We start from the raw sequence: 57671 nt of genomic DNA, 5'->3' as shown, positions 1-57671 counted from the left end.
TCGCCAGTATAGAAGTTACCCGTGAAATCAACATAACCTGTTTTATGCTGCCAATCATCGTAACGGTCAAATGGTTTAATGGTATAGCCATCTGTCATTGCTGTTTCTGAGTATTGCGGCGATGAGTCTAAACGCTGGCGATTAAACTGCTGATCGTTATAGCCCGCTTTAACCTGCCATGAATCAGAGATATGGTAGGTTAAATCAGCACCCATGTTAGTGATGGTATTGTCAGTAAATGCCCAAGGTTGGTCCCAAATGATGTCACTTCCACCAATCAAGTCGCCACTGCTATCTAACCAGCCACCAGTATCAATACCAGTCTTGTCTTGGGTATGGTCATACTTCACCGATAGTAATAGGTCATCGGTAATATCAAATTCTAGGTTTAAGTAACCTAACCAACGGTCACGCTCTTGGTTTGAGCCATCTTGGTACTCACGCCAGTATTGAGTGTCTTGCTTAACAAGCACGGTACGGTAACGGATGGTTTCAGACTCGTTTAAGCTGCCACCAGCATCAAGTTGAAAACGGGTAGAGCCGTGTTCATCGGTATCAAAACCAAAGTCAAACATGGTTTCAGATGTTGGTTTTTTACTTACCATGTTAATCAAACCACCTGGGCCTGATTGACCATATAACATGCTTGAAGGACCTTTTAGGACTTCAACTTGCTGTAGTGTTTCGATTGGCTGTACATAATGAGACCATTGCTGTTGTCCGTTTATCAAGAAGCCCGAACCAGAAGAAAGCTCAAAGCCACGAATATTGAAAACTTGACGGTTCCATTTTTCACTACCGCCAGTCACACTTGAGTCGTTTACTAAAACTTCACCAAGATTAGTCGCCAATTGCTCATCAGTAATAAAGTCTGGAATAACCGCTACTGATTGAGGAGTATCAAGAATATCGATGTCACCTCGCATTGCGCCTGAAGATGAACCAACGTTATAGTCGTTAAAGCTACGTCCAGTAACGGTAATACGTTCGATGTTACTATCGACAACAGCGTTAGAATCGGCTGTGACTTCTTCAGCAAAAGAGGTTGTTGATGCTAAAGCAGCAACAACAGCAAGACCTATACGAGAAAATTTAAAAGACGCCTGAAAAGACATAACCAACCCCAAAAATGAAACCAAGATGTAATATTTGGGTGCAATATAAATGAGAATTGTTTTTATTCATACCTCTTTACGTGTATTTACATTGTCAATGTGAACTAGCGCACAACACTAACAACCCCGCAACCATCAAAAACAAAAAGATCACAAATAAATCAAGCCGTATCACTCATTTAAAGTTTGATAGAAACTCCTCTTTCATTGTTTATCTCAGCAAAGTTAAAGCTTTTTATTGCACGTAATAAACCAAAAAAGCGACCTTAACTGGTCGCTTTTCAATCTAATCTAGTAATTATTTGGCTTTTTTAACCGGCCTTGCCCAGCCAGAGATGTGCCGCTGCTTAACCCGTGTGATAACTAATTCATCAGCAGCAACATCTTTAGTAATAGTAGAGCCAGCACCTAAGGTAGCCCCTTTTCCTATGGTAATTGGGGCTACAAGCTGGGTATCACTACCTACAAAGACATTGTCTTCAATAATGGTCTGGAATTTATTAGCACCATCGTAGTTGCAAGTAATGGTACCAGCACCAATGTTAACGCCGCTACCGATAGTTGCGTCACCAATATAGGCTAAATGGCCTGCTTTAGAACCTTTACCTAGCACCGCTTTTTTCATCTCTACAAAGTTGCCTATATGCGCATCTTCTTTAAGTTCTGCACCAGGACGCAGTCGAGCAAATGGGCCCGCACTTGCCTTAACACCAACTTTGGCGTTTTCAACAATCGAGTAAGGTTTGATTTCAGCGTTGTCGGCAATGTCACAATTAATAAGAATGGCGCCAGCACCAATGGTCACGTTATTACCAATATTGACCGTACCTTCAATCACCACATTGACATCAATCATCACATCCATACCAACACTAACATCGCCGCGGATATCGATACGAGCAGGATCACGCAGGTTTGCACCTTCGAGCATCAGTTTTTCTGCTGCACGAGCTTGGTAAGCACGCTCAAGTTGAGCGAGCTGTACTCGGTTATTAGCACCTTCAACTTCAACGGCTGATTCAGGCTGTGCAGTGGTAATTACAACACCATCTTTATGAGCCATAGCCACGATATCAGTTAGATAATACTCTCCCTGAGCATTATCTGATGAAAGCTGACCCAACCAAGCTTTAAGTTGTTTACCAGGTGCAGCCATAATCCCAGTGTTGATTTCGCTAATAGCTAACTGTTCAGCATTTGCATCTTTTTGCTCTACGATGCCAACCACCTTGTTATCTTCACGTACGATACGTCCATAACCCATAGGGTTAGGCAGGTTAACCGTTAAGATAGCCAATCCATTATCTTCACGAGCTGCAAGCAAAGACTCTAATGTGGAAGCCTGAATAAGTGGCACATCACCATAAAGAATTAACACTGTATCATCGTCACTAATATTGTCGTTAGCTTGTGCCACCGCGTGTCCGGTACCTAGCTGCTCGGCTTGAAGCACCCAGTTAAGAGCCTGTAGACCTAATTTGGCTTGCAACTTGTCTGCACCGTAACCATACACCAGTTGAATGGCGTCACTGCCAACTTGGTGGGCGGTATCAATAACATGCTGAACCATGCTCTTATGAGCGATAGGATGAAGAACCTTGGGAAGATCTGAGCGCATGCGGGTTCCCTTGCCTGCTGCTAAAATCACGACATTCAGTGCCATTTATTAATCCTTGAGCTGATGCTTGCTTATAAAGTTTTTGAGCGCTGATTTTAAGCTAAATCAACCATAAAAGCGACTCTAGCTAGATTGAGTCATGATTAAAAATTAACAGTTTTATCAGCGGTAATGAGCCACTGGGCAAGATCATCCATAGTCGCCACTTCACAACCTTCAATGAGCTCTAGCTGTGCTAAACCGCGAGCATGCATACATGACCCACAAAACTTAACTTGGCTACCTTGAGCGATAATAATCTCCAACATCTGTTGGATGTTGTAACTTTCAGCAGGGTTTTGTTTTGGTATTACAGCGGTAATCGCATCGGACAGTAAAAACAAACTGACCTTGGCTGGTGGACTATCTTGCTCGTTAAGCTCAATAGCTAAGCACAGAGCATTAAAAAGCCTTTCTGAACCATATGGGGCATCATTAACAATAAGAAGGATATGTTGCATAGAAAGGTGCTCTAGCAATAAGTTAATCGCTAGAGGGTAGCACTCAAGTTGGACAGAGGACTTTACTTAGAGCGCGTTCTAATATTATCAAATATGAGACGGCATAAATGCCGACCTACAACGAATATTCTAGGCTTGGGAATTAGTGACTCTAGGACTTGCTTCTAACCTTCTTTTAAGCACAAATACCAAAACTATCCATCCATGGGGTTATGGCATAAATATATGGAACATTTACGACCAGATCCCCCCCCACTCCTTTGGCTATCCATGCAACTCCCTTTTAAAAGCATGGGGATAATAATTCTGACCTCCAAGGGATGAAGGAAATGCCAATAAATATATGGAACATTTACGGCCAGATACAAATCCCACTCCTTTGGCTATCCATGCCAAACGGGGATAAGTACATTCCATATACAAAAAAGGCGCTTACCTTTCGGTGAGCGCCTTTTTTCATCAACAATAACCTATCTGGTAATGTTCTTTTTGATGGTCTCGACAACGCGAAGCTGAGCAACTGCTTGAGCTAGCTCAATCGCTGCTGCTGCATAATTGAAGTCTGCGCCAGCATCCGCCATAGCGGTTTCTGCACGACGCTTAGCTTCTGCAGCGGCTTGCTCGTCAATATCATCGGCACGCATAACGACGTCAGCCAATACTGAAACTGAAGAAGGTTGTACTTCCAGGATTCCACCCGAAAGGTAAAACACTTCCTCTTTTCCATCTTGCTTGACGATGCGCGCCATGCCAGGCTTGATATGTGTAAGCAGAGGCGCGTGACCAGGCATAACACCTAGATCACCTTCTGAACCAGTTACTTGTAGGTGTGCTACAAGACCAGAAAAGATGCTACTTTCTGCACTTACAATATCAAGCTGTACTGTCATGGCTGCCATCCGTTCTCCTTAAACTAGTCTCTGTATTACTACAGAGTACTCAGTTATTTTTTGTTAGCTTTCTCAACGGCTTCGTCGATTGAACCAACCATGTAGAACGCTTGCTCTGGAAGGTGATCGAACTCACCGTCTAGAATACCCTTAAAGCCACGAATTGTGTCTTTAAGAGAAACGTACTTACCTGGAGAACCGGTGAATACTTCTGCAACGAAGAAAGGCTGAGAAAGATATTTTTCAATCTTACGAGCACGGAATACAGTTGTCTTATCTTCATCAGATAATTCATCCATACCTAGGATCGCAATAATATCTTTCAGCTCCTTGTAGCGCTGAAGTACGGTTTGAACACCGTTAGCAACATCGTAATGCTCTTGGCCAACAACCTGTGGATCAAGCTGACGTGAAGTCGAATCCAATGGGTCAACCGCTGGGTAAATACCCAGAGAAGCAATGTTACGTGACAATACAACAGTCGCATCTAAGTGAGCGAAGGTTGTTGCTGGTGATGGATCCGTTAAGTCATCCGCAGGTACGTATACGGCTTGAACAGAGGTAATAGACCCTGTCTTAGTCGATGTAATACGCTCCTGAAGTACACCCATCTCTTCAGCCAATGTTGGCTGGTAACCTACTGCTGATGGCATACGGCCTAGCAGTGCAGATACTTCAGTACCTGCCAAGGTGTAACGATAGATGTTATCAACGAAGAAAAGTACATCTTTACCTTCGTCACGGAACTTCTCGGCCATAGTTAGACCAGTTAGTGCCACACGTAGACGGTTTCCTGGAGGCTCGTTCATCTGACCATATACCATGGCCACTTTATCGAGAACACCTGAATCTTCCATCTCGTAGTAGAAGTCGTTACCCTCACGAGTACGCTCACCTACACCAGCGAAAACTGATAAACCAGAGTGTGCTTTAGCGATGTTGTTAATAAGTTCCATCATGTTGACGGTCTTACCAACACCAGCACCACCAAACAAACCAACTTTACCACCCTTAGCGAATGGACATACAAGGTCGATAACCTTGATACCAGTCTCTAAAAGTTCAGTGGTGTTTGACTGATCTTCGTATGAAGGAGCTTCACGGTGGATCACATAGCGATCTTCTTCACCGATAGGGCCAGCTTCATCTACTGGTTGACCCAATACGTTCATAATACGGCCAAGGGTTTTTTCCCCAACCGGAACAGTAATTGGTGAACCAGAGTTTACAACCTCAAGGCCACGACGCAGACCATCTGAAGAACCCATAGCGATGGTACGAACTACACCACCACCTAGTTGCTGCTGAACTTCCAGCACCAAGCCTTCACTTTTGATCTCTAGAGCGTCATATACCTGAGGTACGGCATCATGTGGAAACTCAACGTCCACAACCGCGCCAATTACTTGGACAACAGTACCTGTGCTCATGATTAATCCTCTAAAACTTGTATTCGTTACCTAGCCTAAACGGCGGCGGCACCTGAAACAATTTCCGAAAGTTCCTGCGTAATCGCAGCCTGACGGGCCTTGTTATAGACCAACTCCAAGTCACTGATAAGTTCACCAGCGTTGTCTGTCGCAGCTTTCATAGCAACCATACGGGCTGCTTGCTCAGATGCGATGTTTTCAACAACACCTTGGTAAACTTGAGACTCCACATAACGAACCAACAATGTATCCAAAAGTTCTTTTGGATCTGGCTCGTATAAGTAGTCCCAGTGATGAGAAATCTCATCTTCTTCTGACTTAGGCAAAGGTAGCAGCTGCTCGATCACTGGGGTTTGAGTCATAGTATTAACGAACTTGTTAAATACTACGTACAAACGATCCAGCTTGCCTTCGTTGTATGCTTCTAGCATGACACGTACTGTTCCGATCAAGTCAGCTAACGACGGAGCGTCACCTAAACCTGAAGCGTGAGCAGATACCTGTCCACCAAAGCTATTGAAGAATTGTACGCTGCGTGCGCCAATTGGGCAGAATTCAACTTCTGCACCGGCTTCACGCTGCTTCTTCACGTCTGCGACAACCTTTTTGAAAAGGTTGACGTTCAGACCACCACAAAGACCACGGTCGGTTGACACAACAATGTAACCAACACGCTTGGCTTCTCGCACTTCCAAATAAGGATGCTTATATTCGAGAGAACCTTGCGCCACGTGACCGATCACCTTACGCATATTTTCTGCATATGGACGACTTGATGCCATGCGATCTTGTGCTTTACGCATTTTACTCGCGGCAACCATCTCCATTGCAGACGTGATCTTCTGAGTGTTTTGAACACTCGCGATCTTGGTTTTAATCTCTTTAGCGTTGGCCATCTTTACTCTCCAATTCTGGACCTGAGGTGCCTAAGGCACCTCTAATTTTTACCAGGTTTGGGTTTCTACGAACTTGTCCAAGCTAGCCTTCAACTCACCTTCGATGTCGGCATTATAGTTGCCAGTCTCGTTGATGGTCTTCATTAGGTCAGCATGTTCACTGTTCATGAAAGAGAGCAGAGACGCTTCGAAATCACCGATCTTGTTCAGCTCAACACTCTTCAAGTAACCTTTCTCAGCTGCGAAAATAGACACAGACTGATCAGCGATACTCATTGGAGCATATTGCTTTTGCTTCATAAGTTCGGTAACACGCTCACCATGCTCAAGTTGAGCACGAGTTGCATCATCTAAGTCAGATGCAAACTGTGAGAACGCTGCAAGCTCTCGATACTGTGCAAGAGCGGTACGAATACCACCAGACAGTTTCTTGATGATCTTAGTCTGAGCCGCACCACCAACACGAGAAACCGAAATACCTGGGTTAACAGCAGGACGTAGTCCAGAGTTAAATAGGTCAGTTTCAAGGAAGATCTGACCATCAGTAATCGAAATTACGTTAGTCGGTACGAATGCAGATACGTCACCAGCTTGAGTTTCAATAATTGGTAGAGCAGTCAAAGAACCAGTTTGGCCTTTAACTTCACCTTTAGTGAACTTCTCAACATACTCAGCGTTAACACGTGAAGAACGTTCTAACAGACGAGAGTGAAGATAGAATACATCACCTGGGTATGCTTCACGTCCTGGTGGACGTTTTAGCAATAATGAAATCTGACGGTAAGCAACTGCTTGCTTAGACAGATCATCATATACGATCAGTGAGTCTTCACCGCGGTCGCGGAAATATTCACCCATTGTACAACCAGAGTATGGAGCCAAGTATTGTAGTGCAGCAGCTTCAGAAGCTGTAGCAACAACAACAATGGTGTTCGCCAAAGCGCCGTGCTCTTCAAGCTTGCGTACTACGTTAGCAATTGTAGAAGCCTTTTGGCCTACAGCTACGTATACACATTTAATGCCTGAATCTTTTTGGTTGATAATTGCATCGATCGCAAGAGCGGTTTTACCGATCTGACGGTCACCAATGATCAATTCACGCTGGCCACGACCGATTGGGATCATGGAGTCAACAGCTTTATAACCAGTTTGTACTGGTTGGTCTACTGACTTACGCTCAATTACACCTGGTGCAATTACTTCAACAGGAGAGAAACCATCGCTATCGATAGGTCCTTTACCGTCAATTGGTTCACCTAGAGTGTTGACTACACGGCCTAAAAGACCACGGCCAACAGGTACTTCCAAAATACGGCCTGTTGTTTTAACTTTGTCGCCTTCAGCCAAAGTGGCATAAGGGCCCATTACTACGGCACCGACAGAATCGCGTTCTAAGTTCAACGCGATTGCAAAACGGTTACCAGGCAGCTCGATCATTTCACCTTGCATCACGTCGGCTAGGCCGTGGATGCGGATGATGCCGTCACTTACTGCAACGATAGTACCTTCGTTGCGAGCTTCACTAACGACTTCGAACTGCTCGATCCGCTGTTTAATCAGATCGCTGATTTCAGTGGAATTCAGTTGCATGCTCAAACTCCCAATTACGACTGCAGCGTATCAGACAGACGCGAAATTTTTCCGCGAACCGAGCCATCTATGACTAGGTCTCCTGCCGTGATAATTACACCAGCAATAAGGCTGGCATCTATGCTGCAATTCAGCTTAACTTTGCGTGCTAGACGTTTCTCTAAAGAAGCGCTCATTTCCTGTTGTTGCTCAGAGGTAAGCTCTGTAGCTGAAACGACAAACGCTTCAACTTCTTTCGCATACTCATGTTTCATCTCTACAAAGAGTTGAGCAACAGCGGGTAGCACTACTAAACGACCGTTTTCAGCCATTACCTTTAACAGGTTTTGAACTTGCTCGTTGACCTGCTCACCACAAACTCCAATAAAGAGTTCAGCAAGCTGGTTACTGGCTAAAGAGCCAGACAGTAGTGGCTGCATAGTTTCGTTTTCACTAACTAGTGCGGCAAAGTTAAGCATTTCTGCCCAACTATCTACTGCTTTTTGTTCAAGAGCAAAATCAAAAGCTGCCTTTGCGTAAGGACGAGCGATGGTGGTTATTTCAGCCATAACTCAAACTCCTTATTTAAAGTTCAGCAACAAGTTTCTCAACTATGTCACTTTGGGCGGCTTCATCAATCGAACGTTCAAGAATTTTTTCTGCGCCAGCGATAGCTAGTGCAGCAACTTGCTTACGCAAGTCTTCTTTTACGCGATTACGTTCAGCTTCAATTTCTGCTTGACCTTGAGCGATAATTTTAGCGCGCTCAGTGTCAGCTTCGGCTTTAGCTTCATCAACGATTTGAGCTTTGCGTTTGTTCGCAGACTCAATAATTTCGTTAGCAGTCGCTTTTGCATCTTTTAGTTGGTCAGTGGCTTTCGCCTGTGCCAACTCAAGGTCTTTCACGGCACGGTCAGCATCGGCTAGACCGTCGGCAATCCTTTTTTGGCGTTCTTCGATGGCATTCATCAAAGGGGGCCAAACAAACTTCATGCAAAACCACACGAAGAGAATAAAGGCAACCGTCTGACCGAGTAGGGTAGCGTTGATATTCACAACAGCCTCCTATTAAGTTTAAAGACAGAAGCGTTTATTAAAGCATTGCACCAAGAGGGTTAGTAAATAGCATGAATAATGCAATACCAACACCGATCATAGTTACGGCGTCCAAAAGACCCGCTACGATGAACATTTTAACTTGTAGCATAGGAGCCATTTCTGGTTGACGCGCAGCGCCTTCCAAGAACTTGCCACCTAGTAGGCCGAAACCGATAGCAGTACCTAACGCACCCATACCAATCAACAGAGCAACAGCAATAGCTGTCATGCCTAATACAGTTTCCATCTCTATCTCCAATATTCTAAATCTTTGTTATTAATGATTTAGTTTAAAAATTTCTACAGCAGTCCTTAATGATCTTCATGCGCCATGCTTAAGTAAACAATGGTCAACATCATGAAGATAAACGCCTGCAAAGTGATAACCAAAATATGGAAAATTAACCAACCTAGTTGTAATGTTACACCTAGAGTAGATAACGCCCAGTTAGCACCGTACATCAACGCAATAAGGATGAAAATCAACTCACCCGCATACAAGTTACCAAACAAACGCAGTGCCAATGAGATTGGCTTAGCGATTAAAGTAACCGTTTCTAGCAGGAAGTTGACGGGTATCATTGCCCAATGGTTAAAAGGCTGCATGGTCAGTTCTTTAACAAAACCTGAAACGCCTTTGACTTTAATGCTGTAATAAATAATCAGCAAGAACACACCAATAGCCATACTAAAGGTAATGTTTAAGTCTGTCGTTGGTACAACTTTCATGTAAGGGATACCAGCAGCAGCTGCCAGTTCAGGGATCCAGTCAACTGGAACCATATCCATGAAGTTCATCATGAATACCCAAACAAAAATCGTTAATGCCAACGGAGCAATAACAGGATTGCGGCCATGGAAGGTCTCCTTAACGCTATTGTCAACGAACTCAACTATCATCTCGACAAAACACTGAAGTTTGCCGGGAACACCGGTAGTTGCTTTCTTGCCAACGCTATGGAATAGCCACAAGAACAAAACACCAAGCCCAACCGAAAAGAACAACGAATCAATGTGCCATGTCCAGAAGCCTTCGCCAACACTTAGGTTGGTAAGGTGGTGCTGGATATAGCCCTGCGGTGTTAACGCTTCACCAGTTGCAGCCATGATTCATCCCACTTAACTTTGCTTGAAATATAAAGGAGCTGTCCAATGCACTACTAACGTTAAGGTGTAACAAACAAAAAGAGGCATAAAGCCGACTTCAATATTGATAAACACTAACGAAAACATTGCTATGGTTAACAGCATCTTTACCGCTTCCCCCCAGTAAAAAGTCTTAACAACTTTAGCTGCGGAGCTTGCTCCCGTATGGGAAAAAGCGAGGGTTGCGAATACAAAATTAGGGAGTACAGCAATAGCGCCACCTGCTAAAGCAGATAGTCCATACTGAGCTCCCCACAGAGCGAAAAAGAAAACTGAAACACTCCCAGCCAGCGCCGCCTGTATCAAAACCAATTTATAGGCTGACCATCGGCCACGTCGTGCTAAAACCTTGCTCAATTTATCTTCTCCGCATTATCACTTCCTGTTTCGATGACCGGACTACATATATCCGTATAAACCCGAGGTACAAAAAGCTTGCGAAAGTATACCGTTTCAGGGTTTCAAAGCAAGTTTAACAGCTAGAAAAAGGAGACTTTTAGCGTGATCTACGCCAAAAGTCTAAAAGTGTAAGATTAACAGATGTCACAAAGTTACATAATATAGTGTTAACTTTGTTTTTTTTAGCGGATTTTGCTGATAATACCCTCTAATTCAGCCAAATTTTGATAGTTAATTACCATTTTCCCCTTACCTTTCTTATTGTGGGTAAGAGAAACTTTAGCACCTAGCCTTTCAATTAATTGACTCTCAAGACGGACTACATCGTGATCTTTAGCTGGTTTTTCGACGATTTCAGTTTGGTTTAAGGTTTTATTAACTAAGCGTTCAGTTTCACGAACTGTTAATTCTTTTGAAACCACTAATCTGGCCAAATTTGTCTGCTCATCGCCCTCAATTGCGAGCAAAGCGCGACCATGTCCCATGTCAATATCGCCATATTCCAACATGCGTTTTACTGGTTCATTAAGTCCATTTAAACGCAGCAGATTGGATACAGTTGCACGAGATTTACCTACCGCATCAGCAATCTGTTGATGAGTCAGCTCAAACTCTTCAATCAAACGATTCAAGGCAATCGCTTCTTCCATTGCATTGAGGTCTTCACGTTGAATATTCTCAATCAACGCAATAGCCACAGCGGCTTCGTCAGGAACTTGTTTTACAATACATGGGATCTTGGTAAGCCCAGCTAATTGAGATGCTCTCCAGCGACGCTCACCCGCTATAATTTCATAACCTTCAGCAGAAACCTTACGTACAACAATTGGCTGAATCACCCCTTGTGCTCGAATAGACTCTGCGAGCTCTTCAAGCGCTTCGGTAGACATATCCTTTCGTGGCTGATACTTACCCGGCTGCAATCTGTCTATATCTAATGTGATCAGATCATCATTTTTTATATCTTGCTCACCTTCAGTGGTCTTAGGCTCTAATCTTTTACTGGCTGCATGGCTAGTACTCAAAAGTGCGTCAAGCCCTTTACCTAAGCCTCTTTTCTTCAACGTCATCTCTATTCCTTAGTCTTGCTCAGCCAGATCTAATTGCTCTGCACGGCGGATAATTTCCCCGGCCAATGCGAGGTAGGCTTTTGCTCCCGCGCTCGATTTGTCGTAATACATCGCTGGCGCTCCAAAACTTGGCGCTTCAGCAAGTCGAACATTCCTTGGGATCACAGTACGGTAAACTTTCTCACCAAAATGTTGCTTCAATTGATCAGACACATCATTAGATAAACGATTACGCGGATCGTACATTGTACGTAAGATCCCTTCGATATGCAGACCCGGATTAACCATAGAGCCTAATTTGCTGATGGTATCCATCAATGCCGTTAAACCTTCTAAGGCATAATATTCACACTGCATCGGCACTAATACTGAATCCGCTGCAGACATGGCATTAACGGTCAACATATTGAGTGATGGTGGGCAATCAATAAAGATGAAATCATAATCATCTTTAATAGGTGCGAGTGCATTACGCAGACGGATCTCTCTGGCGAAAAACTCCATCAACTTAATTTCAGCTGCTGTAACATCGCCGTTACCCGCAATAAGATCGTATTTTCCGTTTGTATCTCGGCAAACAACTTCTTCGAAAGACTTCTCTTCAACCAGCAGTTCATAGGCGGTATTTTCGACTTCATATTTGTCGATACCACTGCCCATAGTCGCATTACCTTGTGGATCGAGATCGATCAACAGCACTCGACGTTTGGTTGCTGCTAATGAAGCTGCAAGATTTACACAAGTCGTTGTTTTTCCGACGCCACCTTTTTGGTTGGCTACGGCAATTACTTTACCCACAATATCACCCTGTAAGTCACTTTTATTATGTTCCGGCCCTCTCTCATTGGCGGTGCTAAAAATGAGGGGGAAATTAGCGCATATACTGTTACCAAATTGCTTGAAGCGCTGAAAGAATGCAACTGTTCAGTACGCTTTATCTGCATTGCGCCAAGTTTTATGGCGCTAATAAACAACTTAATTCAATGCAGCAAGCAGGTATATGACCGGATTGGCCATACACATTTTAATTAATCTTGTTTCACCACACGCAATAAATGGCGTTGCTCATCTAGCTTTGGAACCACAAGCTCTATGGTGTCAGTCACAACAAAACCTTCAGGCATGTTTGCCATCTCATCATCGCTCAACTGGCCTTTTAAGGCATAAAAACAGCCATCAGCCTTTGGCAAATGGTGACACCATTGCAGCATATCTTGAATAGAGGCAAACGCTCGACTCAATACACCATCGAATAACTCTTCAGGTTGATAAGCTTCAACGCGGCTTTCAATCGATGAAATGTTGTTGATCCCAAGTTCAAATTGAACCTGTTTTTGAAAACGGATCCTTTTGCCCAAGCTATCAAGTAGCACAAACTCTTTGTCTGGGTTTAAGATCGCTAATGGGATCCCAGGTAAACCTGGACCGGTACCAACATCAATAAAACGTGAGCCTTTAAGATGTGGCGATACCACTAAGCTGTCCATGATGTGGCGTATTAGCATCTGCTCAGGATCACGCACAGAAGTCAGGTTAAATGCCTTATTCCACTTATTTAGCATGCCAACAAAGTCAACAAGTTGCTTTTTTTGCTGCTCGCTAGCATCTAGGCCAACTTCAGCCATATATTCATTTAACTGGGCAAATAACACTAGTCGTGTCCTCGAAACAAAGTAAATCAAATAATCTTAAGTATTATGAAGCGCCGAAAAGATGAAAGGAAGCCTCAAAGCTTCCCTTTATCGTGCATAACAGCGTTATATTGCGTTATTTAGGCGCTTTTTCTCAATAAACCGCGTTTTTTCAAATGAACCAGCAAAATAGAGATTGCCGCAGGTGTCATACCTGAGATACGGGAAGCTTGGCCAACCGTTTCAGGCTTGTGCTCATTCATCTTCGCTATCACTTCATTCGACAGTCCTGGAACCTCTTGATAATCAAGATCCAAAGGTAAACCAGTTGTCTCATGACGAATCGCTTTATCGATCTCATCTTGTTGACGTTGGATATAACCAGAATATTTCACCTGGATCTGCACTTGCTCGGCAGCACGTTGATCCTCAATACCTGGGCCAAAACCATCAATAGACATCAATGTTGGGTAATCCATTTCTGGACGACGCAGAAGATCCTCAAAAGTTGCTTCACGTGCAATCGGTGTCTTCAAATGTGGGTTTAACACATCAACAAGCGGTGATTTAGGGTGGATCCACTGACTGCGTAAACGCTGCAATTCAGTTTCGATCGACTCCATTTTATCGCTAAACTTAGCCCAACGTTCATCGTCAACTAAGCCTAGCTCGCGACCTTTTTCAGTAAGACGTAGATCAGCATTATCTTCACGAAGCAGTAAGCGGTATTCAGCACGACTGGTGAACATTCGGTACGGTTCTTTAGTCCCTAAGGTCGACAAATCATCAACTAAAACACCAAGGTAAGCTTGATCACGGCGTGGGCACCAAGTCTCTTTTCCTTGCACTTGCAATGACGCGTTCATGCCCGCTAACAAGCCTTGAGCACCAGCTTCTTCATAGCCCGTAGTGCCATTGATCTGTCCAGCAAAGAACAAACCATTGATGGTTTTGGTTTCGAGAGAGTTTTTCAGATCGCGTGGATCAAAATAATCATACTCAATCGCGTAACCCGGACGCATTATCTCAGCATTTTCCATGCCTTTGATCGAACGAACTAAATTCAATTGCACATCGAAAGGCAAACTGGTTGAAATACCATTTGGATAGATCTCTGTAGTATTTAAGCCTTCTGGCTCAATAAAGATCTGATGCGAATCCTTGTCTGCAAAACGGTTAATCTTATCTTCGATAGAAGGGCAGTAGCGTGGGCCAATGCCTTCGATTACACCAGAGTACATCGGGCTACGATCGAGTCCTGCACGAATAATATCGTGAGTACGTTCGTTGGTATGGGTGATATGACACGAAACCTGATCAGGATGTTGGCTAACATCGCCAATAAACGACATAACGGGAAGGGGATCGTCACCTTTTTGCTCTGTCATTTTAGAAAAATCAATGGTATTGGCATCAATGCGAGGTGGTGTACCGGTTTTTAGTCGACCAACACGGATCGGTAATTCTCGTAAACGATGGGCGAGGGCAATAGCTGGCGGATCACCTGCTCTACCGCCGCTGTAATTTTCTAAGCCAATATGGATCTTGCCGCTTAAGAATGTACCAGTAGTTAGCACAACTGCAGGAGCTTCGAACGCTAGACCCATTTGAGTCACTACGCCAACTACCGTTTCGTTTTCAACAACAAGATCGTCTACCGCTTGCTGAAAAATACGTAAGTTCGGTTGGTGCTGTAAAATCTCTTGGATCTTGTGTCGGTACAGTGCTCTATCTGCTTGAGCACGAGTAGCACGAACCGCAGGGCCTTTGCTTGAATTCAATGTTCTAAACTGAATGCCTGCGTAGTCGGTGGCAATTGCCATTGCTCCGCCTAAGGCGTCAATTTCTTTAACCAGGTGTCCTTTGCCTATGCCGCCGATAGCTGGATTACAGGACATCTGTCCTAAAGTATCTATGTTATGGGTTAGCAAAAGTGTTTTGGAGCCCATTCTGGCAGAAGCTAACGCCGCTTCTGTTCCAGCATGACCACCACCAACAACGATTACATCAAACCGTTCATGAAAATGCATTCGACAGCCTTCGATTGGTAAAAGGATAAAAAACCTGTTTCTGAGCCGGTTATTTTAGCATTTGCTTTGCCGAAGGTGAACGATCTATTTTGCCTGTTTTGATCAAACCGATCTGCTTAATAGATCTTAAGATCTTTAAATAGATCTCTTATTATGTTTACTATTAGGATCGCCTTTTTCGGTGGATAACCGTATTTCCTTATTAAAATCAAGAGCTAATGCGTGATCAAACCTGTGTTCTGATCGCGATCTAACTGGCGTAAGCTTGGGGATAGATCGCCTAGTTATCCACAAGGTGGATCATTGAGCAGATCGGGTGTGAATTAATACAGGGTTTGATCAGATCAAAATAATAGCTTATCCACATATTTGTTCTTTTAAACTCTAATATGTGGATAAGTTAGATCTAAACTGTGAGTGTTTCGAAAGTTAATAGATAAAAGCGATCAATAAAAGGATCTTAAAGTTGATCTTGCCAGCTGCTTAACCAAGCTAGAGCTGGTTCCTCTGGAATTGGATCGTATTGCACATCGATCTGGATCTTATCCACAAAAACTTGTGCACCGCATAAGGTCAGTGCGTCCACCAGTTTTTCTGGCCCCTGACAAAAAGTGTCGTAGCTGGAGTCACCAATTGCGCACAATGTAAATTTGGTTGCTGCCAGATCGGGATTTTTAGCTAAGATCTCGTCCAAAAAAGGCACGATATTGTCAGGAAGATCACCAGCACCATGAGTAGAAGACGCGATCAACCACAGCGAATTGGGGTCAAGATCATCAAGATTTGGAGCCAAATGTATACGAGTTTCATGGCCTAGATCGAGCAATTGGTCTGATAATTCATCGGCCACGTACTCAGCACTGCCCAACGTTGTGCCCACTAAAAGTTCTATTTTTGCCATGTTACTTCCTAAATTAAGCTGACTTTAACAACATTTATGCAGTGCATAATAGGTGAAAAGTGGTCTTCAAGCTAAGTGATATTAACCATTTAATGTGTAAATTTGAGCTGGATTACAACTATTGTCTGGTCAAGGTATCTGGGTTTCAGTTATCGATCTTCAACTCAATGACAGCTTGCGTTCTAGTTCATTACTGATAGCTTATGGTGTCATAACAAAAATATAACAATTGAAGGCTTTATAGTTAAGTCTATCAATAATAAAGAGTATTAATATGACGTTAGCTTCTGTAACAGGTCAGTTTGCCGACATGGCTTGGGGACCACACATGCTGGTGCTACTGGTCGGTGGTGGTCTTTTCTTTCTTATCTATTCACGTTTTGTCCCCTTCAGATATATAGGGCATGCCATTGCTATTTTGCGTGGAAAGCACCCCGATAAAGGTGCTCAGGGGCAAATTAGCCATGCTGGTGCGCTCTCTAGTGCTATGGCTGGAACGGTCGGAATGGGCAATATTGGTAGTGTGGCTGTAGCAATTATGGTCGGTGGTCCAGGAGCTATTTTTTGGATGTGGATCAGTGCGATAGTCGGGATGGCAACTAAGTTTTTCACCTGCACCTTAGCCATTATGTACCGTGGTAAAGATGAAAATGGTCAACTGCAAGGTGGACCCATGTACATCATTACCGAGGGATTAGGCCCTAAGTGGCGCTTTCTTGCGGTGTTCTTTTGTCTGGTGGGGTTAGTGGGTAACTTCCCACTATTTAATACTAATCAATTAGTACAGATCTTAAGAGAATGGCTAGTGATCAAACCCGGCTTTTATAGTGCAGATCAAAATACATTTTGGCTCGATTTTAGTATGGGGATCGTCGTTATGCTGCTGGTAGGCAGCGTGATTTTAGGCGGAATAAAGCGTATAGCCAGTGTTGCGCAAAGTGTGGTGCCAACAATGATCTTTATTTATATGGGCTGCGCGCTATACGTGATTGGTAGTCATATTAGTGAGATCCCAGGGTATTTCAGCTTGATTGTTACTGAAGCTTTCTCGCTTGATTCTGTCGGCGGGGGGATCTTAGGTACCATGTTAATCGGTATTCGCCGTGCTGCATTTTCTAATGAAGCGGGGATCGGAACTGAGGTGATGGCACACGGCAGTGCTAAAACCAATGAGCCAGTAAAAGAGGGGCTGGTTGCCATGTTAGGCCCTGCAATTGACACCTTGTTAGTTTGTACTGCAACCGCAATGATTATTTTAATTTCAGGAGTGTGGCAAGGCAGTGAAGCTGCAGGAGTTAATTTGTCGGCACAAGCTTTTGAGTTAACCATGCCTGGCGTGGGTCCATATCTACTTATCTTGTGTGTTTTCTTCTTTAGTATTAGCACTATATTCACTCAAGCATTTTATGGCGGTCAGTGTTTTAGTTTTCTATTTGGCACCAAAAGGCTACGTAAATATCAGTATGTATACCTGCTGACTATACTCTTTGCTGCTACGGCTACTTTAGATGAGATCATTAACCTTATCGACGGAGCATACGCATTAATGGCGATCCCGACCATGATATCTGCCTTGTTATTGGCGCCAAAAGTTAAGGCGGCAGCCGATGACTATTTTGACCGATTAAAGCAAAAGCAGCATACGGATATGACAGTGCTTGGGAATATATCTGAAAAAGAAGGCGGTTAACTCGCTTGTCGTTTTAAGCAAAAAGGTTCTGCCATAAGCAGAGCCTTTTAGTCGTTAATTTGTAGTTCTTAAATGAGTGACTGACTTCGTTATCTGTCGGTAAACTATGCTACTGCTTGTACTTGCGAGGCCAATAACCAGATGGCCAAAGCAATAAATATCAGGCCCATAAACTTGTTTTGGTAGGTACGGAATTTTTCATTCTTAAGCAGTGGTTTACCTAAGCTACCAACCAAAGCGACTAATAACAGGTTAAAGCTCAAACCCATCACATTAAGCAGCAAGCCAAGTGCTAACATCTGCTCGCCCGAACTTGCAGTTAATTGAGTCGATACGAACTGCGGTAAAAACAGTACAAAAAAGATCAGTGCCTTAGGGTTGAGTAAATTACTCATTACCGCGCGGCGATATAGCTGTTTTGCGAGATTATTTTGCTGTTCTATTTCCGGTGCGTCGGCGGCAGAGCTGCGCATGCAGTCCCAACCCATCTTAAGTAGGTACGCGCCGCCTAAAATTCGCAATAACTCTAATGCCAATGGATTCATCGCCACTAAAGCGGATACGCCCATAGCTGCAAGTACCGTTAAAATGAGCCCTGAAGTGGCATTGCCAAAGCTGGCATAAACTCCCACTTTTTTGCCGTAACTCAAGCTAGAACTGGCAATAAGTAGCATGTCAGGCCCTGGGATTAGCAGTAGGGCAACCACAGTCGTTAGGTATAAAGGAAGTAAAGCCAGATCGATCATCAGTAATGCACTATATAAAAGGAAAGAAGTAAACAAGGCGCGGATTCTACAGTTATCCAACATGAATGAAAGTCATGTTGCGTTTAAATGAGAGGTTAAGTTGGCAGGGTTTGTTTACGGCGCTGACTTTAGCTGTTGAAGACAATAGCGCTACGTTTCTAATCAGCTTTGAAATTATGTTCAGCCTAGGTCATATTGGTATTGGCTTATTAATAAAAGTGGCATTGCTGTTATGCAGATAAAAAACAAACAAGCACTGATAGAGTTAATTGTATGACCAGTCCTTACTCTGCCAAAGAGTGGTTGCAACTTAACCTACAGCAGCAAGGCTTACTTCAACCAGTTCGAGCAGTGGCTAATGCCATTTCGCAGTTGAGCTATGTACAAATTGACTCAATAAATGTGGTTGAGCGATCCCACCACCACGTGCTTTTTAACCGCTTAGCTGAATATCAGCCGTCACAGCTTGATCAGTCTATGGCTAACAAAGAGATCTTTGAGTATTGGTCTCATGCCGCCGCTTATTTACCGATCCAAGACTATCGTTTTAGCTTGTTTAATAAAGCCCGCATTAAACAGGGCGGTAAACATTGGTTTGAACCTGAACATAAAATTATCCGCGAAGTAAAAGCTAGAATCGCTGCTGAAGGTCCACTAAAAGCCAGTGATTTTAGTCATGATACTAAGGCTCATAAAAGTGGGTGGTGGGATTGGAAACCGGCTAAACGTGCACTGGAGCAGCTATTTATGCAAGGTGAACTAATGGTGCTGCAGCGGGAAAAGTTTCAAAAAGTATACGACTTAACCGAGCAGGTTTTACCAGCTCACATTAATAGCCAAGCGCCAACCGAGAGTGAGTTTGCACGTTATCTTATTAAGCGCTATATCCAAGCACATGGCTTTGGCAGTCAGCAACAGATACTTTATCTGCGTAAAAATATTAAGCCAGTGTTAGTCAAAACGCTTAATGAGATGTGCCTTGCCGGTGAATTAGCGCAATTTACCCAAGCGCAAGTACGCTACTTTTATCAACCGGGTCAGCAGTTGCTTAGTGTCATCCCAAAACGAGTTTGGTTACTTAACCCTTTTGATAACCTCGTGATCCAAAGACAGCGATTAAAGCAGCTTTTTGGCTTTGATTACCAAATAGAAGTCTATGTTCCTGCAGCTAAACGCCAACACGGTTATTACTCATTACCTATTTTGTGGGCTGACAAATTTGTTGGCCGAGTCGATGTTAAAGCTGAACGTAAAAGCGGAGTCTTATTGCTGCAAAACTTAGTGATAGAAGAGGGGGCTTTTACTCAAAATTGCAGTTCGGAGTTTGACGAGTTCATTTATCAATTGAAGTTAGCTGTGAATCAATATTCCGCTTTCAATGGCTGCCAAACATGGCAGCTGATTAAGTCAAACCATCGCGCGGTAGAGACTGAGTTATCGCTTTAAGCCAATGGCTTCGTTTAAAGCAGGGCGATCTGTATTGAGTTTCCATCATTGTTTTACTGTTTATTTTAGGCCTATCTGTTACTAGCAGCATTTACTTGGGGCTTTGTTGTCCTCTTTTGCTACTCTATGAGGCAATATTACCTTTTAGCTTGAATGCAATATGAAATTAGATGAGATAATTACCACTCTGAGTGGTGGCGACTTAACAGAACTCCCCATTGGTGCTCTACAGGCGGCTAGGCTGCAGTGGACTGAGCTACTGCCGGTTATCGATCAATTGATGCAACGATTTATTGTTGAAGAGACATTGTCTGATACCGAGTCCAACCTGCTATTTTTCGGTATCTGCCTTATTATCGATCGTAAGCAGTACAGCAGTTTTGATAGTTTGATTAATCTCACCAATAAAGATGACTGTAATAGTGCGTTAGAGGTGCTACTTGGTGATTTTATCGCTTCAGATCTTTCTACCGCCTACTATATTTTGGCGCAAGGACAACCTGAAAAGCTGTGCTTTTTAGTTACCTCTGACCAAGCAGGCGAGATCGTTAAAATGGCAGCCCTAAGTGCGCTTTTTACTCAACTGCATACAGGCCAAATTGATAGAGAAACACTTAACCAAAGTGTGCCGAGCTTTATTGATAGTCTACTCAAAAATAATCATTCAATTGCGCTTTTTGAATTGATTAATCTGTTAATTTCTAATGATTTTAATCAATATCATAACCAGTTTGTTGGTTATGTAGAGAGCAAACAAATTGATGAAGGCCCAGCAGAGAATCAATGCATCATTGATTGGGATAATCAGTCTATCGGTTATTCAGAATGGGAAAGTGGCTTAATAAGTGGTGATTATGATGTTATTGACTCACTAAGTCAGTGGGCTGGATTCAACTCAGAATCTGATATGAATGATGAGGAGCTCATGGCAGTTTTCGATGACTTGATGAGCTCGCCAAGAGAATTTGACGATAGCTACTTTGAAAGCCTCGATGCTAAGCAGCCTTTTATCGCCGATATTCAAGCAGGTCGCAATGATCCTTGCCCCTGCGGCAGCGGCAAAAAATACAAGAAGTGTTGCTTGAATTAATTTTTAAATACTTCCTGTCTGTGATGTATTAAAAACTCTTCTTTTGGAGCGAACTTTGTAGGTAAGGTTATAGCCTTACCTTCAAACTCTTCGAAACATAATGTTGTAAATGGTTGGTTTTTATTTAAAAGTTCGCTCGATAAAATAACTTCTAAGTGAGAATTCAGAGTTATAAGCCCTTGATCGAAAGCCTTATCATGAATACTGGATAAACATAGTCCGTTGCAAGGGTTTAATCTTTCGCTAGGTTTTTTACTCCAAGGAATTATATGACTCGCTACCAGTAGTTTGGAGTTATCAAGTCCTGTTATGCAGCACTTTCCATTATATGAACTAAGTATTATTTTTCTAAATTGATCTTGGCCTATACGGGATTTTATTTGTGCTGTTCGCTCCAGCCCAATATAGCTACTCTCATCGATGACTTCATTTTCGTTGTTATTAACGAGGTTTAAGTACGCTTCAGAGCTTTTTATGTAAAAAAGCTCCCAATTTTCCGACATTTCTAGCCACATCTCTCTATCAGCTTTTGAAGCTCCCTTTAAGCCACTTCTTCCAGACTCAGTAATTATAGGATCACAGCTGGCAATGTTAGCCATTTTCATAGATAGAGAAGATGGGGTTCGATGTAATTGTTCCGCTATTCTAGCTATTTCTGGATTGCGGTGGCTAATTTTCCCAAACGGTGTTTGGTTATATAAATAGAAAGCAATCAATAAATCATCACGATTCCATTTTCGACGTTCAGTCATCTATATGCCTAAGTAGTTATTATTCTTTGAACTTATAATATTTACTCGTTTGTATACAAGCTATATATAGTCACGTTAGTAAAGCAGTTTTTCTCTTTATAACGAACCCTGCAGATTAGTTTTGCTAGCCTTAGCTAAGCTACCTTGCTCTACTTGTTGTGAATCATAAGCTATTACCACTTTGGAGATGATATCTAAACTGGTAAGTTAAAATGTTATGCTCCTATAGCTGCCATTTACTCATTAAGCTGAGATTATGTCTTCGTATACAACATCTAAAGTGGCCGACAAGCTAACACTCCCCATAGACGCCCTTTATCAAGAGTTTAAATCTTCTATTAAAGACAATCACTTAGTGGTTGAGTCTGATACAGGCTCGGGCAAATCGACTCGTTTACCTCTGTGGTGTACTGAAGCTGATGAGCAAGGGAATAAGAAGAGGGTGTTGGTGGTTGAGCCACGGCGAGTTGCGTGTTTGGCACTGGCTTCTTTTGTGGGCGAATCTGCTAAGCAAGATACTGACTATAATCATTTAAATGTTGGCCATGCTATTCGCTTTGATTCTAATGTTGATGAAAACACTGATATTGCCTTTGTAACCCCAGGTATTGGGCTGCGTTGGCTTTCGATGTCGCAAGACGGGCAAGATGAAAAGGCGGGTTTGTTTTGATACGGTGATTATCGATGAGTTCAAGAACGTCACTGGGATATTGGCCTGATTCTATCGCTAAGAGCGCAAAGGGGTTACTCGCTGAAGAATAGCGATTTCGCGTGGAATAGCCTGATAATGTTTGGGGGGGCAATACAACTAGCAGAATATTCAGCTAGTGTTAGTAGCCCCACATCTAGGTAAGCATAAAATAGTAGATAATGGAGAGTTAATAATGAAATTAGATGAAATAATTAACACTTTGAGCCACAGTGATCCCACCGAGCTGCCAGTTGACGCTTTGTTCGCGGCGAGGGAGCGGTGGGCAGAGTTTTTGCCGGTGATTGAAGGCTTAATACAGCGCTTTATTGCTACTGAAGATTTGAGTGAAGCTGAAGAAAATGTAGTCTTTTTCGGTGTTAATCTCATTGCAGATCGTAAGCAGCATAGTTGTTTTGATATGTTAGTTCATCTTACTGACAGACAGGATGTGGGGTTTCCGTTAGATGAGCTCCTGGGGGATTATATTTCATGGGGCTTACCCACTGCTTACTATATTTTAGCGCAAGGAAGGCATGAGCAACTGTGCTATTTAATTAACTCGGAACACGCAGGGGAGATTATTAAAATGTCTGTAATGTCGACTTTATTTAGTCAGCTTTATACCGAGCAGATTGATAGAGACACATTGGACACGCATATTCAGACGTTTATTAATAGTTTGGTTGCTAACGAGCAATTTATGGCACTGACTGCTTTAGCTAATCAGTTAATTAGTTTCCAGTTTAATCATTATCATCAACAGTTTATAGAACTAGTGAATAGTAAGGTTATTGATGAGGGGCCTATCGAAAATAAGTGTATTATCGACTGGGACAATGGCTGTATCGGCGACTCTGAGTGGGATTGCGGTTTAGTTAGTGATAGCTATGACGCTATTGAAAGGTTAGGTGAGTGGGCAGGGGGGGACGGTGAAGATGAGTTAAGTGATGAAGAGCTTATGGAGATTTTCGGTGATCTAAACAATCCCCTCAATGGGCTTGATAGTATGGGGAGTGACTTCTTTGTAAAAAATTACTCTTTCTCGTTACCGTATATTGCAGAGACTAAGGTTGGCCGCAACGAACCATGCCCATGTGGTAGTGGTAAAAAGTATAAAAAGTGCTGCATGAATTAGCCTTAAAAATGACAGCTAAGACTCTATATTTTGAACTGCTTTATTGTCTAAGTAATACCGGTTGCATTTAATATCTGACCAGTTCAGAGCCTGTCAGGCTTTTCACTTCAAGGCGCATTTCTGCGTTAATGCGCTTAAAGTTGAACGGGTATATAGCCTCTAAATCGAGCAGTTTCAAGTATAAGGGTATTAAGTTGTGGCTAAAATATTGGTCATGGCTTTCATTTTAACGAATCTTTATTCTTTTTCTTAATGCTGCTGTAAATGTCTTCCATAGCGCCAACAAACGAGCTTGAGCGAGGCCAAAACTGAGGGTGATCTCCCTGTTTTTTGATTAACGCCGCCTGTATTTCGCTGGGCTCTGGTGTTAACGAGGGTAGGTCCCATTCTGTCATGCTCCAATATCTGTTTGAGCGATTCTGTTGTGTCGCGACGCTCTCGCGATTACCGTTGTTTATCTTAAAGGCATGGTATTTATGTGGTTGTTGCTCTACTTCGATCTGCTCTGGTGCGCTAATGTGATCTGAAAAAACTTGGCCGAGTTCGGTTTTTTTTAGTGCACTATGAAGTTGTGTGGCCGCAAGCCCTCGAAATTGAAATAGTAACATAGGGTTACTGTCGAGTGATGCCGCGATTCGATAGTAAACACCTGCAATGTGTTTACACGGGTTGGCATCATCAGGGCAGTCGCAACTGGCTTTTATGTCTGTATATGTTTTTGGTAAAAAGTGCGTCGTTTCAAATGCATCTTCTATATTGGTTGGCATCTCATTAAGCATGAGTTTAGCAAGCCATCCAGGGTTGCTGCACAGGTTGGTAATGATATGCTGCCATTGGGTTGCCGCTATCAGGCCAAAGGTGAGCGATACTTTATATCTTGGTTCTTTAGTAACGCCGAAATAAGGGTTGATATTGCCACGTATGGTGGCGGTTACCTTATTGGCGACAATATCAAATTTTAGCACTCTATTGTCTGTACGATAAGCACGACCACGCTGCAGGCGAGCGGGGTCAATAAAACCTTCTAATGAGTCTATAAAAGCGCTGCCCCACCAAGTTTTTTGTGTGTTCATGTGTTATCCCTGCTGACTGAGTTGAATTAGGTTAATGAAAGAGTTGGAATCGAGCGTTGATAGCCATGACTCATCACTACCTACAATAGAATCGGCCACCTGTTGTTTGTCTTCTAACATTTTATCTATTTTTTCTTCAATGGTGCCGAGAGTAATAAATTTATGTGCAAATACGGTCTTTTTCTGGCCTATACGGTAAGCTCGGTCGGTTGCTTGATTTTCAACAGCAGGGTTCCACCAGCGGTCAAAGTGAATTACATGGTTGGCTTTGGTTAGGGTGATACCGACCCCACCCGCTTTGAGAGACAGAATAAAAATACTTGGAGGATTTTGCTCACTTTGGAACTCTTCTATCATCTGTTCGCGTTTTTTACGCGAGGTTCCGCCATGCAAGTAATAAGTTTGTATGCCGAGTTGGTTTTTTAGTAGCGTCTCAAGTTTGCTACACACCTCAGTAAACTGGCTAAAAATAAGAATACTTTCGTTATTCTGTATAGCTTCTTTAGCTGTTTCGACTAAGCGTTGCAGCTTGATTGAACGTTCGATGCTAAATTCACTGCCGTCTTGCAGTACTTGAGCTGGGTGATTACAGCACTGTTTTAGGCGCAGTAGTGCCGACAGCATAATGACTTTTTGTTGTGACGGATCATCATCAGATTGTTCCATTTGTGTGGTTATTTCATCGACAATGGATTGATAGATACTGGCTTGCTCTATATTGAGCTCGCAAAAGACTTTTTGCTCTATCTTTTCCGGCAGATCATTAATAATATTTTTATCTGTTTTTAAGCGGCGTAATATAAATGGCTCTACGATTTTTTTTAAGATATTACTCTGAGTGAGGTTTCTATCTCGTTGTACTGGCAGCTCGAAGTTTTTACGAAACCCTGCCTGAGTGCCGAGTAGTCCAGGGTTCAAAAAGTTAAAGATTGACCACAGATCCATTAACCTGTTTTCGATTGGGGTGCCGGTTAATGCAATGCGGGAGTCGGCCTGCAAGCTATAGAGAACCTTGGTCTGACTGGAGCTGGGGTTTTTAATATTTTGCGCTTCATCAATGATTAGGCGTGACCAGTGAATATTTTTAAAGAGGGCTTTGTCTTTGCGAACAAGCCCGTAAGAGGTGATCACTAAGTCATGCTGGCTGACTAGTTGGCTAATGTCTTTTTGTTGGCGTTTACTGCCGTGGTGGATCACGGCGTTAATACTGGGGGCGAAGCGGGATATCTCTTTTAGCCAGTTACCAACCACAGACGTTGGCGCGATAAGCAGTGCGGCTTTATCTCTGGGTTTTGCCAGCATGAGTGCAATTATTTGCATGGTTTTACCTAAGCCCATGTCATCAGCTAAGCAAGGATTCATTCCTAGACTTTCTAGGTACGCAAGCCAAGATGCACCCCTATTTTGATAGGGTCTGAGCGTGGCCTGTAGTTGCTCTGGTTGCGCGATTAAACTGAATTCATCTTTATTATTTAAGCCGTTTAACATTGCACGGGTAGTGTCATCGAGTTCGACATGATACAAGGTTTCGTCTGCTGCCAGTGTCAGTAGATCTTGAACGCTACCGCTGGTCATATCCATATCTTGCTTTGAAGTTTCGATCAGCTTTTGCATTTTTTGCATTTCAGCTTTGTCTATTTCAATCCAAGCGCCTCTGAAATAGACTAAGTCTGATTTACTGTCTAGCAGTTGTTGCCATTGGGCTGCGCTGAGTTGGTGCTCACCCATAGCATATTGATAGTCGAATTGAATGAGGTGACTTGTGGTCATATAGCTGGTTGGAGACTCGCTTTGGCTTGAAGTGCTTTTGTGGGCTCTTAATTTCACCTTAGCTTTTAGGCGGCCACTTGCTGTCCACCAAGCTGGAACTATGATGCGATAGCCACAAGCTTGGAGCGTCCAGGCATCTTCTTTCAAAAACTGAAAGGCTTGCTCGTGGCTGATTTTTAACCTGCAGAGCTGCATTTTATGCTCAAATACTTGTTCTAATAACGGGTAAATTCGGCTTGCATAACCGAGTTGCAGCAGTAAAACTCTATCAATTGAAGTGCCCAGCATTTCAGTGAATAAATTGCTTTTGGCCGATTTTTCTTGCCAGTACTGGGCAAGGTTAATCATAAATGATGGGTCTGTTTTCGCCTGTAATAACAACTCTAATTCCCAGTTATCTTCGTGCTGGCCACTGGCTTCGTGTAGTTTAAAGCAGAGTTGAAATTCGGCACCAAATTGATCGTACTGCAAGTTGTTGTGCCACAGTTTCCAGTCTTTATATGTTTGCTCATCAATGGGGTTATTTTGCTGAGTGAGTAGCGATTCAATAAAGGTGTGTTCAACTGACTTTAATTGCTTTTTAGGTAGCTTAGTTGCGTCTATTAAACTGTTGAGCATGACATCTGAAAAGTGCTCGAGGGCAGACTGCGCATCAAAGTGACTAAAGTCTCCCAAACAGGCTGAAAGCGGCATTTTATCAGCAATCATAGTTAAACGTTTGCCATACTCGGCAGAAAGTAGAAGCCACTTTGGGTAGTAGCGGCGACTATCTGGTGTAACAAGCGCAGGAATATATTGGTCTTGGTTAATAATATGGCTGAGTTCATAGGCCATTTTAATCCAAAACTTAGTGTCATCAGCTAGGAGAGTTTCTTCGTCTAAATGGTAGCTTTGAAAATTTAGCTGTTTTAAAAAACTAATGGGGTTTTCGATTAACACTGCATCGAGCGTAAAGGGTTGGTAGTTCACCCCTAGGTTATCTTCAATATTGTTCAGATTGGCGATGAGTGGCGAAGTGGTTGGTTCTCCGCCTGCGTTACAGGGTAAGGTAACCTCAATGCTTTCAAAGCAAGGATCCATCTTTAGTTGGCTGTGAACAAAGTTTATAAATTGGCTAGAACTTGGCTGGTAAGGGTAAAGCTCAGAGTATGGCTGTTTATTTTGATGCTCTAGCCATAAATAAAGCTGACCAGTGTTATCAAAACCAGAGAGAGTCGGCAGCCAAAAAACATGGATCAATTGCATAGTGAGGATCGTGATAAAGTAAAAGCATAATTTTGCGGTTTGGAAACACAAATTTCAAATTGTTTTAATTTTTATTAGCTATTCGCACTTTTTACTACAGTGTGACAAACATGATAAGCCTATATTATGCCCGCGAACAAAATATCTACGCCTATAGAACTCAGTAAGCTTCCTATCGACGCCCTTTACCAAGAGTTTAAATCTTCTATTAAAGACAATCACTTAGTGGTTGAGTCTGATACAGGCTCGGGCAAGTCGACTCGTTTACCTCTGTGGTGTACTGAAGCTGATGAGCAAGGGAATAAGAAGAGGGTGTTGGTGGTTGAGCCACGGCGAGTGGCGTGTTTGGCGCTGGCAGCTTTTGTGGGCGAGTCAGCTAAGCAAGATACTGATTATAATCATTTAAATGTTAGTCATGCTATTCGCTTTGATTCTACTGTTGATGAAAATACTGATATTGCCTTTGTAACCCCTGGTATTGCGCTGCGTTGGCTTTCGATGGCGCAAGATGGACAAGATGAAAGGGCGGGCTTAGGGTGTTTTGATACGGTGATTATTGATGAGTTTCATGAGCGTCGTTGGGATACCGATCTGCTATTAGCGCTACTTAAACAGCGTGCTCAACATCGTTTGATTTTGACATCGGCAACCATTGACGGTGCAAGACTTAATGACTATTTATCTGATTCTATTGGAGTTAATTCAAAGCGGTTGTTGGCAAAAGGTAATATGTTTCACGTGGAACTAACGTACCAGTCAAGCGATAGTCAGCAGTTAGCGGATATCAGCGGTATCGAGCAAAAAGTAAAAGCGGCCGTTGGCTCGTTACTCAGTCAAACAGCTGGTGATATTTTAGTGTTTCTTCCGGGGAAGCGTGAAATTCTGCAGTGTTTACAGGCTTGTCAGTCGTTATCTTCTTTATCTAACGAAAACAGGGCTGACATTGATCTAGTGGCATTGCATGGCGGCATTTCGGCGACAGAACAACAAGCATTACTGGCAAGCTCCAACAAGCAGCGAGTTATTTTTGCTACCAATATTGCGGAAACCTCGTTAACGATCCCAGGCGTTACGGCGGTGATTGATTCTGGGCTTGAGCGCCGTACTCACCAGCGTAATGGTCGTACTGTGTTGTCGCTGGCACGAATATCAAGGGCCAGCAGCGAGCAACGCAAAGGCCGTGCGGGTCGTACGCAAGTGGGTTTATGTGTGCGCTTGTGGGGCGAACATGCACCTATGGAGGCGATGACTCCGCCAGAACTGCAGCGTGAAGAACTGGTGGAGCCTATGCTGGCAGCAGCTTGCAGCGGTGTAAAGCTAGCTGATTTAGTCTTTGTTGATGCTATCGGCATTAAGCCGCTGGCTATTGCCCATGAGCGTTTGTTAGCTATGGGAGCGATTGATGAGCAAGGGAATGTCACAACTCATGGTAGAAAGCTGTTTCCATTACCGATAGATACTCAGTTTGCCCATTTGATTAGTGCGATGCCCGATATTGAGTGTACAGAGTTAATGGTCGATTTGGCGGCTGCTATTAGTGTGCCGCAGCGTTTATACCAGCAACCTAGTGCAGAATATGACATTAAGTCACTACATGATTGGGAACCACTGGGCTGCGATGCTTTTACATTGGTAAAGTTGCTGCGTGAACCAGCGGTCGATTTTATTGATATTGAACAGCATGCGGTAAAAGAGGCGCGCCGCTTAGCCAACCAGATACGGCAAGGATTGGGGCTAGAGAGTATAAATAAAGCGACGGCGTTGGATAGTCAATCTCATGCATTAAGAAACCGCTGGTTACTGGCGGTGGTAAAAGCACTACCAGAACTTGCTTTTATTCGACGTGTTAAGCGAGTACAGGCACTAGGCAACGGTTTTAGTGAAGTACAGATTGGCCGAGATAGCCGTTTTAGCCCTGAGCTTAAAGACTTTTCTGGTAAGGATGCAGCTGTTGCTGCAGTGGTATTTGACCAACATTCATTGGCTGGCAAGGGTGTTAAGCAGACATTAAACCTAGCTTCGGTAATGGCGCCCATTTCAGCACAACTGCTTTACCAAGCAGGTTTAGGTGAAGATAGACTGGCTGAAAACAAAGAGCAGGCGGCGACCCATAAAGTACTGATAGAGCGAGTCTATGCCGGCAGAGTGATAGATTCGCGGTTTGAGTGTGCTTCCGGCGAGCAGGCGATAGATGCTATTAGTCGCAGTATTATCCAAGGTCGAGAGTTTGCAGGTGTTGCTAAGCGTCTAACTGCAGATATTGCAGCTTGGAATATCTGGTTTGCGCTGGGTAAAACCGCTGAGTTCGCCAGTGAAATTAACCAGCTTTTGGTACTTGAATCGTATCTTAAACAAAGGCTCATTCAGCTTGGAGTAGAGAGCTTTGAGGATTTAGCTTTAGTTGAAGCAGAAGATCTTCTGTTTGAAGGTATTCCTGATTGGCAACGAGAAGAGTTTGATGGTCTTTATCCGGCTCAATTAGTGTTACCAGAACTTAAACTCGCTGTGAGTTATGAACCTAAACGAAAGTTGGTGCTACTCGACTACTTAAACGGTAGCCGTAAACAAGGTCCTAAACGTTGGGAGTTGCCTCGTTGGCTAGGTTGGAAGATCCAATATCGCAAAGCTAGTCGTGTGGTTGATGTTAAATAGGCTGTCGGTATTTATTTGCGATCTTGATAAAAAGATCGATAGCACTAAATGCTGACTTTAACCACAGGTAATCCACTTTTACACAGGTTTAATTTTTAACTGATTTTTTTCTGAGTATAACTTATCGGGAAAGATCCATTTTTTAGTCATTTATTTTGGATCTTGATCTAAGTTGAAAATTATATATTCAATATAAAACAATGGTTTACTTTGATTTTGCTTTGTTGTTTTAGATCTATCCACAGATCGTGTTTGCTTGTTGATATCTCTGTTGATACTTGTGATTAACGATCTTGCTTTAATGCGAGATATGCTGAGGTTTACAGTTGACGATCTATTTGCGATCGCACTGTAAATTTGGGCTTACAGAGTGGAGTAAAGATGAAACTAGATCTTAATCTATGATCTAGTTTCAGCCAACTAAAAGCAGTTATTACTGCTTTTAGTTGGTGACTAAGATGGATTGCTTACTTACCGATACAGAAAGAGCTGAAGATTTTTCCAAGTAGGTCATCTGAGGTAAATTTACCTGTGATTTCCGATAAAGCCAGTTGTGCCATTCTTAACTCTTCCGCGAGTAATTCACCAGCTTGATAAACTTCTAGCTGCTCTCTGCCTAAATCTAAATGGCTACTTGCAAGGTCAAGTGCTTCTAAGTGGCGACGACGAGCGATAAAGCCACCTTCTAGATTACTTTGATAACCCATCAATGATTTTAAATGCTGTTGTAACGTAGCGACACCCAAACCCGTTTTGGCTGAGATCCGGTGCACTTGATGACCAACCTCTTCAGTGATCTCCAATGTTTCACCGGTAAGATCAGCTTTGTTACGCACCACGGTAACCCCTAAGTTTTTAGGTAGTCGATCGATAAAGTCTGGCCAAATTTCGTGTGGATCAACGGCATTAGTGGTGGTGCCATCAACCATAAATAGCACTTGATCAGCTGTTTTAATTTCGTCCCACGCACGCTCAATACCAATTTTCTCTACGGTATCGGCGGTATCACGTAAACCTGCGGTATCGATAATATGCAGCGGCATACCGTCGAGATGAATATGTTCGCGCAGTACATCACGAGTGGTACCGGCAATTTCGGTGACAATGGCCGATTCTTTACCTGCTAAAGCGTTTAGTAGGCTTGATTTACCGGCATTTGGACGGCCTGCAATTACAACCTTCATACCTTCGCGAATGATAGCGCCCTGTTTAGCACTTGCTTGAACGGTATCTAGCTTGGTGATGATACGGTTGAGTGAACCAGATATTTTACCGTCAGAAAGGAAGTCTACCTCTTCGTCGGGGAAATCAATGGCTGCCTCGACGTATAGACGCAAGTTAGTGACCTGTTCGACTAGTTCATGTACTTGGGTCGAGAATTCGCCTTGTAGTGAGTTTAACGCGCTTTTAGCTGCTTGCTCACTGGTAGCATCAATAAGGTCGGCAATCGCTTCTGCTTGCGTTAGGTCGAGCTTGTCGTTCATAAAGGCTTGTTCGCTGAACTCGCCGGGTTTGGCGATGCGCAGACCTTCGGTTTCCATCACGCGCTTAATTAACATATCAAGTACGATTTGACCGCCATGACCCTGTAGTTCAAGAACGTCCTCACCTGTAAATGAATTAGGGCCTTTAAAGTACAGTGCGATACCTTGGTCGATAACGCCGCCTTGTTGGTCTTTAAAGTCACAGTAGTCGGCATAACGGGTTTTAGGGATGTGGCCTAGTACCGCCATAGCTACATTGCTCGCTAAGTCGCCAGATACGCGAATAATACCTACACCGCCACGCCCTGGAGCGGTCGCTTGTGCCACGATAGTATCTGTAGTCATTACTGTGTTTCCTAATCTGTTTTCAGAGTGAAGTGAAAAATGTTGTCTCTACATAGATAGCAAAAAAGCGGTCAATACTGAGTATTAGACCGCTTTTTGTTAGTCGGAGCTAAGGGGTTATTTTAACCCTTTTTTCTCCAGTCCAGCATAGATAATCTTCTGCTGAGTAATCGCGACTAAGTTACCTACCAACCAGTATAGAACCAGACCAGCTGGGAACCATAGGAAGAATACGGTAAAGATAACTGGCATCCACTGCATCATCTTAACTTGCATTGGGTCCATAGTCGGTGCCATTGGCTGCATCTTCTGCATAATAAACATCGATACACCCATTAAGATTGGCATCACATAGTATGGATCTTGTACCGATAAATCGGTGATCCATAACATGAATGGCGCGTGACGTAGCTCGTAGCTTTCAAGCAACACCCAGTATAGTGCGATGAAGATTGGCATCTGTAGCAAGATTGGAAGACAGCCACCCATAGGGTTAACTTTCTCTTTCTTGTACAGCTCCATCATAGCTTGCCCCATCTTCTGGCGGTCATCACCAAAACGCTCTTTCATATCAGCGAGTTTTGGTTGCAAGTTACGCATCTTAGCCATTGAAGTGTATTGCGCTTTAGTTAGTGGGTATAACATGCCACGAACGGTAAGCGTAATAAGGATAATAGCCACACCCCAGTTACCCACAAATGATTGATAGAACATCAATAACCAGTGAATAGGGATGGCTAACCACCATAGGAAGCCGTAATCAACTACTAGGTTTAATGACTCAGAAAGTGCTGATAGCGCTTCTTGGTCTTTAGGACCTACGTAGAACTGAGCTTTAATCGATTGTTCAGTACCTGGTGCAATATCATAAAGTGCGCCGCGGAAACCAATATTAGCTAAACCACCAGCACTCAAGCTAGAAAAGATAACGTTCTTATCATTTGCTGGCGGTACCCAAGCTGATACAAAGTAGTGCTGTAGCATTGCTACCCAACCACCAAGTGTCGACTTGTTTAGATTTTTGTCAGCGATGTCATCGAAGCTATATTTCTCGTAGCGAGTATCAGCTGTAGAGAAAGCAGCACCACGATAAGTAGGCATCATCATGCTACTTTCGCTTTTCTTAATGCTGTGCTTGATTTGGCCATACATTTGAACTTGTAGCTGCGCATCAGAGGTGTTGTTGATTTGGTAATCAACATCTACATTGTGCTTGCCGCGGTAGAAGGTAAATAGCTTGGTGTAAGTCACACCATTAGCTGCCAAATAAGTTAATGGTACTTCTAACTTATCTTGACCTGCTAGGTCATACTCGCGAGAAGCGCTATCGAAATGTGCGCGACCAGTAGTACTACTATCAATACCATCACGACCGATTAGACCACTTTGAGCGATATAATAAATATCGTTTGTTTGCTCAAGTAGTACAAATGGGTCGTCACCATCTTGCTCAAGTTTATGAGAAAGCAATGCTGAATGAACGATGTCACCGCCTACAGGATCAATTTTAAGAATAAATTGGTCTGTAGTGACAGTGATTAATTCTTTAGATGCTGTAACAGTTTCAGGTAATGCAGAATCTGCATCAGGTACATCTAAACTGTGAGCATCAGCAACAGTAGACGGTGCTACTGAAGATTGCGTTTGAGCAACCGGTTGAGGAGCTTTATCTGCTTGCCATTGTTGCCATAGTAAAAAGCTGACAAAAAGCAGACCGATAAGCAATATATTGCGTTGAGATTCCATAGCCTATTTATCGCACCTATGTTTTTTGTGAGGGACGGGATCTTCTCCGCCCGGATGTAAAGGGTGACATTTTAATATGCGTTTCGCTGCAAACCAACACCCTTTCACAACTCCATGCAAACGAATTGCTTCTATTGCGTAATGTGAACACGTCGGATTGAACCTACAACGAGGTCCCAGCATGGGACTTATTAGTACTTGGTAGCCACGAATAATCGCAGTTGCTAGCCATTGTAACGGCGAGAGAGTTTTCGCCATAGCTTTTCTACCAATTTTTTGAGTTCTGCGTTTTCCATATCAAGCACGCCATTTCTGACAAGCACAACGATATCTACAGCGGGTAGTTCATGCTGATGCAAACGAAAATTATCTCTAATGATACGTTTGATTTTATTTCGTTGATGAGCTTTTTTTACGTAACGCTTAGCAACAGTTAATCCTAAACGAGGATGTTGCTCAGAATTAGGAATTGCGAGTAGAGTTATTTCAGCGGAAGACGCTTTGATAGGTTTGGTAAAAACAGATTTAAATTGCGCGGGAGTTAACAGACGTAACTCCCGCGTAAAGGTATAGCTAGTCACTTGCATCTCTACTATTAAGCAGAAAGACGAGCGCGACCTTTAGCACGGCGACGTGCGATGACCTTACGGCCACCTACAGTAGCCATACGAGCGCGGAAGCCGTGAGAACGCTTGCGCTTCAGGTTGCTAGGTTGAAAAGTACGTTTACTCATTATGGCAATCCGTCTTTGTTAGGTTAATAAACCTTATTCTCTACAAAATAGAGGTAAGGGCAAAAAAGAGGCCGAATTGTAATCACTTTAACTATGTACGTCAATAAGGAATCGACTCAAGTGATTAAATAATGCCTTCTTGGTTATTTCTTCGAAAGGATAAAGCTACTAGAGTTTGTGGATAACTCTGTGAGTTACCACTATATCTTGTGGTTCAGTAGATCAAAAAACAGATCGAAGTGCGTCTATTATAGATCGATCTGGATCGCTTTATAAAGCTGGATTTGAGGGTTTCTGCTATTTTTTTGATCGTCAGCGATCGCTTAAGATCGTGATCTTATCGTTTCATTGATCTATCTGGGGATAAATATGCGTAAAGGATAGCGATCAGCGTGATCTCACTATAGAATACACCTCTTTTGTATGATCTTTTGGGGATAAGTACGTGGCGGTTTCACTTTGGCAACAATGTATCGCAAGGCTGCAAGATGAGCTTTCTGCTCAGCAATTCAGTATGTGGATAAGACCGTTACAGGCAGAAATGGAAGGCGATACGCTTGTCATTTATGCACCTAACCGTTTCGTTTTAGATTGGGTTAGAGATAAATACCTTAATATCATCAACCAGTTTTTTACTGAGCAGATGGGAGCTGATGCGCCTAATTTGCGTTTTGACATCGGTAGTCGTCCGTCTGCTAAACCTGTGGTTCAGGCTACTGCAGCGGTTAGACCTAAACCTGCTGCCAGCAAAGCGGTAGAAAGACCTACCTTTAATGCCCCGCAAGCTGAGCCTGCTATTACAGCCAACCATCGTAGCAATATTAACCCTACCTATCAGTTCGATAACTTCGTAGAGGGTAAATCGAATCAGTTGGGTAAAGCGGCAGCGCTGCAAGTATCTGAAAACCCCGGCGGTGCTTATAACCCATTGTTCCTATATGGCGGTACTGGTTTGGGTAAAACCCATCTATTGCATGCTGTAGGTAATGGCATTATTAAAAATAAGCCAGATGCAAAAGTGGTTTATATGCATTCAGAGCGTTTTGTACAGGATATGGTTAAAGCCCTGCAAAACAACGCGATTGAAGAGTTTAAGCGTTACTACCGCAGCGTAGACGCACTGTTTATTGATGACATTCAATTCTTTGCAAACAAAGACCGATCGCAAGAAGAGTTTTTCCATACCTTTAATGCATTATTAGAGGGTAACCACCAGATCATTTTGACCTCTGACAAATACCCGAAAGAGATCGACGGTGTTGAAGATCGTCTTAAATCTCGATTTGGTTGGGGTCTAACGGTTGCGATTGAGCCACCAGAGCTAGAAACCCGAGTGGCGATCTTGATGCGTAAAGCACAAGAGAGTGGCATTAACCTACCCGATGAAGTGGCATTCTTTATTGCCAAGCGTTTACGTTCGAATGTCCGTGAGCTTGAAGGCGCGTTAAACCGTGTTATTGCCAATGCCAACTTTACTGGTCGTCCGATTACTATCGATTTTGTGCGTGAAGCACTGCGTGACTTACTGGCGTTGCAAGAGAAGTTGGTGACTATCGATAATATTCAAAAGACAGTTGCTGAATACTACAAGATTAAGATGGCCGATATGTTGTCTAAGCGTCGTTCACGCAGCGTGGCTCGCCCAAGACAGATGGCTATGGCATTATCAAAAGAGCTTACTAACCAAAGCTTGCCAGAAATTGGCGATGCATTTGGTGGTCGTGACCATACAACTGTTTTACATGCATGTCGTAAAATTGCCCAGTTGCGTGAAGAAAGTCATGACATTAAAGAAGATTATGCTAACTTGATAAGAACCTTATCTTCTTAATATCAGGGATTTGAAACCAATGAAATTTTCTATTGATAGGGATGCCCTATTAAAGCCACTACAGTTAGTCAGTGGCGCGGTGGAAAGACGACACAACTTGCCTATTCTGGCAAACCTCTTGGTAGAAGTAAGTGCTCACTCACTAAAGTTGACTGGTACCGATTTAGAAGTTGAATTGGTCGGTGAGGTGCAACTAGAAGGTGAAGTTCTTGAAGGCCGTACAACCGTACCCGCTAAGAAATTCCTAGATATTGTTAAGTCTTTACCTGATCAGGTTGAGCTTAAAATTGAGCAACAAGAAAATCGTCTATTGTTACGTTCTGGTCGTAGCCGCTTTACCTTGGCAACTTTGCCAGCGGAAGAGTACCCGAATGTAGAAGCATTTGAAGCTGAAATTGAGTTTACCCTCAAGCAAGGCACTATGAAGTCCTTGATTGATGCGACTCAATTCTCAATGGCTAACCAAGATGTGCGTTATTACCTTAACGGTTTGCTATTAGAGACCGAAGGCAATGTTTTACGTGCTATTGCGACTGACGGTCACCGTTTGGCGTTGAGCCATCGAATGATTGAAGCTTCTTTACCTGAAAAGCAGGTGATTGTGCCGCGTAAAGGCGTACTTGAACTTATGCGCTCATTTGAAGGTGATGACCTAGATGTCACCATTGCGATTGGTGAGAATGCAATTAGAGCCACCACTGCCACTGCTGTATTTACCAGTAAGCTAGTTGATGGTCGTTTCCCAGATTATCGCCGCGTGTTGCCAAAAGGCGGCGATAAGATTGTTATCGCGAGTCGTCAGCAACTTAAACAGGCTTTGCTACGTGCTTCTATTCTGTCGAATGAGAAGTTCCGTGGTGTGCGTGTACAGCTAGAGAATAACCTCATTAAGATCACCGCGAATAACCCTGAACAGGAAGAAGCGGAAGAGATCTTAGATGTCGAATACGAAAACACACCGTTAGAGATTGGTTTTAACGTCAGCTACCTGCTTGATGTGCTAAACAACCTACCGTCTGATGATGTGCGTATCACCTTAATTGATGGCAACTCTAGTGCGCTTATCGACAATCACATAGAGCAAGACTCAATGTATGTCGTCATGCCTATGCGTTTGTAGCAGGCTGTATTACTCTGCTTTAGATACCAGATAAAGTTTCTAAGACACTCTGTCGGCTTTATCTGGTATAAATACCACTTCTTAAATTTTTGTCCCCGCAGCGTTAAAAGGTATCAATGAGTCTTAACCGTCTTCATATTGAAGCATTCCGTAATATTAGCTCGGCGCAGTTGCAGCCAGGTGAAGGGCTAAATGTTATTTATGGCCAGAACGGTAGTGGCAAGACTAGTATTTTAGAAGCTATTTACTTTTTAGGGATGGGGCGCTCTTTTCGCAGCCATTTATCGCAACGAGTTATTAAGAATGATACTGATGCTCTGACCTTGTTTGCTAATATGGTGAGTGCCGAGGATGAGAGTAAAATTGGTCTTAGGCGTTTTAGAAGCGGTGAGATTGAAGTAAAAATTAATGGTGATAAAGTAAAGCGTCTATCGACGTTAGCTGAAACTTTACCGATACAAGTGATTACTCCAGAAAGCTTTTCATTGCTTTTTGAAGGCCCAAAATCCAGACGTCAGTTTATAGATTGGGGGGCGTTTCATTCTGACCCTCGTTTTTATGCTGCATGGGTGAATGTACGCCGTATTTTGAAGCAAAGAAATCAGTTACTCAGAGACGAATCTCCCTATAGTTCGATTCAATTTTGGGATAAAGAATTTATTCGTTATGCTGAACTGGTTACTGAGATACGAAAGCAATATGTAGACTCGTTAAATGAGCTACTTAAGGGTATAATCGAAGAGTTTTTACCTCAGGTTGATGTTAAGGTTTCTTTTACCCGAGGATGGGATAGTAAAACAGAGTATGCACAGCTGCTCGAGACGCAGTATCCCAGAGATTTAGCCACAGGCTTTACCGTCAGCGGACCTCACAAAGCGGACTTAAGATTGCGGGTAGGAACACTGCCTGCACAAGACGCTTTGTCCCGTGGACAATTGAAATTGTTAGTCTGTGCATTGCGTATTGCACAAGGAAAGTTGCTCAAACAACAAATAGATAAAAAAAGTATTTATCTGGTGGATGACCTTCCATCGGAGTTGGATGCACAGCATAGGAAACTATTGCTGCAGCAGTTAGCAGATACCGGCGCACAAGTTTTTGTCACGGCAATTGAACCTGCAGCCATAGTTGATTCGTTAATCACGCCACCAAGTAAGATGTTCCATGTGGAACATGGGCGTGTAACGGTAATTGAATAACCGACGAGAGAATAATATGTCAGAGAATAGTTATGATTCTTCGAGTATTAAGGTTTTAAAAGGCCTTGATGCGGTACGTAAGAGACCTGGAATGTACATCGGTGATACCGATGATGGCACCGGTCTACATCACATGGTATTCGAAGTGGTCGATAACTCTATCGATGAAGCGCTAGCGGGCCACTGTAGCGACATTACTATTACCATCCACGCTGACGGTTCTGTATCGGTCACCGATGATGGTCGTGGTATTCCTGTTGAGATCCATCCGGAAGAGGGTGTTTCAGCAGCCGAAGTTATTATGACGGTACTGCATGCTGGTGGTAAGTTCGATGATAACTCTTATAAAGTATCTGGCGGCCTTCACGGTGTAGGTGTTTCTGTAGTTAATGCACTGTCTCATAAGTTGCAATTGACTATTCGTCGCGACGGCAAAGTTTATGAGCAGTTTTACACCATGGGTGAGCCTAACGAGCCGATTAAACCGGTTGGTGAAGCGACATCTACGGGTACTGTCATCCGTTTTTGGCCTAGCCCAGAGACCTTCTCTGATGTTTTGTTTCATTTCGACATCTTAGCCAAACGTGTTCGTGAACTATCCTTCCTAAACTCAGGTGTGGGTATACGCTTAGTTGATGAGCGTGATAATCGCGATGAATTCTTCAAGTACGAAGGCGGTATCAGCGCATTTGTTGACTACTTAAACGTTAACAAAACACCAGTAAACAAAGAAGTATTCCACTTTATTCAAGAACGTGAAGACGGGATTACCGTTGAAGTGGCAATGCAGTGGAACGATGGCTTCCAAGAGAACATCTTCTGTTTTACTAACAACATCCCACAGCGCGATGGTGGTACTCACTTAGCGGGCTTCCGTGGTGCACTTACTCGTAACCTGAACAACTACATGGAACGTGAAGGTTTTAACAAGAAGGGTAAAACTGGCGCAACCGGTGATGATGCTCGTGAAGGTTTGACTGCTGTTATCTCTGTTAAAGTACCGGATCCTAAGTTCAGCTCACAGACTAAAGACAAGCTAGTATCAAGTGAAGTTAAGTCTGCTGTAGAGCAAACAATGGGTGAGCAGTTAGGTGACTACCTAATGGAGCACCCAAACGAAGCTAAGTTGATTGTTGGTAAGATTATTGATGCAGCACGTGCTCGTGAAGCGGCGCGTAAAGCCCGTGAAATGACTCGCCGTAAAGGTGCACTCGATTTAGGTGGTTTGCCAGGTAAGTTGGCCGATTGCCAAGAGAAAGATCCTGGGCTTTCTGAAATCTACATAGTGGAAGGGGACTCTGCTGGCGGATCAGCCAAGCAGGGACGTAACCGTAAGAACCAAGCGATTCTGCCACTTAAAGGTAAGATCTTAAACGTTGAAAAAGCACGTTTTGATAAGATGTTATCTTCGCAAGAAGTTGCCACGCTCATTACCGCTTTAGGTTGTGGTATTGGCCGTGACGAATATGATCCAGATAAGACGCGTTACCATAACATCGTCATCATGACCGATGCCGACGTCGATGGTTCGCACATTCGTACCTTGCTATTGACCTTCTTCTTCCGTCAAATGCCTGAGCTTATCGAGCGTGGTTATATCTACATCGCCCAACCACCTTTGTACAAAGTTAAGAAGGGTAAGCAAGAGCAGTACCTGAAAGATGATCCTGCATTGACTGAGTACCTAACCACTCAAGCACTCGATAATGCCAATGTTTATCCAGCGCAAGGTGCACCAGGCATGTCTGGTCTACCATTAGAGCGTTTGGTTAACCAGTACCGTGAAGTTGAAGCTATTATTGAGCGTTTAGAGCAACGTTACCCAACTAACATTACTGATTTGATGTTGTATCACCCTGCATTGACCAATGAAATGCTGAGTGACGAAGCACAAGTTAAAGTTTGGTCTGACACTTTTGTTGCTGCACTTGAAGAGAAAGAGACTGGCGGTATTTTATATAGTGCTGAGCCGGTACTCGATCCTGAGCGTCAAGTTTACCTGCCGAAGGTTACTATTCGTAAGCATGGTATTGATACTCACTTCTTGTTCACGTATGACTTCTTCCAGTCTAACGACTACGCGACAATTGTTAATTTAGGCGCAGAAATAAATGGTCTGATTGAAGAGACTGGCTATGTTCAGCGTGGTGAGCGTACTAAAGATGTTAGTAGCTTTGTTGAAGCACTCGATTGGTTAATGAGTGAGTCTAAGCGCGGTCAATATATTCAACGTTATAAGGGATTGGGTGAAATGAACCCAGAGCAATTGTGGGAAACTACAATGGATCCTGAATCACGCCGTATGCTGCAAGTGACCATCGAAGATGCCATTGGCGCCGATCAACTCTTCACTTGTTTGATGGGTGATCAAGTTGAGCCGCGTCGTGACTTTATTGAGTCAAACGCACTTAACGTGGCTAACCTAGACGTTTAGTTTTATTGCGAAAGTCATTACTTTGCAAATAGTGAAATCGGCGCATCTAGCGCCGATTTTTTGTTGTATTGCATTTCATATCTGCTTGCTAAATTTAAGCAACTGATATGTCCGGTCATGTAAAATGTTTAAGAAAGCATTCAAAAAACTGTTTAATATCAGAGAAAAAGTCGTAATCGAAAAGCCAAAAAGCTTTTCAACGACAACAGAACTTTATCAACCCTCCCAGCTAAAACTACAGCCAAGTAATATTCAGCCAGAGGTTGTTCAAGTTACCGCTGTAGATGTTACTTCTCTTTTCTACAGCTTGTTGTTTCCTAGTATTCAGCAAAGCGGTGTGGCAAATGAGTTGGAGAAAAATGTATTTAGGCGAGTAGAAGCTGCGTTGTCTGCGCCAAAAGCCATTGCAGATAGGGTATTAAAACTCCCAACGCAAGTGGCGGCATTGGATAAACAGCTGGCGGACGAGACTAGTGATACCAAAGCCTTACTCGTCTTGATAGAAAAAGACCCTCTACTAAGTATTGAGGTGCTAAAACTATGTAACAGTCCGCTGTTCAGGCGCAGCGAAAAAGAGATCACCAGTTTGCAGCAAGCATTAGTGCAGTTGGGGCGAGAGCAGATAAGGCGTTTTGTTACGACCAGTTTACTGCGTGGTTGTATTGAAATTAAGCCTATCTATTTCCGTCGCTTTGGTTCGCAAATTTGGCGTCATTCAATGCAAGTTGCCTATTTGGCAAGTGAGCTGTTTGAAGAGGATAGCGAAAGTGCCTTTATGTTGGGGCTAATCCATGACGTTGGTAAAATAGCGATCTTTAAATTGTTGTTAGAAGCGTTTAAGCAAGCAGAACCGGGCGAACAGCCTTGTTCTAGCCTCTTTAAGCAAGTGATGACTGCTAAATCATTAAGCCTAAGCGCCTTATTGGTGCAGTATTGGGAGTTACCTGCAATATTCAAGGCTGAGCTTAGTCGGTTGGCGATTGTTGATTCTAAGCCTGTTGGTGGCCTTGCTGAAGCGGTATGGCGGGCTAATTTAATCAGTGAGTGCTCGATGTTGTTGGAAGCTGGGAAGTTGCAGGAGCAACAACTTAATCGTTTATTAATGGATACTGGTATTGATAGAACGGGCTTTGATGAATTACACCAGAAGCTGATCCAGTTCTAAGGCAATAACAGCCGTTAGTTTTAACACACAAAAAAGCCCCTAAAATAGGGGCTTTTTAATAGCTAATGGCTAGCAGCCTTTACTGTAGCAATGAGATATCTGCAGCATGTAGGAACTGGTCGCGTAGGCTAGAAAGTAGCGCTAAACGGTTATTCTTAAGAGCTTGATCATCAGCCATTACCATTACATCTTCAAAGAAGGTATCAACACTTTCACGCAAACTAGCGAGTAGTGCCAGTGCTTCTTGGTAGTTAGCAGCAGCAAATAATGGTGCTAATTGAGGCTGTAACTCAGCAAGTTTTGCAGCAAGCGCTTTTTCAGCGGCTTCAACTAACAAGTTATTGTCGATAGTGGCAGGTAGTTCACCTTCCACTTTCGCCAAAATGTTTGATACACGCTTGTTAGCAGCAGCAAGAGCAGAGGCTTGTTCAAGAGTTCTAAAGTGAGCAACGGCTTTAATGCGGCTTTCAAAATCAGCAGGAGCGGTAGGGCGACGAGCCAATACTGCTAAAATCACGTCTACACCTACACCTTGATCTTGATACCATGCACGGAAGCGTCCCATAAAGAACTCAAGTACCTGCTCCGGCGCTTTGTCGTTAGTGAGATTTTCGCCATGTAGCGCTTGTGCTTGAGCAATCAAGTCGACCAGATCAAGTGGTAAGTTGTTTTCTAAACAAATACGCAATACACCAATCGCAGCACGACGCAGTGCGAATGGGTCAGCAGCACCTTTCGGCGCTTGGCCAATACCAAAAATACCCACGAGTGTGTCGAGCTTTTCAGCCAGTGCGACACAGATAGATATTGGTGCTGTAGGCACAGTATCGCCTGAGAATTTAGGTTTGTACTGCTCAGCTAGCGCAACCGCTACCGCTTCAGTTTCACCATTTAGACGGGCGTAATGCATGCCCATAGTGCCTTGAAGGTCGGTAAACTCCATCACCATGTTAGTCATCAAGTCTGACTTACACAGTAGACCTGCACGAGCAGCTTCTTCGCTATTAGCGCCGATGCTGGTGGCAATGTATGCCGCCAATGTAGAGATGCGTTCAACGCGTTGCTTGATGGTGCCAAGCTGCTTTTGGAACACAACGGTTTCTAAGCTACTAAGGCGTGACTCAAGGGTGTTCTTTTTATCTGTCTCGAAGAAGAACTCAGCATCGGCAAGGCGAGGACGAACCACTTTTTCGTTACCGGAAATAATCTGTTGTGGATCTTTCGATTCGATATTGGTAACAAAGATGAAGTTAGGCAATAGCTGACCAGCGTCATCAAATACAGGGAAGTATTTTTGATCGCCTTTCATGGTATAAACCAAGGCTTCTGCTGGTACGTCGAGGAACTTCTCTTCGAAACTCGCCGTTAATACCACTGGCCATTCGACTAGTGAGGTCACCTCTTCAAGCAGGTCATCTTCTAGATCGGCGACGCCACCTATCTTAGCCGCTGCAGCTTCGGCATCAGCTTTAATTTGTGCCTTACGAGATTCATAATCAGCATCGACTTTGCCTTGCTCTTTCAGTGCTGACAAATAGTTGTCTGCATGATCGAGCTCGAAGCTTGGTTTACCCATAAAGCGGTGACCACGGATGATACGGTCAGACTTAATGCCTAATAGCTCACCTTCAACGACTTCGCTACCTAATAGCATAGTGATCGTATGGACAGGACGGATAAACTGAGTGGTATTGCTACCCCAACGCATTGGCTTAGGAATAGGTAGTTTGTCTAAAGAGCGCTGCGCCATCGCAGCAATTAAGCTCTTAGTTTCAACACCAACCACTTTTGCTTGATGCAGTAACCATTCACCTTTGTCAGTCTTAAGGCGGTCTGCTTGCTCTACAGTAATACCATTACCACGAGCCCAGCCCATGGCAGCCTTTGTTGGGTTACCGTCAGCATCAAAAGCTTGTGCTACCGCAGGACCACGCTTTTCAACCACCTTGTCTGCTTGAGCGAGCGCAAGTTGGTTGATGTTTATTGCTAGGCGACGAGGCGCTGCATGCCAAACTGCTGACTCAAAAGTCAGTTCAGCTTTCTTTAGTTCATCGGTAAAATTGCTAAGGAAAGATTCAGCCAATTTACGCAGTGACTTTGGTGGCAGTTCTTCAGTACCGACTTCAATCAGTAAGTTTTCAAAATTCATAAGTTAATCCTCTACTTACCGATAGGGAAGCCAAGAGCTTCACGAGATTGATAGTAAGCTTCGGCAACGCCTTTAGCCATGGTTCGAACGCGTAAAATATAACGCTGGCGTTCAGTAACAGAAATCGCGTGGCGAGCATCAAGTAAGTTGAATGCATGAGAGGCTTTCATCACTTGCTCATAAGCAGGTAGCGCAAGCGGTTTTTCTAATGAGAGCAGGTGTTGGCAAGCAACTTCGCAGTCATCGAATGCTCTAAATAAGACTTCAACATTGGCATGTTCAAAGTTATAAGCTGATTGTTCAACTTCATTTTGATGGAAGATATCGCCATACATGACTTTGCCCATTGGGCCGTCAGTCCATACTAAGTCATAGACGTTATCCACTTCTTGGATATACATGGCCAGACGCTCTAGACCATAGGTGATCTCACCGGTGACGGGTTTACACTCTAGTCCACCTACTTGCTGGAAGTAAGTAAATTGCGATACTTCCATGCCGTTCAACCATACTTCCCAACCTAGACCCCAGGCACCTAAAGTAGGTGATTCCCAGTTGTCTTCTACAAAGCGAACATCATGGATGTTCATGTCGATACCTGCGGCTTCTAACGATCCTAGGTATAACTCTTGAATGTTATCTGGTGAAGGTTTTAGCACGACTTGGTACTGATAAAAGTGCTGTAGACGGTTTGGGTTGTCACCGTAGCGGCCATCGGTAGGACGACGACTTGGTTGTACATAGGCACAACTCATCGGCTCTGGGCCTAGCGCTCTTAGGAAAGTCATAGGGTGGAATGTGCCAGCACCTACTTCCATATCTAATGGTTGAACAATTGCGCAACCTTGCTGCGCCCAGTATTCCTGTAGGGTCATAATAAAACCCTGGAATGTTTTTACGTCGTGTTTGGTCGTCATATCCGCTTGTCTACTGCCTGGAAGCCTAAATAGAAAATGGTTTCGATTATACCTTGTAGAATAGCGCTTATGTAGGTTATTTTTTATCTGGTTGGCTAAAATTATAGGATTTGTACTATGGAAGTAATACGTTGTGCTTGGGTGGGTAAAGATCCTATCTACGAGGAGTACCATGATCAAGTATGGGGAAGGCCAGTATTTGATAGCCGAGAGCTATTTGAAAAGCTCTGTCTCGATGGTCAGCAAGCCGGCTTGTCTTGGATTACTATCCTGAAGAAGCAGCAAAATTATGAGGCGGCTTTCGCTAATTTTAACCCCGATATTATTGCCACGTTCGACGCCGATAAAGTTGAGGAGCTACTGCTTAACCCTGGGATTGTTCGTAACCGTTTAAAGGTTAATTCAATTATCAGAAACGCGAAAGCGTATTTGGCTTTTGTCGAGCAGGGTAATGATTTTTCTGACTTTTTGTGGGGGTTTGTCGATGGCAAGCCTAAAGTTAACCATCCTCAATCTATGAAACAAGTGCCAGTACAAACTTCGGAATCAGAAGCGATGTCGAAAGCACTTAAAAAGCTAGGTTTTAACTTTGTAGGGCCAACAATTTGCTACGCTTTTATGCAAGCGGTTGGCATGGTCAATGACCACACCACAGATTGCTTTTGTCATCGCTCGCAAAGCTAAGATGAGGCGCTGGGCTGTAATAGAGAATGGAACTAGGTTTAGAAAAGATTGGTGGTCGTTTTTAGGAAGCACAATGACAGTGAAGCCAGAGTATTATCATTTTTGTAGGTTGGGCTTTAGCCCATCAATTACGGTTTATGTTAGAACCTAGACTCACTAATAATTAAGTCCAAAACAAAAAAGGATGTTCCACGTGGAACATCCTTTTCATTAGAGAATGACTTTCTACTGGTTTTACAACAAAAAATAATTTTCCTGAAATATTTAAATCAGTATCAAGTTACTCAGAATTTAAATTTGAAAACGGCTATTTTTCATAAAAAATGCTATTTTCAAAAGCTCTTCCGCGGTAGCTATTTTTCGAAAAAGAATGGCTTCCTCTGTTTACCACTGTTCTTATTACCGCCATTGAGTTGATCCATCGTCTCGGCATTATAAAGTTTGCCGTTGACCATGGTGTAAGTGACGCGATCTGTAACCCGAATATCTTCAAGCGGGTTACCGTCAATTACAATTAGGTCTGCTAGCTTACCTTGTTTGATTGAACCTATCTGATGATCCATCGCAAAATGCTTCGCTGGATTAATGGTTGCAGTTTTAAGTACTTCAAGATTACTCATACCACCTTGAGCAAACATCCACATTTCCCAGTGAGCAGCTAATCCTTCACGTTGACCGTGTGCGCCAATGTTCGGCTTAATACCAATGTCATTCAGTTCATTGGCAACGCGGGCAACATTGAAATGGTTGTAATGTTCATCAGGCGCAGTAGGGCGACGCATTGAGCGAGCATCTAGAATATCTGATGGTACATACATAGACAGACGCGGGTGAGCCCAAACATCGGTTTTGTCATACCAGTAGTTTTCACCTGAGATACCACCGTAAGCCACAACGAGAGTCGGTGTGTAGCCAACGTCAGTCTGTCCCCAGAACTGTTTTATATCGCTGTAAATGTTCGCTGCTGGCAAGGAGTGTTCAATACCTGTATGACCATCGGCAATCATGGTGAGGTTGTGTTGCAGTAAGCTGCCACCTTCAGGCACAACCATCATCTCAAGTTCTCGCGCAGCGGCTATCACTTGTTGACGTTGGTTACGTCGCGGCTGGTTGTAACTCTTAACACTGAATGCACCGACTTTTTTCAGACGCTCTAAATGAAACTTAGCATCATCTAGAGAGTCGATATGCGAGGTATAACCAGGCGCATTTGCACCATATAAAATAGTACCTGTAGAGAAGATGCGTGGGCCAGCAATGTTACCTGCTTTTTGCTGTTCAGATGCAGCAAATATCTCAGTGGTATCATTCGACGGATCATGTATTGCAGTTACACCGAGTGAAAGGTTGGAGTACAGTTCCCAGTTTTGCTGAGGAATGATTTCATTCTCACCTTGAGCACCATGGGCATGAGCATCGAATAAGCCCGGCATCAGCGTCTTGCCTGTTATATCGATAACTTTTGCATCGCTAGGGATATCGATTACAGAAGATGAGCCAACGCTAACAATATGATTATCTTTTACGATAACCGTGCCATTATTGATGACCTGATCATTCTCCATAGTAATGATTTTTCCGCCAACAAAAGCAATTGTTCCACGTGGAACATCTGCTTTTTTAGTAAAGCCTAGATCAGTAATCGTTGGTTCTGCTTTCTCGTCTTCAGCTTGTTCAGTGTACTGAGTATCTACTTTCACTTGATATAGTTCTGGGCCAAGCGTCCAGTATAGCTGGTTGTTATCATTGCTCCAGCTGATGCTTTCACCAGCACGAACACTCAGCTGGGTAACCGGTAAGTTACTCGCCTTTGGACCTATCTGAACTGTTTCACCATGCTTGGCAAAAGGAGTCACAAAGACTTTAAAGCGCTCAGCAAAGGCTAGTTGCTTGCCATCAGGTGATACTCTAAATTCTGTTGCATGCTTACTGGTGTAGTGCACGCGTTTTTCAAAACCATTCAAACCTATAGAAGATAGCTGCGGTGTTTCGCCACTTTCCATAAAGTAAACGCGACTATTGTCAGCGCCAAACTGTGGTTGGTAGCCTGAGGCGGTGATCTTGGTATTGTTATCACCGTCAGTGTCTACTTGGTATAAGCCAGTCTCTTGCGACCAAGTACGTGGAGTAATGTAGCCACCTTTAGCCTTGCGATAGACAATGGTTTCGCCATCTGGAGAAAAGGTGGGTTCGACATATTTACCAGGTTCGTTAGTCAGCACCTTTACTCGTTTATTACGCACCGTTGCAAGACTCACTGTGCCTTGTTGTTGATCATCCCAAGTGGTGAACACTATCTTTTTACCGTCGCGAGACCATTGAGGAAACAGCTCTCTAAGTTCACTATCAAGCTTAGTTAGGCGAGACATTTTTCCATCTGGTAGACTCTTAACCCAGATTTTACCCAGTGCTTCAAATGCTACTTTTTTGCCGCCTGGCGAGACCTGCGCCATGCGTAGCATTTTTACATCAAATACATCTTTATCGAGATCTTGTTGGAAGCGAACAGCAGGCTGTACCGCGCGTTCTGTTTTAACACTGAAAGGGATCTGTGCAACCGATTTAGACTCTACCTCTAACTTGTTAATCTTACCATTGGCCCAGAATACAATTTCATCGTTATCAGCTGTCCAGCTCATGGTCGGGTAAACACCGTGAATCGCCCACGTTTCCTGCATATCGCGGTCAAGCTCACCGTACAGTTTCTCGGTTTTACCCGATTTTAGATCTAATAGGTAAAGTGAAGATTGGAAACCATCTCGTTTTATATAAGCCAGTTTCTTTCCATCAGGGCTTGGTGTTGGTCTAATTGCACCACCAGTACCTTGAATAAGCACTTCGATATCACCAGTCTGGGTATCGTAACGCTTGATCTTGTAAATACCTTTTACTGAATCTTTTGAGTAGTGGAAGGTTTTGCCTGGTGTGGCATCTTGGCTGAAGTAGATGTAACGGCCATCTGGCGAGTAGGCCGGTTCACCTAAGTCTTTTTGTTCATTTGGTCGTTCGGTTAGCTTAATTCCTTCACCGCCAGCAACGTGATACATCCAAACTTCACCAGCACCTAAACTGCGGCTGCCGGTATAATGTTTGCGAGCCACAAGGTATTGTCCGTCTGGGCTCCATGCTGGGCTGTTAAGTAAGCGAAAAGTTTCAGTGGTTACTGGTCGTGGGTTGCTGCCATCAGCTTCCATTATCCAAATGTTATCGCCGCCATCTTCATCTGAGGTAAAGGCAATGTATTTTCCATCTGGACTATAGACCGGCTGCATCTGCCAAGCGATGCCTTTAGCAAGCGGCTTTGCTTCGCCGCCATCTGTTGAGATCTGATAGATATCTCCAAGTAAATCGAACACTATATGTTTGCCATTAGGGCTAACACTAACATTCATCCACGTGCCTTCTGTAACATCAATTTTAACTTGTTGCAGTGGTGCATTAGCAGGTGCATTTACCTGCCAAGACTTTTTATCTTCTTCAGCTAAGCTGGGAATGCTGAAGCTTAGCGCTATGGCTGCATATATTGGGGTGAGCTTATTTTTTAACATGCTTTTCCTATGTTTTTTTTGTAGTTGTTCAGGAGTGACAATATTGCTGTTGTATAGGTGTCAATTTCGGTAACAGTTATCGCATAAATCCGTTAACAGTAAAACATAAATTCTGTTTCAATTAGTTAAAGGTGAAAGTAAGAATTCTAAAGGAATAGGGCGTTGGCGAGATGGTGGTGTGTATCGACTTACGGGAGCGTCTATCTAATGGAGAGTATGCGGCCGTAGCTCTGATACGGCCTTACACCAATTGTATTAAGTATTAGTTTTACTCGGTTACTGCTATTAGGGAAACGGGGGCGTTTATTGCAATGCTAGCATCGTTTAGTACACGGCAGGTGACACCGCCTCGCCAATCTGGCAACAGCGCTTTTTCTAGCCCAGGGTAAGCGATTTCCATTTTCTTACAAGGGTCGGTTTCACCTGTTACTTCTAGAATAAGTTCGCCAATGACAAGCCGCTTACCTTGGTCTAGTGCTGAAAAGCTTAAACCGTCAACTAGCAGGTTTGCTCTGCGGGTAAACCAAGGTAGATTTTTATCTACCTCATTACAGGCTTGTTGCCATTGCTGGAGTGACATCACTGTTACTTGGCGTTTACCCGGGCGGCCAAAAATATCATTTTCGACTCCATTTTTCTGAGTGACGCTAGCGTGCTCAGTGGTGATCATCGCACCGCGTTTTTCAGTTTTATATGCAATACCAACTAGTTTTGTCATCGGTTCAATCCTTAGGTCCGGGTGATATAGCCATCTTATACCAATTCCATTAAAGATATACTCAGTTCAGAGCGTTCTCAGGGCTTTCAATTCCAGGCACATTGTAGAAAAAATTTAAGGTTAGCAGTGAGCGTCCTGAGACGCTCAGCTATTTAAGGTATGGGGAAATCAACTGATACAGCGCACATGGCACTCGATATACGACTAAATGAGCGCAACTCTTTAATGGAATTGGCATTACTTGAATATGGCGGATGCAGTGGCAATCAAATGGTCGCTAATCATGCCATGGACTGTAGCAAATGGTTATTCCCTCGGTAGAATTAATAGCTCAGAGTAAGGCGTACTAATACCCATTGTAGAAGGGCATATGCCTGTCCACTTGGTTGCTGTATTAACTTTGAAGGGAATGACCATCGCTATGCAAATGTGGTTAGCGTTGAGCTAGCACAATGCATCTGAAACGAATAGCTTAAGTAGGATCGGTATAGTTACTATAGGCCTTTCTTTATCAAATACTGATAAGGAGTGGCTTCTGTTTGACTGGCGATTAGCGTGTGATCCATGAATTCGCAAAAACTTGGAATATCACGTGTGGTTGCAGGGTCGTCGGCAATAATCAATAAAGTCTCGCCATCACTCATTCGTCTTACGGATTTGCGCACCATCATCACTGGCTCTGGGCATCTAAGCCCTAATGCATCAAGTTGATGTTGTGCGTTATTAAATTGGTCGCTCATAATGCCTCAGAAGAACGATTAAACAGAAGTGGCTAATATTACTCCAGAGCCGGCATTTATCCAAGTTGATTACTGGGTTTTGTGAGGTCGACTTTGTTTAATACAAGCACAATGTTCCACGTGGAACATTGTGAAATTAAGCTGTAAGTGGGGCGTAACTTGCCTTTAGAAGTTGCTTTAAATCTGTCGGCGATAATGCTATGTCTAAACCTCTGCGCCCGCCGCTAACATAAATGGTGCCTAGCTTGCTGCTAGAGTCATCAATAAAGGTTGGCAGTAGTCGTTTTTGTGCAATAGGACTGACGCCACCTAACACATAACCAGAGCTTCGTTGCACTTCTATCGCTTCAGCCATCACTGCCTTTTTAGCTTTGGCTGCCTTAGCTATCGATTTCATACTCAGCTTATTTGCTACAGGAATAATGGCAACGGCCAGTTGCTTAGCGTCGAGCTTTACTACTAAGGTTTTAAAGACTTGTTCTACCGGTACTCCTATTTTTTCCGCCGCTTCCAAGCCATATGCTTGGCAGGCGGGGTCGTGTTGATACTCATGCAGCTCGTGGGATATTTTCTGTTTGATCAGTAAGTCTATTGCTGGAGTCATAATTTTACCTAGTTCAAATCAAATCGATTTTTCCATAACTAAGACTTTTATACCGTGATAGGTAACTTGTTCTACAGCTTGCCAACCGAGCTTTTTATACAAGCCACCGCTCATATCTTCAGTCTGAAGATTGATACTGTTAATCCCGAGTGTTTTTGCTTTATCGATAATGGCGGTAATTAACCTCTCAGCAACGCCTTGGCCTCTTGAAGAGGTTTCTACATACACACCTCCTAGCCAATGTTCTCTGTCTGGGTAGATGTCCATTTCATGAAAACGTAGCTGGGCAGCACCAATTAATTTCTCTTTTTGCTGTGCGATAGTGATCAGTGGCAACTTGTCACTGTTGAGATAATCAGTGAGCTTTTGTTCAAGTTCCACTGTACTGCGCCCTTCACCAATATAGCCCCATTCGTCACTATACCACCTTGCTATTTGCGCTATCGATTCTGGTCTTTCCGATAGTAAAAGTAGTTGCATTATCTTGCGTTCTCCAGAGGCTTCTTGAGTCGACTAATTTAATAGTCACTAATGTTTTTTTTGCAAAAAAATACTTAATCTTAGTGGTGTATTATTTTGCTAAGAAGCCAATATACACCTTTGGTGGTGGCATGAAAGTAGGAATATGGAGGTTATGTCTGTTTTATCCAAAATTAGACTTTTTACTTAACTCCTTCTAAGTTGTTGTGATATATTGCATTTGTTGTTATCGAGGTGTGTTTTTCGTTACTGTTAATACAAGGGTGATAGTGTCGACATGGATGATGTTGAAAAGCCAGTAAAGGTGAGTTTCTGGAGTAAGCTGCAAAGTATAGCGTTAACTATTGTTGCGCTTATGTTGTCATTAGGGCAATGGAATGACACTAAAGATGCTGTTAGTAGTGCCTATGAAGCAGTTATCGCTAACTGGACAAACGACATAGAGTACAAGCACCTTTCTACTCTGCATGTCGGGCAAACTCAAGCATATATTACCAGTATTCTTGGTGATCCGCATGTATCCAAAAAATCCAAGTCTGATACTGATATTGTCTATTTTTATTACAGCAATAAGAAATACCAACTCACGCTAGCTATCAAAGATAAACGTTTATCAGGCTATGCTGTGGTTGGCTTAACTGCTGATTTTCAAGTCTCAATTCCTTATACATCCCAGACATTATTATCGACTCCGCTAGAACACTCTTTTTCTCAAACTGATAGTTATTTTTCTGATGCAAATAATCTTGAGTATTACGCTGAAGCTCATGATTTAGGTAAAAAGGTAATGTTCTATAACCTAATTTTGGGGGCTGTAAATTACGGTGACTTTAGTCCTGCTGATAGCGGTGCGGTAAAGACACTCAATGCTGAATTAGATCGTGGCATTGAAGATGTGAGCGCAGCATTGGCCACAAGCCGTAAGCTTACCCCGAACTATTTTGCGGTTACAGAGCTTGCACCCAAAGTTATGGTTGAAGGGCTGTTAACACATTTCGAATATAAGACACTTTTAAAAATAGATTAATATCAAGGATGAAGTATGAATCTAAAGCTGAGCGCTATATTTTTGGGGCTAACCTTGGTGGTAGCCTGTCAGTCAACAAGTAAGGCGCCTGATTGGTATTTAAATCCAACTTTGACAAATAGCGCGTCATTAGTTGCTGTTGGTGAGGCTACTTCACTTGATAAGGCCAAACAGAAAGCGATGAGTGCGCTGAATCAGCAACTATGGACTGAAGTGAAGTCAAAAGGTTTAAGCCGCAATATTGCTAACGACATCAATGGCCGTGAACATTATCAGCAGCTTAATGACTTTAGCGTGAATACTAAGACATCAGCAGTGGTGCTTAATGGTGTTGTATTCTCTAAGGCGCAACAGGTTGGTAAAGTCTTCTATGTTGAGGCTGTGGTCGATAAGTCAAATATAGAGGCGCAGCTTCTTGCTGATATCGAAAACTACAATCAACAAGTTCAGTTCGAGCTAGACAGTCTGTCCCAGATGGATTCACTCGTTTGGTGGCTGAAAAATGCTGATGTGACGACACTCGAACGAAACATGGCGAGTCGGTTATCTATGCTGACCGCATTATCCTCTGAAAAACAGACTTCCAGAAATCTTATTCCTCAATTAAAAGCAAAAGTGGCAGAGGTGCATTCAGGTATAAAAGTGGCTATTGCAGCGACGGTAAATGACCAGCTGATGAAAAAATCAATTACGGCTTATTTTACAGACTTCAATATACAAGTTGTTGATGCAGCATCAAGCAGCTATAGCCATAAACTTATTCTCGATACTGACTGGCGTAAGAACTACATATCCGACATGTATATCTCGACAGTCCAAGTGAATTTAGTTCTCAAAAATCATGCTGGTAACGTATTAGCAAGTAATGAAGTCATTGCCAATGCTAACTCGGTAACAAGTTATGAGCGTGCAAATGAGGGCGCCACTCGTAAATTTTCTGCTGAGTTAAAAGAGCAGAGCTTTTGGAAAGCTTTAGGGCTTTAGTTAATTTCTTATCATTGAATATGGATATCAATATGTATAAAAAAGCTTTTGTTGCATTAGCCGTATTAACTGCGGTAACGGGTTGTAAGTCAACAGGCCCTAATGTTTGTTCAGTATCGACTAGAGTCGAGTTGCCTGTAAGTAGCCATGTGGTTAAGGGCACTGCTAGCACTAAAGTTATTATTTTTGAGCCCGATCTAAAGGTTGATACTTCAACAGCAAGAAATATTACCGCCTCTTTCCATCAATCATTGACGAAGCAAGTTGATATTACTGGTTCTAAAATTGTGGATCGTAGTTTAGCGAAGAAGTTGAAATCAGAGTTACAGGTAGCTGAAGCAAGTGGAGTATATAGCTCTGAAGGTGTACCTGTGGCAGATTTTGCCATATTTACCGATATCGGTGTTGCTAGTTTTTCTCGTGAATTTAAGGCTGCTCACAAAGCTTACGACCCCATTGAAGATAAGCGGGTATACGTAGCGGCTGCATGTCATTTCGAGGCAAAAATAGAGGCAAGTACTAAAGCAGTATCATTACCAGATATGTTAACACTAGATCAAATTGAGTTTATTGGAGATAGTTCTCACTCATATGAGACGAGTAACTCTCGATGCCCAATTTCTAACGACCAGATCAATAGTATGGTTGCTGAAGCGGCTAAGTACTCAGTGACTCGTAATGATGAACTGAAAAACTTATTAGCACCAAGAGCGAGCATTGTAGAGATGCGACAGTGTGATGCAGGTACCATGGTACGTATCGATATGGGCAGCAACCATGGTGTTGAGCCTGAGTGGGACGTCGATTTTATTACTCATGAGAAAGTGACTAACTATGCTGGTGAAATTGAAATAGAAACCAGTGGCTATGGCGAAGGTGAAGTTATTAATAATGCTGAGCATGGCATTAAACCAAATCACTCTTGGGTAATTATTGATAACGATATGGCGGGTAAGGTAAAGCGTGGTGATACTGTAAAAGTAAAGTTTGAAGATGCCTGTAATGATATGTCCATTTTCGCTAGTTTATGCCATAAAACATCAGAAACAATGTCAAAAACATTTAGCTTTTAAAGGATTAAAATGAAAAAAGTATTAATTTCAGCAGCCGTTTTGGCAATGCTAGGTGGTTGTTCAAGTAACGATACTGTACAGAACGTGCAGCAGATCGACTGCTTTTACCCTGATGCTCCAACTGTTAGCGCGCCTCGTTGGGTGTGTGATGTTATGCCTGAAGGTATAGAAATGGGAGCGGTTGGATACGCCAAGAAGAGTGTGGCTGGATTGAGCATTATGCGAGATGTTGCTACCAATGATGCTCGAGCTAGATTGGCGCAGCAGTTTGAATCAAACGTTAATACCCTGTTCAAGCAAGCAACTAAAGCTAATGTAATCTCGACCACTGAAAGTGTGTCTGAAGAGGTTAATGAGTATTTTGAATCAGTCACTAAAAACGTAACGAGCCGTACTTTGTCTAATAGCCGAGTGATCGTTACTCAGCGTAGCCCAGGTGGTGGACTATATACGTTAGTGGGCATGGACAAAGTCACCTACGACGAAAACCTAGCAAAAGTGGTTGCCGCTGCGGGTAAGAAAGATCCTGAATTGTGGAATAAGTTTAACAACAAGAAAGCCGCTGAAGAGCTAGATGCGGTGCTTTCTACGTTACAAAAACTTTAATCTGACCTCGTTATAAGAAGGAAGCACTTTGCTTCCTTCTTGCTTTATGTTGGTCTTAATACGTTTCAGGCTGTGATGAAAGGATTCAAGAATGAAAACTCGTTTAACAGGTTTAATGACTTGCTTAATGCTGAGTGTGCCGTCGGTTTTTGCTGCCGATCGCTTTGCAGAGATTGATGCTGAAATAGATAAAGCTGGCTTTACTCAAGAACAAAAAGATAAGGAATATCAGGATTTTGTTTTTGCTTATATGGCTGAATATGAGAACTGGCGAGTTGAATACCTTAGAGAGTTCGATCAGTACAGAGCGGAAATCATCAAGAAGTGGGGCGTTGGTGATGTATCTGAGCGGCATAAGAGTGTTGAGTACTCCGCGGACCAAACTGTAAAATCCATTATCGATTATGATAATAATGAAGTTTCAGTTTCAATCCTGGTTGATAGCAATACCACCGATGATGAGGCGAAAGCTGAACTTAAGAAACAAGTCGCTGAATTAGCCGCAACTCCAGAGTCCAATGTATCTAAAGTTATTATTGCACTTGAACCAGAAGCTGTTGCTGCTGTAAAAGTAACCCCGGTGGCTTTCTCTGCTGAAAATGAAAAACAGGCTAAGCAAGTCATCATAGAGCAAACAAAAGCCCAGTTAGTTGAGATTGATAAAGAGTCGGATAAAGTCCAACTGGCCAAGACTGATAGCTTATCTATCGACATGATTGAACAGGTCACTATTCAGAAAAAGAAAAAGTTACTGGCGGTCGCTAAAGAGCGTTTAATTGCCGTTGCTGATGATTATGATAAGCAGCGTACAGAGAAGACTGCGAAACTAACAGCGAAGAAGATTGTCGAATACAAAGTAAAATTGCCTAAGAATGGCTTGAGCTCAAGAGCTAATGCTGTGGTTGATTTTGCACAGGAGGAGGGGGAAAGGTGGCAAATTTCATCTGCTCTGATTATGGCGGTTATTCATTCTGAGTCGAGCTTTGATCCCAAAGCAACCTCACCAATCCCAGCTTATGGTTTGATGCAAATTGTGCCAACTACAGCGGGCTATGATGTAAACCAGATCGTGAGAAAGATTAGTGAGCCGATGTCGTCTGGTGACCTGTACACACCAGATGTGAATGTCGAAACGGGGGCCGCTTACCTTAATATTTTAAATAAGCGCTACCTGAAATCTATTGAGAACGATGAGAGCCGTTTGTACTGCATGATTGCTGCATATAACACTGGCGCTGGTAACGTTGCTAAAGCGTTTAATGCTGATGGTGCGAGAAATATCAGAAAGGCGGCTAAAGTGATTAACAAGATGGCACCAGATGAAGTTTATCAGCACCTACTCCATAATCTTCCTTACGATGAAACTAAGCATTACCTTAAGAAGGTCAGTAGCCGTATCGAACTTTATCAGAATAAGATTTAATATTTTGAGTAATAAAAAAGCCAGCAGATGCTGGCTTTTTTATGAACGATTAACTAGGGGCTGTTGATCTTTCACGGT

General features: G+C 43.1%; 51 protein-coding genes (1 of these 51 running past the window's edge). 18 read left to right on the top strand and 33 right to left on the bottom strand.

Features of this window, described 5'->3' with window-relative positions; genetic code table 11:
• The 17 genes from AB4238_RS06730 to mioC form a co-directional block, all read right to left on the bottom strand.
• Positions 1-1115 carry the 5' portion of a TonB-dependent siderophore receptor gene (locus AB4238_RS06730; RefSeq protein ID WP_372032391.1) on the bottom strand. 1033 nt of this gene lie to the left of the window's left edge, so the window shows 1115 of its 2148 coding nt (coding positions 1-1115); it begins with the start codon at positions 1113-1115; its stop codon lies off the left edge, out of view.
• A gap of 298 nt (positions 1116-1413) precedes the next feature.
• Complete coding sequence (glmU, locus tag AB4238_RS06725; protein ID WP_372032389.1) at positions 1414-2778, bottom strand: bifunctional UDP-N-acetylglucosamine diphosphorylase/glucosamine-1-phosphate N-acetyltransferase GlmU; 1365 nt, start codon at positions 2776-2778, stop codon at positions 1414-1416.
• Positions 2779-2876: 98 nt separating this feature from the next.
• Positions 2877-3233 (bottom strand): DsrE/DsrF/TusD sulfur relay family protein, encoded by a 357-nt coding sequence (locus AB4238_RS06720; RefSeq protein ID WP_372032387.1) that lies wholly within the window; start codon positions 3231-3233, stop codon positions 2877-2879.
• Positions 3234-3703: 470 nt separating this feature from the next.
• Positions 3704-4132 (bottom strand): F0F1 ATP synthase subunit epsilon, encoded by a 429-nt coding sequence (locus AB4238_RS06715; RefSeq protein WP_372032386.1) that lies wholly within the window; start codon positions 4130-4132, stop codon positions 3704-3706.
• 44 nt (positions 4133-4176) lie between these two features.
• Complete coding sequence (gene atpD, locus AB4238_RS06710) at positions 4177-5553, bottom strand: F0F1 ATP synthase subunit beta (protein WP_020915095.1); 1377 nt, start codon at positions 5551-5553, stop codon at positions 4177-4179.
• A gap of 35 nt (positions 5554-5588) precedes the next feature.
• Entirely contained in the window at positions 5589-6449 is an 861-nt protein-coding gene (gene atpG / locus AB4238_RS06705) for a F0F1 ATP synthase subunit gamma (protein ID WP_372032385.1), read from the bottom strand.
• A gap of 48 nt (positions 6450-6497) precedes the next feature.
• Positions 6498-8039 carry a F0F1 ATP synthase subunit alpha gene (gene atpA / locus AB4238_RS06700; protein WP_020915097.1) on the bottom strand — a complete coding sequence of 514 codons (1542 nt, stop codon included), beginning with the start codon at positions 8037-8039 and terminating at the stop codon, positions 6498-6500.
• Between the two features lie 14 nt (positions 8040-8053).
• Positions 8054-8587, bottom strand: a complete 534-nt coding sequence (gene atpH, locus AB4238_RS06695) for a F0F1 ATP synthase subunit delta (RefSeq protein ID WP_372032384.1) — start codon at positions 8585-8587, stop codon at positions 8054-8056.
• A 16-nt stretch (positions 8588-8603) separates the two neighbouring features.
• Positions 8604-9074 (bottom strand): F0F1 ATP synthase subunit B, encoded by a 471-nt coding sequence (gene atpF, locus AB4238_RS06690; RefSeq protein ID WP_372032383.1) that lies wholly within the window; start codon positions 9072-9074, stop codon positions 8604-8606.
• 37 nt (positions 9075-9111) lie between these two features.
• A complete protein-coding gene (gene atpE / locus AB4238_RS06685) occupies positions 9112-9363 on the bottom strand; it encodes a F0F1 ATP synthase subunit C (RefSeq protein WP_011639455.1) in 252 nt (83 codons plus the stop codon).
• A gap of 65 nt (positions 9364-9428) precedes the next feature.
• A complete protein-coding gene (atpB, locus tag AB4238_RS06680) occupies positions 9429-10223 on the bottom strand; it encodes a F0F1 ATP synthase subunit A (RefSeq protein ID WP_372032381.1) in 795 nt (264 codons plus the stop codon).
• 12 nt (positions 10224-10235) lie between these two features.
• Positions 10236-10619: an ATP synthase subunit I gene (locus AB4238_RS06675; protein ID WP_220737744.1), complete on the bottom strand. Its 384-nt coding sequence runs from the start codon at positions 10617-10619 to the stop codon at positions 10236-10238.
• A gap of 224 nt (positions 10620-10843) precedes the next feature.
• Positions 10844-11731, bottom strand: a complete 888-nt coding sequence (locus AB4238_RS06670; RefSeq protein WP_372032380.1) for a ParB/RepB/Spo0J family partition protein — start codon at positions 11729-11731, stop codon at positions 10844-10846.
• Between the two features lie 9 nt (positions 11732-11740).
• Positions 11741-12529, bottom strand: coding sequence for a ParA family protein (locus tag AB4238_RS06665; protein ID WP_020915103.1), 789 nt, complete (start codon positions 12527-12529; stop codon positions 11741-11743).
• 230 nt (positions 12530-12759) lie between these two features.
• A complete protein-coding gene (rsmG, locus tag AB4238_RS06660; RefSeq protein WP_220737746.1) occupies positions 12760-13383 on the bottom strand; it encodes a 16S rRNA (guanine(527)-N(7))-methyltransferase RsmG in 624 nt (207 codons plus the stop codon).
• Between the two features lie 119 nt (positions 13384-13502).
• Complete coding sequence (gene mnmG, locus AB4238_RS06655) at positions 13503-15392, bottom strand: tRNA uridine-5-carboxymethylaminomethyl(34) synthesis enzyme MnmG (protein ID WP_372032378.1); 1890 nt, start codon at positions 15390-15392, stop codon at positions 13503-13505.
• A 460-nt stretch (positions 15393-15852) separates the two neighbouring features.
• Positions 15853-16293, bottom strand: coding sequence for an FMN-binding protein MioC (gene mioC, locus AB4238_RS06650; RefSeq protein WP_372032377.1), 441 nt, complete (start codon positions 16291-16293; stop codon positions 15853-15855).
• 274 nt (positions 16294-16567) lie between these two features.
• Here mioC and AB4238_RS06645 point away from each other — a divergent pair, with 274 nt between their 5' ends.
• Positions 16568-17983 carry an alanine/glycine:cation symporter family protein gene (locus tag AB4238_RS06645; RefSeq protein ID WP_372032375.1) on the top strand — a complete coding sequence of 472 codons (1416 nt, stop codon included), beginning with the start codon at positions 16568-16570 and terminating at the stop codon, positions 17981-17983.
• Between the two features lie 104 nt (positions 17984-18087).
• On the opposite strand, the gene AB4238_RS06640 is transcribed toward AB4238_RS06645, so the two are convergent.
• On the bottom strand, positions 18088-18729 hold the full coding sequence (locus AB4238_RS06640) for a LysE family translocator (RefSeq protein ID WP_372032374.1): 642 nt from the start codon (positions 18727-18729) through the stop codon (positions 18088-18090).
• A 273-nt stretch (positions 18730-19002) separates the two neighbouring features.
• Between AB4238_RS06640 and AB4238_RS06635 the strand changes: the two genes are divergently transcribed.
• Positions 19003-20175 (top strand): winged helix-turn-helix domain-containing protein, encoded by a 1173-nt coding sequence (locus tag AB4238_RS06635; RefSeq protein WP_372032373.1) that lies wholly within the window; start codon positions 19003-19005, stop codon positions 20173-20175.
• A gap of 160 nt (positions 20176-20335) precedes the next feature.
• The gene (locus tag AB4238_RS06630; RefSeq protein ID WP_372032371.1) at positions 20336-21265 is read left to right on the top strand and encodes a DUF1186 domain-containing protein; all 930 of its coding nucleotides are present in this window, start codon (positions 20336-20338) and stop codon (positions 21263-21265) included.
• Here the strand turns inward: AB4238_RS06630 and AB4238_RS06625 are convergent.
• Positions 21262-22017, bottom strand: a complete 756-nt coding sequence (locus tag AB4238_RS06625) for an HNH endonuclease (protein WP_372032370.1) — start codon at positions 22015-22017, stop codon at positions 21262-21264. The two genes, AB4238_RS06630 and AB4238_RS06625, sit on opposite strands and share 4 nt — an antisense overlap.
• A 256-nt stretch (positions 22018-22273) precedes the next feature.
• Between AB4238_RS06625 and AB4238_RS06620 the strand changes: the two genes are divergently transcribed.
• A complete protein-coding gene (locus AB4238_RS06620) occupies positions 22274-22687 on the top strand; it encodes a hypothetical protein (protein ID WP_372032369.1) in 414 nt (137 codons plus the stop codon).
• A gap of 214 nt (positions 22688-22901) precedes the next feature.
• Positions 22902-23843, top strand: coding sequence for a YecA family protein (locus AB4238_RS06615; RefSeq protein ID WP_372032367.1), 942 nt, complete (start codon positions 22902-22904; stop codon positions 23841-23843).
• 221 nt (positions 23844-24064) lie between these two features.
• Here the strand turns inward: AB4238_RS06615 and AB4238_RS06610 are convergent, their stop codons facing one another.
• Positions 24065-24916, bottom strand: coding sequence for an SWIM zinc finger family protein (locus AB4238_RS06610; protein ID WP_372032366.1), 852 nt, complete (start codon positions 24914-24916; stop codon positions 24065-24067).
• A 3-nt stretch (positions 24917-24919) separates the two neighbouring features.
• Entirely contained in the window at positions 24920-27931 is a 3012-nt protein-coding gene (locus tag AB4238_RS06605; protein ID WP_372032364.1) for a DEAD/DEAH box helicase, read from the bottom strand.
• Between the two features lie 126 nt (positions 27932-28057).
• On the opposite strand from AB4238_RS06605, the gene AB4238_RS06600 reads away from it, so the two are divergent.
• The gene (locus AB4238_RS06600) at positions 28058-30583 is read left to right on the top strand and encodes a helicase-related protein (protein WP_372032363.1); all 2526 of its coding nucleotides are present in this window, start codon (positions 28058-28060) and stop codon (positions 30581-30583) included.
• Positions 30584-31050: 467 nt separating this feature from the next.
• Here AB4238_RS06600 and mnmE read toward each other — a convergent pair whose 3' ends face one another.
• The 5 genes from mnmE to rpmH form a co-directional block, all read right to left on the bottom strand.
• Entirely contained in the window at positions 31051-32412 is a 1362-nt protein-coding gene (mnmE, locus tag AB4238_RS06595; protein ID WP_372032362.1) for a tRNA uridine-5-carboxymethylaminomethyl(34) synthesis GTPase MnmE, read from the bottom strand.
• A gap of 117 nt (positions 32413-32529) precedes the next feature.
• On the bottom strand, positions 32530-34158 hold the full coding sequence (yidC, locus tag AB4238_RS06590) for a membrane protein insertase YidC (RefSeq protein WP_372032361.1): 1629 nt from the start codon (positions 34156-34158) through the stop codon (positions 32530-32532).
• Positions 34159-34161: 3 nt separating this feature from the next.
• A complete protein-coding gene (yidD, locus tag AB4238_RS06585; protein WP_079891898.1) occupies positions 34162-34416 on the bottom strand; it encodes a membrane protein insertion efficiency factor YidD in 255 nt (84 codons plus the stop codon).
• Positions 34383-34739, bottom strand: coding sequence for a ribonuclease P protein component (rnpA, locus tag AB4238_RS06580; protein WP_220737756.1), 357 nt, complete (start codon positions 34737-34739; stop codon positions 34383-34385). The genes yidD and rnpA overlap by 34 nt, the downstream gene beginning before the upstream one ends.
• Positions 34740-34753: 14 nt before the next feature.
• Positions 34754-34891 (bottom strand): 50S ribosomal protein L34, encoded by a 138-nt coding sequence (gene rpmH / locus AB4238_RS06575; protein WP_011867659.1) that lies wholly within the window; start codon positions 34889-34891, stop codon positions 34754-34756.
• Positions 34892-35336: 445 nt separating this feature from the next.
• Between rpmH and dnaA the strand changes: the two genes are divergently transcribed.
• The 5 genes from dnaA (at position 35337) to AB4238_RS06550 (ending at position 42640) form a co-directional block, all read left to right on the top strand.
• On the top strand, positions 35337-36722 hold the full coding sequence (dnaA, locus tag AB4238_RS06570; protein ID WP_372032359.1) for a chromosomal replication initiator protein DnaA: 1386 nt from the start codon (positions 35337-35339) through the stop codon (positions 36720-36722).
• Positions 36723-36741: 19 nt separating this feature from the next.
• Positions 36742-37842, top strand: a complete 1101-nt coding sequence (gene dnaN / locus AB4238_RS06565) for a DNA polymerase III subunit beta (protein ID WP_371994785.1) — start codon at positions 36742-36744, stop codon at positions 37840-37842.
• Positions 37843-37958: 116 nt separating this feature from the next.
• The gene (gene recF / locus AB4238_RS06560; protein WP_372032358.1) at positions 37959-39041 is read left to right on the top strand and encodes a DNA replication/repair protein RecF; all 1083 of its coding nucleotides are present in this window, start codon (positions 37959-37961) and stop codon (positions 39039-39041) included.
• A gap of 16 nt (positions 39042-39057) precedes the next feature.
• Positions 39058-41475, top strand: coding sequence for a DNA topoisomerase (ATP-hydrolyzing) subunit B (gene gyrB, locus AB4238_RS06555; protein WP_372032357.1), 2418 nt, complete (start codon positions 39058-39060; stop codon positions 41473-41475).
• A gap of 124 nt (positions 41476-41599) precedes the next feature.
• Positions 41600-42640, top strand: a complete 1041-nt coding sequence (locus AB4238_RS06550; protein ID WP_372032355.1) for an HDOD domain-containing protein — start codon at positions 41600-41602, stop codon at positions 42638-42640.
• Positions 42641-42719: 79 nt separating this feature from the next.
• Here the strand turns inward: AB4238_RS06550 and glyS are convergent, their stop codons facing one another.
• Both glyS and glyQ read right to left on the bottom strand, forming a co-directional pair.
• The gene (gene glyS, locus AB4238_RS06545; RefSeq protein WP_372032354.1) at positions 42720-44789 is read right to left on the bottom strand and encodes a glycine--tRNA ligase subunit beta; all 2070 of its coding nucleotides are present in this window, start codon (positions 44787-44789) and stop codon (positions 42720-42722) included.
• Positions 44790-44800: 11 nt separating this feature from the next.
• Positions 44801-45706, bottom strand: a complete 906-nt coding sequence (gene glyQ, locus AB4238_RS06540) for a glycine--tRNA ligase subunit alpha (RefSeq protein WP_020910253.1) — start codon at positions 45704-45706, stop codon at positions 44801-44803.
• Positions 45707-45823: 117 nt separating this feature from the next.
• Here glyQ and AB4238_RS06535 point away from each other — a divergent pair, with 117 nt between their 5' ends.
• Entirely contained in the window at positions 45824-46390 is a 567-nt protein-coding gene (locus tag AB4238_RS06535; protein WP_372032353.1) for a DNA-3-methyladenine glycosylase I, read from the top strand.
• A gap of 353 nt (positions 46391-46743) precedes the next feature.
• Here AB4238_RS06535 and AB4238_RS06530 read toward each other — a convergent pair whose 3' ends face one another.
• Together AB4238_RS06530 and AB4238_RS06525 are read right to left on the bottom strand one after the other, a co-directional pair.
• Entirely contained in the window at positions 46744-49938 is a 3195-nt protein-coding gene (locus AB4238_RS06530; RefSeq protein WP_372032351.1) for an amidohydrolase family protein, read from the bottom strand.
• A gap of 268 nt (positions 49939-50206) precedes the next feature.
• Complete coding sequence (locus tag AB4238_RS06525) at positions 50207-50656, bottom strand: MOSC domain-containing protein (RefSeq protein ID WP_372032350.1); 450 nt, start codon at positions 50654-50656, stop codon at positions 50207-50209.
• 159 nt (positions 50657-50815) lie between these two features.
• On the opposite strand from AB4238_RS06525, the gene AB4238_RS06520 reads away from it, so the two are divergent.
• Positions 50816-50977: a hypothetical protein gene (locus AB4238_RS06520; RefSeq protein ID WP_372032348.1), complete on the top strand. Its 162-nt coding sequence runs from the start codon at positions 50816-50818 to the stop codon at positions 50975-50977.
• 173 nt (positions 50978-51150) lie between these two features.
• Here the strand turns inward: AB4238_RS06520 and tusA are convergent, their stop codons facing one another.
• The 3 genes from tusA to AB4238_RS06505 form a co-directional block, all read right to left on the bottom strand.
• Positions 51151-51396 carry a sulfurtransferase TusA gene (tusA, locus tag AB4238_RS06515; RefSeq protein ID WP_372032346.1) on the bottom strand — a complete coding sequence of 82 codons (246 nt, stop codon included), beginning with the start codon at positions 51394-51396 and terminating at the stop codon, positions 51151-51153.
• 136 nt (positions 51397-51532) lie between these two features.
• A complete protein-coding gene (gene ybaK / locus AB4238_RS06510) occupies positions 51533-52000 on the bottom strand; it encodes a Cys-tRNA(Pro) deacylase (RefSeq protein WP_372032344.1) in 468 nt (155 codons plus the stop codon).
• Between the two features lie 18 nt (positions 52001-52018).
• On the bottom strand, positions 52019-52480 hold the full coding sequence (locus AB4238_RS06505) for a GNAT family N-acetyltransferase (protein WP_372032342.1): 462 nt from the start codon (positions 52478-52480) through the stop codon (positions 52019-52021).
• Between the two features lie 277 nt (positions 52481-52757).
• Between AB4238_RS06505 and AB4238_RS06500 the strand changes: the two genes are divergently transcribed.
• From AB4238_RS06500 to AB4238_RS06480, 5 genes are all read left to right on the top strand, one after another.
• Positions 52758-53507 (top strand): ETEC_3214 domain-containing protein, encoded by a 750-nt coding sequence (locus tag AB4238_RS06500; protein WP_372032341.1) that lies wholly within the window; start codon positions 52758-52760, stop codon positions 53505-53507.
• Between the two features lie 15 nt (positions 53508-53522).
• Positions 53523-54491, top strand: coding sequence for an LPP20 family lipoprotein (locus AB4238_RS06495; protein ID WP_372032339.1), 969 nt, complete (start codon positions 53523-53525; stop codon positions 54489-54491).
• Between the two features lie 32 nt (positions 54492-54523).
• Positions 54524-55564 carry a hypothetical protein gene (locus AB4238_RS06490; protein WP_372032337.1) on the top strand — a complete coding sequence of 347 codons (1041 nt, stop codon included), beginning with the start codon at positions 54524-54526 and terminating at the stop codon, positions 55562-55564.
• Between the two features lie 9 nt (positions 55565-55573).
• Positions 55574-56170: an LPP20 family lipoprotein gene (locus AB4238_RS06485; protein WP_372032335.1), complete on the top strand. Its 597-nt coding sequence runs from the start codon at positions 55574-55576 to the stop codon at positions 56168-56170.
• 91 nt (positions 56171-56261) lie between these two features.
• Positions 56262-57593, top strand: a complete 1332-nt coding sequence (locus AB4238_RS06480) for a transglycosylase SLT domain-containing protein (RefSeq protein WP_372032333.1) — start codon at positions 56262-56264, stop codon at positions 57591-57593.
• Positions 57594-57671: the final 78 nt, after the last annotated feature.

It is taken from the genome of Shewanella sp. 10N.286.45.A1, assembly GCF_041470405.1.
Taxonomy (GTDB): domain Bacteria; phylum Pseudomonadota; class Gammaproteobacteria; order Enterobacterales; family Shewanellaceae; genus Shewanella.
This window is presented reverse-complemented; position numbering and strand designations above follow the sequence as displayed.

Coding starts and splice junctions, on each gene's coding strand:
- glmU (WP_372032389.1), bottom strand. CDS start 2,778: ATGGCACTGAATGTCGTGATTTTAGCAGCAGGCAAGGGAACCCGCATG.
- AB4238_RS06720 (WP_372032387.1), bottom strand. CDS start 3,233: ATGCAACATATCCTTCTTATTGTTAATGATGCCCCATATGGTTCAGAA.
- AB4238_RS06715 (WP_372032386.1), bottom strand. CDS start 4,132: ATGGCAGCCATGACAGTACAGCTTGATATTGTAAGTGCAGAAAGTAGC.
- atpD (WP_020915095.1), bottom strand. CDS start 5,553: ATGAGCACAGGTACTGTTGTCCAAGTAATTGGCGCGGTTGTGGACGTT.
- atpG (WP_372032385.1), bottom strand. CDS start 6,449: ATGGCCAACGCTAAAGAGATTAAAACCAAGATCGCGAGTGTTCAAAAC.
- atpA (WP_020915097.1), bottom strand. CDS start 8,039: ATGCAACTGAATTCCACTGAAATCAGCGATCTGATTAAACAGCGGATC.
- atpH (WP_372032384.1), bottom strand. CDS start 8,587: ATGGCTGAAATAACCACCATCGCTCGTCCTTACGCAAAGGCAGCTTTT.
- atpE (WP_011639455.1), bottom strand. CDS start 9,363: ATGGAAACTGTATTAGGCATGACAGCTATTGCTGTTGCTCTGTTGATT.
- atpB (WP_372032381.1), bottom strand. CDS start 10,223: ATGGCTGCAACTGGTGAAGCGTTAACACCGCAGGGCTATATCCAGCAC.
- AB4238_RS06670 (WP_372032380.1), bottom strand. CDS start 11,731: ATGACGTTGAAGAAAAGAGGCTTAGGTAAAGGGCTTGACGCACTTTTG.
- mnmG (WP_372032378.1), bottom strand. CDS start 15,392: ATGCATTTTCATGAACGGTTTGATGTAATCGTTGTTGGTGGTGGTCAT.
- mioC (WP_372032377.1), bottom strand. CDS start 16,293: ATGGCAAAAATAGAACTTTTAGTGGGCACAACGTTGGGCAGTGCTGAG.
- AB4238_RS06645 (WP_372032375.1), top strand. CDS start 16,568: ATGACGTTAGCTTCTGTAACAGGTCAGTTTGCCGACATGGCTTGGGGA.
- AB4238_RS06640 (WP_372032374.1), bottom strand. CDS start 18,729: ATGATCGATCTGGCTTTACTTCCTTTATACCTAACGACTGTGGTTGCC.
- AB4238_RS06635 (WP_372032373.1), top strand. CDS start 19,003: ATGACCAGTCCTTACTCTGCCAAAGAGTGGTTGCAACTTAACCTACAG.
- AB4238_RS06630 (WP_372032371.1), top strand. CDS start 20,336: ATGAAATTAGATGAGATAATTACCACTCTGAGTGGTGGCGACTTAACA.
- AB4238_RS06625 (WP_372032370.1), bottom strand. CDS start 22,017: ATGACTGAACGTCGAAAATGGAATCGTGATGATTTATTGATTGCTTTC.
- AB4238_RS06620 (WP_372032369.1), top strand. CDS start 22,274: ATGTCTTCGTATACAACATCTAAAGTGGCCGACAAGCTAACACTCCCC.
- AB4238_RS06615 (WP_372032367.1), top strand. CDS start 22,902: ATGAAATTAGATGAAATAATTAACACTTTGAGCCACAGTGATCCCACC.
- AB4238_RS06610 (WP_372032366.1), bottom strand. CDS start 24,916: ATGAACACACAAAAAACTTGGTGGGGCAGCGCTTTTATAGACTCATTA.
- AB4238_RS06605 (WP_372032364.1), bottom strand. CDS start 27,931: ATGCAATTGATCCATGTTTTTTGGCTGCCGACTCTCTCTGGTTTTGAT.
- AB4238_RS06600 (WP_372032363.1), top strand. CDS start 28,058: ATGCCCGCGAACAAAATATCTACGCCTATAGAACTCAGTAAGCTTCCT.
- mnmE (WP_372032362.1), bottom strand. CDS start 32,412: ATGACTACAGATACTATCGTGGCACAAGCGACCGCTCCAGGGCGTGGC.
- yidC (WP_372032361.1), bottom strand. CDS start 34,158: ATGGAATCTCAACGCAATATATTGCTTATCGGTCTGCTTTTTGTCAGC.
- yidD (WP_079891898.1), bottom strand. CDS start 34,416: ATGGCGAAAACTCTCTCGCCGTTACAATGGCTAGCAACTGCGATTATT.
- rpmH (WP_011867659.1), bottom strand. CDS start 34,891: ATGAGTAAACGTACTTTTCAACCTAGCAACCTGAAGCGCAAGCGTTCT.
- dnaN (WP_371994785.1), top strand. CDS start 36,742: ATGAAATTTTCTATTGATAGGGATGCCCTATTAAAGCCACTACAGTTA.
- recF (WP_372032358.1), top strand. CDS start 37,959: ATGAGTCTTAACCGTCTTCATATTGAAGCATTCCGTAATATTAGCTCG.
- gyrB (WP_372032357.1), top strand. CDS start 39,058: ATGTCAGAGAATAGTTATGATTCTTCGAGTATTAAGGTTTTAAAAGGC.
- AB4238_RS06550 (WP_372032355.1), top strand. CDS start 41,600: ATGTTTAAGAAAGCATTCAAAAAACTGTTTAATATCAGAGAAAAAGTC.
- glyS (WP_372032354.1), bottom strand. CDS start 44,789: ATGAATTTTGAAAACTTACTGATTGAAGTCGGTACTGAAGAACTGCCA.
- glyQ (WP_020910253.1), bottom strand. CDS start 45,706: ATGACGACCAAACACGACGTAAAAACATTCCAGGGTTTTATTATGACC.
- AB4238_RS06535 (WP_372032353.1), top strand. CDS start 45,824: ATGGAAGTAATACGTTGTGCTTGGGTGGGTAAAGATCCTATCTACGAG.
- AB4238_RS06530 (WP_372032351.1), bottom strand. CDS start 49,938: ATGTTAAAAAATAAGCTCACCCCAATATATGCAGCCATAGCGCTAAGC.
- AB4238_RS06525 (WP_372032350.1), bottom strand. CDS start 50,656: ATGACAAAACTAGTTGGTATTGCATATAAAACTGAAAAACGCGGTGCG.
- AB4238_RS06520 (WP_372032348.1), top strand. CDS start 50,816: ATGGGGAAATCAACTGATACAGCGCACATGGCACTCGATATACGACTA.
- tusA (WP_372032346.1), bottom strand. CDS start 51,396: ATGAGCGACCAATTTAATAACGCACAACATCAACTTGATGCATTAGGG.
- ybaK (WP_372032344.1), bottom strand. CDS start 52,000: ATGACTCCAGCAATAGACTTACTGATCAAACAGAAAATATCCCACGAG.
- AB4238_RS06505 (WP_372032342.1), bottom strand. CDS start 52,480: ATGCAACTACTTTTACTATCGGAAAGACCAGAATCGATAGCGCAAATA.
- AB4238_RS06500 (WP_372032341.1), top strand. CDS start 52,758: ATGGATGATGTTGAAAAGCCAGTAAAGGTGAGTTTCTGGAGTAAGCTG.
- AB4238_RS06495 (WP_372032339.1), top strand. CDS start 53,523: ATGAATCTAAAGCTGAGCGCTATATTTTTGGGGCTAACCTTGGTGGTA.
- AB4238_RS06490 (WP_372032337.1), top strand. CDS start 54,524: ATGTATAAAAAAGCTTTTGTTGCATTAGCCGTATTAACTGCGGTAACG.
- AB4238_RS06485 (WP_372032335.1), top strand. CDS start 55,574: ATGAAAAAAGTATTAATTTCAGCAGCCGTTTTGGCAATGCTAGGTGGT.
- AB4238_RS06480 (WP_372032333.1), top strand. CDS start 56,262: ATGAAAACTCGTTTAACAGGTTTAATGACTTGCTTAATGCTGAGTGTG.